48 protein-coding genes (2 of these 48 cut by a window edge) are annotated in these 57,380 nt (G+C 68.2%); 14 read left to right on the forward strand and 34 right to left on the reverse strand.

Annotated features, from left to right (window positions below):
• The 6 genes from DES47_RS24910 to DES47_RS24935 all read right to left on the reverse strand — a co-directional run.
• A protein-coding gene (locus DES47_RS24910; protein ID WP_133703484.1) for a carotenoid oxygenase family protein crosses the window boundary here: on the reverse strand, positions 1-299 show its 5' portion. The gene continues 1,183 nt to the left of window position 1, outside the view; the window shows 299 of its 1,482 coding nt (coding positions 1-299); the start codon lies at positions 297-299; the stop codon falls past the left edge of the window.
• Positions 296-2,008 (reverse strand): phenylacetic acid degradation protein PaaN, encoded by a 1,713-nt coding sequence (gene paaN, locus DES47_RS24915; RefSeq protein WP_133703485.1) that lies wholly within the window; start codon positions 2,006-2,008, stop codon positions 296-298. Before paaN ends, DES47_RS24910 begins: the two co-directional genes overlap by 4 nt.
• Positions 2,005-2,457 (reverse strand): lipocalin-like domain-containing protein, encoded by a 453-nt coding sequence (locus DES47_RS24920; protein ID WP_133703486.1) that lies wholly within the window; start codon positions 2,455-2,457, stop codon positions 2,005-2,007. Before DES47_RS24920 ends, paaN begins: the two co-directional genes overlap by 4 nt.
• Positions 2,454-3,425: an NAD(P)H-dependent flavin oxidoreductase gene (locus DES47_RS24925; RefSeq protein WP_133703487.1), complete on the reverse strand. Its 972-nt coding sequence runs from the start codon at positions 3,423-3,425 to the stop codon at positions 2,454-2,456. Before DES47_RS24925 ends, DES47_RS24920 begins: the two co-directional genes overlap by 4 nt.
• A 415-nt stretch (positions 3,426-3,840) precedes the next feature.
• The gene (locus DES47_RS24930) at positions 3,841-5,007 is read right to left on the reverse strand and encodes an acetyl-CoA C-acyltransferase (protein WP_133703488.1); all 1,167 of its coding nucleotides are present in this window, start codon (positions 5,005-5,007) and stop codon (positions 3,841-3,843) included.
• A gap of 15 nt (positions 5,008-5,022) precedes the next feature.
• On the reverse strand, positions 5,023-7,242 hold the full coding sequence (locus tag DES47_RS24935; protein ID WP_133703489.1) for a TonB-dependent receptor: 2,220 nt from the start codon (positions 7,240-7,242) through the stop codon (positions 5,023-5,025).
• A gap of 164 nt (positions 7,243-7,406) precedes the next feature.
• Here DES47_RS24935 and DES47_RS24940 point away from each other — a divergent pair, with 164 nt between their 5' ends.
• Positions 7,407-8,273 carry an IclR family transcriptional regulator gene (locus DES47_RS24940; RefSeq protein WP_133703490.1) on the forward strand — a complete coding sequence of 289 codons (867 nt, stop codon included), beginning with the start codon at positions 7,407-7,409 and terminating at the stop codon, positions 8,271-8,273.
• On the opposite strand, the gene DES47_RS24945 is transcribed toward DES47_RS24940, so the two are convergent.
• The 6 genes from DES47_RS24945 to DES47_RS24970 all read right to left on the reverse strand — a co-directional run bounded on the left by DES47_RS24945 (position 8,270) and on the right by DES47_RS24970 (position 14,770).
• On the reverse strand, positions 8,270-8,809 hold the full coding sequence (locus DES47_RS24945; RefSeq protein ID WP_133703491.1) for an SRPBCC family protein: 540 nt from the start codon (positions 8,807-8,809) through the stop codon (positions 8,270-8,272). The two genes, DES47_RS24940 and DES47_RS24945, sit on opposite strands and share 4 nt — an antisense overlap.
• A gap of 4 nt (positions 8,810-8,813) precedes the next feature.
• Positions 8,814-10,025: a vWA domain-containing protein gene (locus DES47_RS24950; RefSeq protein ID WP_133703492.1), complete on the reverse strand. Its 1,212-nt coding sequence runs from the start codon at positions 10,023-10,025 to the stop codon at positions 8,814-8,816.
• 5 nt (positions 10,026-10,030) lie between these two features.
• On the reverse strand, positions 10,031-10,945 hold the full coding sequence (locus tag DES47_RS24955; RefSeq protein ID WP_133703493.1) for an AAA family ATPase: 915 nt from the start codon (positions 10,943-10,945) through the stop codon (positions 10,031-10,033).
• A gap of 102 nt (positions 10,946-11,047) precedes the next feature.
• On the reverse strand, positions 11,048-11,836 hold the full coding sequence (locus tag DES47_RS24960; protein WP_133703494.1) for an FAD binding domain-containing protein: 789 nt from the start codon (positions 11,834-11,836) through the stop codon (positions 11,048-11,050).
• A gap of 9 nt (positions 11,837-11,845) precedes the next feature.
• On the reverse strand, positions 11,846-14,200 hold the full coding sequence (locus DES47_RS24965; RefSeq protein WP_133703495.1) for a xanthine dehydrogenase family protein molybdopterin-binding subunit: 2,355 nt from the start codon (positions 14,198-14,200) through the stop codon (positions 11,846-11,848).
• Positions 14,201-14,296: 96 nt separating this feature from the next.
• Positions 14,297-14,770, reverse strand: a complete 474-nt coding sequence (locus tag DES47_RS24970; protein WP_133703496.1) for a (2Fe-2S)-binding protein — start codon at positions 14,768-14,770, stop codon at positions 14,297-14,299.
• Positions 14,771-15,045: 275 nt separating this feature from the next.
• On the opposite strand from DES47_RS24970, the gene DES47_RS24975 reads away from it, so the two are divergent.
• Positions 15,046-16,044, forward strand: a complete 999-nt coding sequence (locus tag DES47_RS24975; RefSeq protein ID WP_133703497.1) for an XdhC family protein — start codon at positions 15,046-15,048, stop codon at positions 16,042-16,044.
• On the opposite strand, the gene DES47_RS24980 is transcribed toward DES47_RS24975, so the two are convergent.
• Both DES47_RS24980 and DES47_RS24985 read right to left on the reverse strand, forming a co-directional pair.
• On the reverse strand, positions 16,045-16,557 hold the full coding sequence (locus tag DES47_RS24980) for a GNAT family N-acetyltransferase (protein ID WP_133703498.1): 513 nt from the start codon (positions 16,555-16,557) through the stop codon (positions 16,045-16,047).
• 17 nt (positions 16,558-16,574) lie between these two features.
• Positions 16,575-18,995, reverse strand: a complete 2,421-nt coding sequence (locus DES47_RS24985; protein WP_133703499.1) for a penicillin acylase family protein — start codon at positions 18,993-18,995, stop codon at positions 16,575-16,577.
• 128 nt (positions 18,996-19,123) lie between these two features.
• Between DES47_RS24985 and DES47_RS24990 the strand changes: the two genes are divergently transcribed.
• Positions 19,124-19,771, forward strand: a complete 648-nt coding sequence (locus tag DES47_RS24990; RefSeq protein WP_133703500.1) for a glutathione S-transferase family protein — start codon at positions 19,124-19,126, stop codon at positions 19,769-19,771.
• Positions 19,771-20,403, forward strand: a complete 633-nt coding sequence (locus DES47_RS24995) for a histidine phosphatase family protein (protein ID WP_341800686.1) — start codon at positions 19,771-19,773, stop codon at positions 20,401-20,403. The genes DES47_RS24990 and DES47_RS24995 overlap by 1 nt, the downstream gene beginning before the upstream one ends.
• Before the next feature lie 86 nt (positions 20,404-20,489).
• On the opposite strand, the gene DES47_RS25000 is transcribed toward DES47_RS24995, so the two are convergent.
• The 8 genes from DES47_RS25000 to DES47_RS25035 form a co-directional block, all read right to left on the reverse strand.
• On the reverse strand, positions 20,490-21,800 hold the full coding sequence (locus DES47_RS25000) for a tetratricopeptide repeat protein (protein ID WP_133703501.1): 1,311 nt from the start codon (positions 21,798-21,800) through the stop codon (positions 20,490-20,492).
• Between the two features lie 18 nt (positions 21,801-21,818).
• Complete coding sequence (locus DES47_RS25005) at positions 21,819-23,234, reverse strand: amidase (protein ID WP_133703502.1); 1,416 nt, start codon at positions 23,232-23,234, stop codon at positions 21,819-21,821.
• A 130-nt stretch (positions 23,235-23,364) separates the two neighbouring features.
• The gene (locus tag DES47_RS25010; RefSeq protein ID WP_133703503.1) at positions 23,365-24,849 is read right to left on the reverse strand and encodes an ABC transporter substrate-binding protein; all 1,485 of its coding nucleotides are present in this window, start codon (positions 24,847-24,849) and stop codon (positions 23,365-23,367) included.
• A gap of 32 nt (positions 24,850-24,881) precedes the next feature.
• On the reverse strand, positions 24,882-25,694 hold the full coding sequence (locus DES47_RS25015) for an ATP-binding cassette domain-containing protein (protein ID WP_133703504.1): 813 nt from the start codon (positions 25,692-25,694) through the stop codon (positions 24,882-24,884).
• On the reverse strand, positions 25,688-26,692 hold the full coding sequence (locus tag DES47_RS25020) for an ABC transporter ATP-binding protein (RefSeq protein WP_133703505.1): 1,005 nt from the start codon (positions 26,690-26,692) through the stop codon (positions 25,688-25,690). Before DES47_RS25020 ends, DES47_RS25015 begins: the two co-directional genes overlap by 7 nt.
• Positions 26,689-27,513 (reverse strand): ABC transporter permease, encoded by an 825-nt coding sequence (locus tag DES47_RS25025; RefSeq protein WP_133703540.1) that lies wholly within the window; start codon positions 27,511-27,513, stop codon positions 26,689-26,691. The genes DES47_RS25020 and DES47_RS25025 overlap by 4 nt, the downstream gene beginning before the upstream one ends.
• Positions 27,501-28,463, reverse strand: coding sequence for an ABC transporter permease (locus tag DES47_RS25030; protein WP_133703506.1), 963 nt, complete (start codon positions 28,461-28,463; stop codon positions 27,501-27,503). Before DES47_RS25030 ends, DES47_RS25025 begins: the two co-directional genes overlap by 13 nt.
• Complete coding sequence (locus tag DES47_RS25035) at positions 28,460-29,128, reverse strand: GntR family transcriptional regulator (RefSeq protein WP_133703507.1); 669 nt, start codon at positions 29,126-29,128, stop codon at positions 28,460-28,462. The genes DES47_RS25030 and DES47_RS25035 overlap by 4 nt, the downstream gene beginning before the upstream one ends.
• A gap of 150 nt (positions 29,129-29,278) precedes the next feature.
• On the opposite strand from DES47_RS25035, the gene DES47_RS25040 reads away from it, so the two are divergent.
• The 6 genes from DES47_RS25040 to DES47_RS25065 all read left to right on the forward strand — a co-directional run bounded on the left by DES47_RS25040 (position 29,279) and on the right by DES47_RS25065 (position 36,756).
• Positions 29,279-30,043 carry a glucose 1-dehydrogenase gene (locus tag DES47_RS25040; protein ID WP_133703508.1) on the forward strand — a complete coding sequence of 255 codons (765 nt, stop codon included), beginning with the start codon at positions 29,279-29,281 and terminating at the stop codon, positions 30,041-30,043.
• Positions 30,027-31,814 (forward strand): S10 family peptidase, encoded by a 1,788-nt coding sequence (locus DES47_RS25045; protein ID WP_243748454.1) that lies wholly within the window; start codon positions 30,027-30,029, stop codon positions 31,812-31,814. Before DES47_RS25040 ends, DES47_RS25045 begins: the two co-directional genes overlap by 17 nt.
• Positions 31,815-31,819: 5 nt before the next feature.
• Positions 31,820-33,910: a winged helix-turn-helix domain-containing protein gene (locus tag DES47_RS25050; protein ID WP_133703509.1), complete on the forward strand. Its 2,091-nt coding sequence runs from the start codon at positions 31,820-31,822 to the stop codon at positions 33,908-33,910.
• A 386-nt stretch (positions 33,911-34,296) separates the two neighbouring features.
• Positions 34,297-35,142 carry a Kelch repeat-containing protein gene (locus tag DES47_RS25055; RefSeq protein WP_166652159.1) on the forward strand — a complete coding sequence of 282 codons (846 nt, stop codon included), beginning with the start codon at positions 34,297-34,299 and terminating at the stop codon, positions 35,140-35,142.
• Positions 35,143-35,203: 61 nt separating this feature from the next.
• Complete coding sequence (locus DES47_RS25060) at positions 35,204-36,046, forward strand: hypothetical protein (RefSeq protein ID WP_133703511.1); 843 nt, start codon at positions 35,204-35,206, stop codon at positions 36,044-36,046.
• On the forward strand, positions 36,043-36,756 hold the full coding sequence (locus tag DES47_RS25065; protein ID WP_133703512.1) for a glutathione S-transferase N-terminal domain-containing protein: 714 nt from the start codon (positions 36,043-36,045) through the stop codon (positions 36,754-36,756). The genes DES47_RS25060 and DES47_RS25065 overlap by 4 nt, the downstream gene beginning before the upstream one ends.
• A 5-nt stretch (positions 36,757-36,761) precedes the next feature.
• Here DES47_RS25065 and DES47_RS25070 read toward each other — a convergent pair whose 3' ends face one another.
• The 5 genes from DES47_RS25070 to DES47_RS25090 all read right to left on the reverse strand — a co-directional run bounded on the left by DES47_RS25070 (position 36,762) and on the right by DES47_RS25090 (position 47,808).
• Positions 36,762-38,864 carry a S8/S53 family peptidase gene (locus DES47_RS25070; RefSeq protein ID WP_133703513.1) on the reverse strand — a complete coding sequence of 701 codons (2,103 nt, stop codon included), beginning with the start codon at positions 38,862-38,864 and terminating at the stop codon, positions 36,762-36,764.
• A complete protein-coding gene (locus DES47_RS25075; protein WP_133703514.1) occupies positions 38,861-40,141 on the reverse strand; it encodes a phosphatase PAP2 family protein in 1,281 nt (426 codons plus the stop codon). The genes DES47_RS25070 and DES47_RS25075 overlap by 4 nt, the downstream gene beginning before the upstream one ends.
• Positions 40,142-40,175: 34 nt before the next feature.
• On the reverse strand, positions 40,176-41,984 hold the full coding sequence (locus DES47_RS25080) for an adenylate/guanylate cyclase domain-containing protein (protein ID WP_133703515.1): 1,809 nt from the start codon (positions 41,982-41,984) through the stop codon (positions 40,176-40,178).
• Between the two features lie 183 nt (positions 41,985-42,167).
• A complete protein-coding gene (locus tag DES47_RS25085; RefSeq protein WP_133703516.1) occupies positions 42,168-43,109 on the reverse strand; it encodes a diguanylate cyclase in 942 nt (313 codons plus the stop codon).
• On the reverse strand, positions 43,102-47,808 hold the full coding sequence (locus tag DES47_RS25090; protein WP_133703517.1) for a CHASE domain-containing protein: 4,707 nt from the start codon (positions 47,806-47,808) through the stop codon (positions 43,102-43,104). Before DES47_RS25090 ends, DES47_RS25085 begins: the two co-directional genes overlap by 8 nt.
• A gap of 227 nt (positions 47,809-48,035) precedes the next feature.
• On the opposite strand from DES47_RS25090, the gene DES47_RS25095 reads away from it, so the two are divergent.
• Complete coding sequence (locus DES47_RS25095) at positions 48,036-48,425, forward strand: response regulator transcription factor (RefSeq protein WP_166652160.1); 390 nt, start codon at positions 48,036-48,038, stop codon at positions 48,423-48,425.
• A 9-nt stretch (positions 48,426-48,434) separates the two neighbouring features.
• Here DES47_RS25095 and DES47_RS25100 read toward each other — a convergent pair whose 3' ends face one another.
• Entirely contained in the window at positions 48,435-49,535 is a 1,101-nt protein-coding gene (locus DES47_RS25100) for a S1C family serine protease (RefSeq protein WP_133703519.1), read from the reverse strand.
• Positions 49,536-49,654: 119 nt separating this feature from the next.
• Between DES47_RS25100 and DES47_RS25105 the strand changes: the two genes are divergently transcribed.
• Entirely contained in the window at positions 49,655-51,016 is a 1,362-nt protein-coding gene (locus DES47_RS25105; RefSeq protein ID WP_133703520.1) for a nucleotide disphospho-sugar-binding domain-containing protein, read from the forward strand.
• On the opposite strand, the gene DES47_RS25110 is transcribed toward DES47_RS25105, so the two are convergent.
• Together DES47_RS25110 and DES47_RS25115 are read right to left on the reverse strand one after the other, a co-directional pair.
• Positions 50,988-51,962 carry a Bug family tripartite tricarboxylate transporter substrate binding protein gene (locus tag DES47_RS25110; protein ID WP_133703521.1) on the reverse strand — a complete coding sequence of 325 codons (975 nt, stop codon included), beginning with the start codon at positions 51,960-51,962 and terminating at the stop codon, positions 50,988-50,990. The two genes, DES47_RS25105 and DES47_RS25110, sit on opposite strands and share 29 nt — an antisense overlap.
• The gene (locus DES47_RS25115) at positions 51,959-53,038 is read right to left on the reverse strand and encodes a tartrate dehydrogenase (protein WP_133703522.1); all 1,080 of its coding nucleotides are present in this window, start codon (positions 53,036-53,038) and stop codon (positions 51,959-51,961) included. The genes DES47_RS25110 and DES47_RS25115 overlap by 4 nt, the downstream gene beginning before the upstream one ends.
• Positions 53,039-53,140: 102 nt before the next feature.
• On the opposite strand from DES47_RS25115, the gene DES47_RS25120 reads away from it, so the two are divergent.
• Both DES47_RS25120 and DES47_RS25125 read left to right on the forward strand, forming a co-directional pair.
• The gene (locus tag DES47_RS25120) at positions 53,141-54,082 is read left to right on the forward strand and encodes a LysR substrate-binding domain-containing protein (protein WP_133703523.1); all 942 of its coding nucleotides are present in this window, start codon (positions 53,141-53,143) and stop codon (positions 54,080-54,082) included.
• Complete coding sequence (locus DES47_RS25125) at positions 54,079-55,287, forward strand: MFS transporter (protein WP_133703524.1); 1,209 nt, start codon at positions 54,079-54,081, stop codon at positions 55,285-55,287. The genes DES47_RS25120 and DES47_RS25125 overlap by 4 nt, the downstream gene beginning before the upstream one ends.
• On the opposite strand, the gene DES47_RS25130 is transcribed toward DES47_RS25125, so the two are convergent.
• From DES47_RS25130 to DES47_RS25145, 4 genes are all read right to left on the reverse strand, one after another.
• Entirely contained in the window at positions 55,217-55,891 is a 675-nt protein-coding gene (locus DES47_RS25130; RefSeq protein ID WP_133703525.1) for an ion channel, read from the reverse strand. The genes DES47_RS25125 and DES47_RS25130 overlap by 71 nt on opposite strands.
• Before the next feature lie 97 nt (positions 55,892-55,988).
• On the reverse strand, positions 55,989-56,501 hold the full coding sequence (locus tag DES47_RS25135) for a hypothetical protein (protein WP_133703526.1): 513 nt from the start codon (positions 56,499-56,501) through the stop codon (positions 55,989-55,991).
• A gap of 2 nt (positions 56,502-56,503) precedes the next feature.
• Positions 56,504-57,133 (reverse strand): DVUA0089 family protein, encoded by a 630-nt coding sequence (locus DES47_RS25140; protein ID WP_133703527.1) that lies wholly within the window; start codon positions 57,131-57,133, stop codon positions 56,504-56,506.
• Positions 57,134-57,312: 179 nt separating this feature from the next.
• A protein-coding gene (locus tag DES47_RS25145; protein ID WP_133703528.1) for an FtsX-like permease family protein crosses the window boundary here: on the reverse strand, positions 57,313-57,380 show its 3' end. 2,374 nt of this gene lie beyond the right edge of the window; the window shows 68 of its 2,442 coding nt (coding positions 2,375-2,442); the start codon falls outside the window, past its right edge — the gene reads right to left on this strand; the stop codon is at positions 57,313-57,315.

The following is a 57,380-nucleotide window of genomic DNA, read 5'->3' on the forward strand; positions in this document are numbered from 1 at the left end:
ACAAAGCCCTCGGTGCGCACCCAGCGGTTGCGGTAGGTCAGCCGGCCGCGCTCGAACTGCGCGGCGTGGATCATGCCGTCACCGTCGAAGGGGTGGTAGCGGCCCTGCGGCGCAAAGCGGGGGTTAGGCCCGGTGCGCATATAAACGCCATTCAGATCGCTCGGAATGCGTCCCTTGACCAGCGGCAGATCGCTCAACTCCAGTTCGTCGAAGACCGGAGCAAAGGCACCGGTGAGGTGGGGGCCGTGGTCCTCGCCAAAGGGCTGGAAGGCCTCAAGCGGCTCGACGCGTGCGTTCATGTTGTTGTCTCCTGTAGTTCAGGCTGCAGAACGGCCGGTCGGCGCGACTGCACGATGCGAAAGCGACTGGCCACGAAGGCCAGGTCGGTCAGGCTGGCATTGCCCGCCGGGTTCAGCCCGGTGACGTGGAAGTCGCTGTAGGCGGCGGCAAAGTTCAGCGGCATCGGCCCGCTGAGGTTGATGGTCAGCTGGGCGCCCGCGCGGGCATAGGCGTCTTCGGCTGCGGCGATGAAGGTCTCGTCCTGGCTGTAGACAAAGGCCGTCAGGCCGCCGAACTCGCGCACATCGGCGGTGGCCTGGGTCAACGCATCGGCAGCGTCGTCGCAGGCGATGACGAAACCGATCGGGCCGAAGCGCTCCTGGCCGTAGAGCCCGCGCTGCGTCTTGTCGGTCTGCACCAGCAGTGGCGTGCTGGTGCGGGCATTCGGAAACTCGGGGTGGGCGTAGGGCCGCGGCGCCAGCAGCACGCGACCGGCGGCCGCGCCCTGCGCTGTCATCTGCCGCAGCAAGTCCAGCGTTTGCGGCGACTGGATGGCGGCCAGCAGCATCGCCGCCCGCCTGGGCTCGCGCCCTATGGAATCGATCGCCGCCGCCAGCCGCTGCGCCACCTCGTCCAGCGGCACCAGGCCGGCGGGCGTGCGCACCCCGGCGCGCGGCAGGTAGAGGTTCTGCGGGCTGGTGCACATCTGCGCGCTGAACAGGCACATCGTGGTGGCCAGCGCGCGCAGCACGGCGTCGAGATCGACCACCGACTCCAGCACCACGGTATTGCAGCCCGAGGTCTCGCTGAACACGATCGCCGGATGCGCATGGCGCTCGACCCATTGACCGAAGCGGGCGCTGCCGGTGAAATCGACGATGCGCGTCAACGGGTGCTGGACCAGGCGCTTGCCCAGCGGCTCGGCCGTCGAGTCCAGGGCCATCGTCACCAGATTCGCATCGAAGCCGGCCTCGACCAAGACCTGTCGCAACACCCGCACGGTGATCGCCATCGGCAGCACCGAGGCCGGGTGCGGCTTGACGATCACCGGGTTGCCGGTGGCCAGGCTGGCCAGCATCGAGGGCCAGGCGTTCCAGGTCGGAAAGCTGGCGCAGGCAAAGCAGACGGCCACGCCGCGTGGCACCAGCCGGTAGGTCTTGTCGAGCACGATCTCGGCGCTGCCGAAGCCGCGCTGCCAGCGCGCCTGCGCCGGCACGGCGCGCATCGCCTGCTCGGCCTGCACCAGGGCCTCGATGCCGCGATCCAGCGCGTTCACACCCGAGCCGGCATAGGCCATGTTCGCGCTCTGGCCGGCGGTGTGCATGACGGCCGTGGCGATCTCGAACAGGTGCTCGCGGTAGAGCCGGTCCAGCAGCTCCATCAGCACGCCGATGCGCGTCTCGATGCTCGCGGCGGCCCAGGCCGGCATCGCGCGCTCGGCGGCGTCGAACAGGGTGTCGATATCGGCCTGCGGATAGGCAATGCCCAGCGGTTCCTGTGTGTAGGGCGAGACCTCCTCGCCCAGCGAGCCGATGCGGCCGGGCTGCTCCAGCGCGAAAGGCCGGCCCCGCTGGGCCGCAAAGCCCTGTTGCGCCCGGGCCTGCGCGCCGGCCGCGTCAGGGTAGAGGCCCGGCATTTCGGCGAACGGGCTCCAGCAATGGCGCTCGCGACAGGCATCCTGCGCACGCTCGAAGCGGGGTCGGTGCTGCTCGTACCAGTGTTGAGTCATGATGTGGCCCTCCGCCAGCGCAGGCGGTGATGGCGCATCTGCCCGTCCGGCAATGCTTCGCTGGCTGACAGGGTGAGCACACCCTGCGCATCGAAGTTGACGTCGCGCACCTGCTGGCTGCCGACGAAGTTCGGGTTCAGCGAGTGCGTGACCTGATGCACCACCTGCAGCCCCTGCTCGCCGCGCTGCAGCTGGTAGCGACCGGCGTACTGGAAGAAGCTCTCGAAGGCGGCAATGCGCTCGGCCTCCGGGGCCTGGCGCACGCTGACGCTGGACAGCGGCGGCCGGCCGGCCGTGGCGATGCAGGCATTCATCCAGCCATCGCTGCTATAGACGATCAGGCCGGTGGCGTCGGCGCCAAAGGGCAGGCTGGGCGGCCGCCCGTCGGCGTGGGCGATCTCCCAGCTAAGCAGTTGCCAGGTGCCCAACAGGACGTTGTTCTCATTCATCGGGATACTCCCGGTGTCCAGGCCGCGAGATGGGCGCGGGCCTGCATGAACTCGGCCTCGATGCGGGCCACCACGTCGGCCAGCGGCTCTACCGCGCGTATCGTGCCCAGGCCCTGGCCGGCGGCCCACAGCTCCGACCAGCGCTTGGCCGGCTGCTCGTTGCTGTCGTAGTTGCGCTCGGGCGGCTTGGCGGGTAGCTGGTCGGGGTCCAGCCCGTTGGCGCGCAGCGAGGCCTTCAGCCAGCTGGCCGGCGTGCCGGTGATGCCGGCGCTGACCACCAGGTCTTCCACCGAGCCGTCCACCAGCATCTGCTTGTAGGCCGGTGCGGCCAGGCTCTCGTGGGTGGCGATGAAGCGGGTGCCCATATAGACATGGTCCGCGCCGCAGGCCATCGCGCCGGCCAGGCCCCAGCCGTCGCTGACGCCGCCTCCCAGCACGATGGGGCCGTCGAAGAACTCGCGCACCGCACTGACGAAGGCAAACGGACTGATCTGCCCGGTGTGCCCGCCGGCACCGGCACAGATGCAGGCCAGGCCATCGGCGCCGGCCTCGACCGCCTTGCGGGCCAGCGTCGGCGTGGTGACGTCGGCATACACCCGGCCGCCATAGCCATGCACCACCTCGATCGCCGGCCTGGGGCTGCCCAGCGCGGTGACGACCACCGGCGGCTGGTAGCGGGCCACCAGCTGCAGGTCTTCCGGCAGGCGCGCGTTGGAGCGGTGCGTCACCAGGTTGGCGCACCAGGCGCCAAGGCTCTCGGCGGGTTGTTCGTCGCGGGCCCGCACCAGGCCCTCGGTGATGGTGCGCATCCATGACTCGAGCACTTCGGGGCTGCGCGCATTGGGCGTCGGGAAGGCGCCGACGATGCCGGCCCTGCAGGCGGCCAGCACCAGCTCGGGGCCGGAGATCAGGAACATCGGCGCGGCGAACAACGGCAACCGCGGACTCAGGCTTGCGGAGGGTTTCATCTCGGTTGCTCCACCGCGCTGCGCGCGACTCTCGACACATGAAGACTGAGGCGGCAGGACCGAGGGCGCGCCGGCCGCTGCGGGCTGAAGCCTTGTCCGGTCCTGAACGGGCCGGACTCCGGCTTCTCTATGCCCGCTGCGGCCGGCACGCCCTCGCTCCTGCTGTCACGGATGCGCCCACCCGCCAACGCGCAGAGCTCGCTCCGTGATCTGGGTCGGCGGCCACCAACGCATCCGCAGAGGGGGTGGGGGGCCGGCCACGGCGGGCATAAAGAAGCTGGAGGTCGGTCCGAAGGGACCGGCCCAAGCTTCAGCCCGCAGGGGCCGGCCCCCCGCCCCCTCTGCCACCCCATGGCAGCGAAGCGCAAAGCACCGCCACCCTCGGGCAAGTCGATCAGTTTCACTTCGGTTGGACTCATGGCAGGCGTTCAACAATCATCGCGGCGCCCACACCCGAGGCGCCGCTGCAGACCACCAGGCCGTAGCGGCCATCGGCCTCGTCGAGGGCGTCGAGCAGGGTAGAAACAAGAATCGCGCCTGAGGCGCCCAGCGGATGGCCCTTGGCCATATGGCCGCCGCCGACATTGACGCGGGCCGGGTCGACCGGCCAGTCGCGCAGGAACTTGACCAGGGTCACGCCGAAGGCCTCCATGAATTCGATGCGGTCCATCTGCGCCAGGTCGAGGCCGGCGCGGGCCAGCACCTTGTCCATGGCCGCCAGGCCGGCCAGCAGCGAGGCGGCAGGGTCGCCGCCGGCCTCGGCGAAGGCGACGATGCGGGCCCGCGCGCCCGCGCTGCGTTGATGGCCGATCAGCGCCAGCGCCGCGCCGTCGCACATCGGCGGCGCATGCGAAACCGTGTGCAGGGCGGGGAACTGCTGGCCGTCCAGCGCGGCGGCGCAGTCGCTGGCCAGGCCGGCGAAGGCGGGCGCCATGGCCGCCAGGCCCTCGGCCGTGGTCTGCCCGCGCACGCACTCGTCATGCGCCAGCGCCAGGCTGCCATCGGTGCGGGTGATAGCGATGCGCGAGCGCTGCAGCCCCGCCAAGGCCTGCGCCGCACGCTGCTGCGATACCAGTGCCGCGGCGTCCAGGTCGGCCCGGCCAACACCCTCGGCAGCAGCCAGCCGGTCCGCGGCCAGCGCCACGGGCAGGTAGCGGGTGCGCGGGGGGAAGCTCATGTCGCCGTAGTAGCTGGCGCGGTCGGCCATGAAGCCGACCTGCGACATCATCTCGACCCCGCCGGCCAGCACCCGCTCCGCCTGGCCGGACTGCACCAGGGCAGCGGCCTGGCCGATGGCCGTCAGGCCGGACACGCAGTAGTTGTTCAAGGTCAGCGCGCTGGTCGCATCGGGCAGGCCCGCGTGCAGCTTGGCCACCAGCGCGAGGTGGCCGCCCTGGCTGCCGACCTGGCCCACGCAGCCGAGCAGCAGGGCGTCGGGCGTAGCCGCCGCAGCACCCTGACGCTGCAGCAACGCGGCGTGCAGCTGGCGCACCAGCTCCTGCGGGCTCAGCGAGGCCAGGCCGCCATCGGGCCGGGCCTTGCCGCGCGGCGTGCGCACGGCATCGATCAGATAGGCATCCATGGGTCTGCGTCGCGCTCAGTTGCTGAAGTTCCAGGACACCGAGGCGCCCACGGTGCGCGGGGCCCCGAACAGCGAGAAGCCGTTGCCCAGGAAGGCGATCACATGGGTCTGGTAGAGCTTGTCGGCGAGGTTCTTGCCCCACAGCGAGAACTCCGGGCCCTTGGGCGAGGTGCGATAGCTCAGCCGCGCGTCCAGCAGGCCATAGCCCTGGATCAGGTTGGTGTCGGAGTTGGCGGCATCGGTGTAGAAGCGGCCCTTGTGGGCGTACTCGACACGCCCGCTGAGCGTGCCACCGGCCACGGCGCCGGTGACCTCGGCGAACACGCTATAGGTGTTGCGCGGCGCGCGGGCCAGCTTGTTGCCGTTCAGGTTGAAGCCCGAGAACACGCCGCGGGTGACCTTGCTGTCGAGGTAGGCCATATTGCCGCCCAGCGTCAGCCACGGCGTCGGTGCGGCCTGCAGCTCGATCTCGGCGCCCTTGATCTTGGCGTCGATATTGAAGCTCACCAGCACCAGCTGCGGCGTCAGGTTGAACTGCTGCAGGTCCTTGTAGTCCAGCGAGAAGGCGCTGGCATTGATGCGCAGCCGCCGGTCCAGCCACTCGGTCTTCACGCCCAGCTCGTAGTTCCAGACCTTCTCGGGCTCCAGCGGCACACCGACCGTCTGCACCGAGTTGTTCTGGCTGGGGAACAGGCCCGACTTGTAGCCGCGGCTGATCGAGCCATAGACCATGCGGTCCTTGGCCAGGCGGTAGTCCAGACCCAGCTTGCCGGTCAGCGCGTTCCAGCTCTTGCTGGCGGCGATCTGGTAGGGCTTGCCCGGGAACAGGGGCAGGCCGGGTGTGGCATCGCTGGGGTCGAGGTTGACGGCCGACTGGTCGGCTTCCTTGCGGTCATGGGTCTGACGCATGCCCAGCGTCATATTGAGCTTGTCGGCCAGCGGATAGTCGATCTGGCCGAAGGCGGCGACGCTGGTGTTCTTGACGTCCTGGTTGAACAGCACATTGCCGCCGGCCGCGGGCAGCGGCGCGAACTTGGTCTCGAAGCTCTCGTCGCGCCGCACCTTCTCGGTGAAGTAGTACAGGCCGGTCACCCAGGCGAACTTGCTGCCGGCATGGGAGGACAGGCGCAGCTCCTGGCTCCATTGCTGGGCGTTCTCGTTGATGCGGTCCAGGTTCTTCAGCACCCACAGCGGCTGCGGCAGCCCGGACAGGTCCTCGTACTGATTCAGCTTGGTTTCGCGGTAGGCGGTGATCGAGGTCAGCGCGCCGAACTCCATATCGTGCTCGACCCGCGCGCTGAGGCCCTGGACGTCGCGGTTCTGGAACGAGGCCGGGTCGGAATAGGCCAGGCGCAGATCGGTGCCCTCGGGGTACAGCTTGCGTATCAGCGGCGCGGTCGCGGTGTTGTTGAAGACGGGGAACGGCACGCGCGCCAGGCCATCGCCCCGGTCGCGGGCGGCATCGGCGCTGAGCAGCAGGCTGGTGCGGCTGGACACATCCATCAGCAGCTGAAGCCGGCCGCTGGTGCTGCTGCCGCCATCGAGGCTGCCGCCTGTGACGATCTGACGCGAGTAGCCGTCGTGCTTGCGGTAGCCGAACGCGACCTTGGCCGACAGGCTGTCGCTGAGCGGCCGGTTGAGCACCACCCCCAGCTCCTGCGAGCTGTAGTTGCCCAATGATGCGAACAGCTTGGACGAGGCGATCTGGCTCGGCCGTGCCGTGGTCACGCTGATGGCCCCGCCCGAGGTGTTGCGGCCGAACAGGGTGCCCTGCGGGCCGCGCAGGATCTCGACGCGCTCCAGATCCAGGAAGCTGAAGTTGGCACCGGCCGGGCGGCCGATGAAGACGTCGTCGACGAACACGGCGACGGTGGCGTCACCGGCGGCGGAATCCGATGACGAACCGACGCCGCGGATCGAGTACTGCGGCTCGCCAACGTTGTACTGCGTCATCGTGAAGCCGGGCGTGCGCAGCGCGATGTCGCGGACATCGGCGGCACCGGTCTTCTCCAGCAGCTTGGCGCTGAAGGCGGTGACCGGGATGGGCACCAGCTGCAGCGGCTCGATGCGCTTCTGCGCCGTCACCACCACCTGCTCCAGGCCGACGACCGTCTCGGCCTCCGGCTTGCCGCCCTCGGCCGCCGCGGTCTGCCCCGCGGCGCTGCCCCATGCGGCCGCGGTGGCCAGCGCGATCAGTGAATGAACCCAATGCCCAGGCGTGGACGTGCTCTTCATCTGTGTCTCCGAATGTTTTCGTTATCGCTTGGAGCAGGCCGGACACCGGGGCGAGAGGCCTGCGAATCGCTGTCTTGCGAGTCCGGGCCAGTCTATGTTGACGTGCATCAAGCCACCAACGTACATTTCGATATGTTGACGATCATTTCATTATTCAAATATCAATGAGCAAGCCGAACACCGAGCGCCAGCACTATCTGCGCAACGAACCGCACCGCGTGCCCTTGGGTTACGAGGAGCATGCGGGCGACCCGCAGTTCGCCACCACGCTGGCACGCGGCATCGAGTTGATACGCTGCTTCAGTGCCAACGAGACCACGCTGTCGAATGCCGAGTTATCCGAGCGCACCGGATTGCCGCGCCCCACCATCTCACGCCTGACCTACACCCTGGTGATACTCGGCTATCTGAAGCCGAGCGCGAAATACGGCAAGTACCAGCTGGGCTCGGCCCTGCTCTCGGCGACCTATCCCTTGATGGCCTCGATCGGGCTGCGCCAGCACGCGCGCGGGCTGATGGAGAAGCTCGCCGACGAGACCGGCGGCGAGGTCTCTATGGGCATACGCGACCGGCTCAACATCGTGCTCGTCGAGACCAGCCGCAGCCGCAAGCGCGGGCGCACCCAGGCCACCGGCCCGATGGCCGACACCGGCCTGTCACTGCCGATTGCCGGCACCGCCATTGGCCGCGCCTGGCTGGCCGGCTGCGACGAGGCCACAAGAGTGGCGGTGCTCAACGAGATCCGCGTCAAGGCCCCCAGCGACTGGGAGCGCTTCGAGCCGGCCATCCAGCAGGCGCTGCAGGACTGCGCCAGGCAGGGTTTTTGCGCCATCGAGGGCGACCTGCTGACCGATGTGCAGGCCGTGGGCGCGCCCTATGGCCGCACACCGGGCGGCGAGCTGATCGTCTTCAACTGCGCGTTCCAGAACCCGGTGCCACAGGCGGAGCCGGGTGTCGATTGGCTGCGCAAGGAGGTCGGCCCGAAGCTGCTGGCGATGGTGCGGCTGCTGCGGGAGGGCCGGCACTCCTAGCCGAACAGGCGTTTGCGCAGCCAGTCCAGCAGGCGCTGCAGCGGGTTGCGGGCCGGAGCTGCGGGGACGGGCTCGGCCGGCGCCACCGCATAGCGCTGCTGCAGCAGTGTGTTGAAGCTGGCGAAGAAGTCATTGGCCATCTTCTGGGCCGCCATATCGATCAGCCGCGAGCCGATCTGCGCGATCTTGCCGCCGACGCTGGCCTGCACCTCGTAGTGCAGCAGGCACTCGTTGGCGCTGACCGCTTCCAGCCGCACCTGGGCCGTGCCCTTGCCGTGGCCGGCCTGGCCGCCCTGCCCCTCGAAAGCAATCCGGTAGGACTCAGGCGGCTGCAGATCGCTGAGCTTCAGCTTGCCCTTGAACTTGGCCTTGACCGGGCCGATGGCCACGCTCAGCGCCGCCTCGTATTCGTTCTCGCCGATGAGCGTCAGCGATTCGCAGCCGGGGATGGCCGCCTGCAGCATCGTGACGTCGTTCAGCGCCTGCCAGGCGATGGCTTGGGAGACGGGAAGTGATTGTTGGCTGGTGAGTTGCATAGGGTCACACGGGTTGCTTGGTGGCCAGCACCGCTGCCAGTGCCTCAAGGCTGGCCAGATTGTGCGCCGGCACAAGGGCCTGCACATGGGGCAGCATCGCACGTATGCCCGCGGCCTTGGGTTCGAAGGCGTCGTAACGCAGCAAAGGGTTCAACCAGACCAGACGCCGGCAGCTCTTGGCCAGGCGCTCCATCTCCTTGCTCAGCGCCAGGCACTGCGGGTCGTCTGGCGAGCCCTGCTCAAGGCCGTCGGTGATCAAGAGCACGGTGGCATTGCTGCGCAGCACGCGCCGCGCCCACAGACGGTTGAAGTCATGCAGGCAGGCGCTGATGCGGGTGCCGCCCGACCAGTCCTGCACACGGCGAGCCACTGCACCGACGGCCAGATCGGGATCGCGCTGGCGCAGCAGCCGGGTGATCGGGGTCAGTCTGGTGCCAAAAACAAAGCTCTCAACTTTGGGCGCCGCCCGCGAGCCGGCCAGTGCATGGGTGAAGTGCAAAAGCATGCGCGAGTAGCGGCTCATCGAGCCGGAGATGTCGGCCAGCACGACCAGCGGCGCGGCGACCTCGCGCGGGCGGCGACGCCGCATCTCCCACAGCTCGCCGCCCTGACGTGCCATCGCGCGCAGCGAGGCGCGCCAGTCGGCCCGGCCGGCCTGGTGGCTGGCCACCATCCGGCGGGTCGGCAGGCGCTCGAAGAAGCCCCGCATCTGCGTGATCGCCTGCTTGGCCTGGGCCCATTCCTCGGCCGTCATCGTTTCGAAGTCACGCGTGCGCGGGACCTCGCGCTCGCTCCAGGTCAGCGGCGCCTCGATCTCGATGCGCTCCTCCTCTTGCGGGCGTGCCGAGGCCGGTGGGTTGGGGAACAGCGCGGCGGCCAGGCGCCGGTTCTCGGGCGGCGGCGGCGCTCCGGGCTTGGCCTGGGCGCGGGGCAACATCATCGCCATGATGCGGGCCAGCAGATCGGGGTCGCGCCAGAAGATGTAAAAGGCCTGCTCGAACAATGCGCGGTGCTCGTGGCGGTCGATCATGCAGGCGGCCAGGGTGGCCTTGAAATCGGTGCGGCTCTCCAGGCCGGCCACCTGCAGCGCCTGCAAGGTCAGCTGCACACGGTCGGTGCCCACCGGCAGACCGGCCTCGCGCAGCACGCGGGCGAAGTGCATGACGTTCTCGGCCAGGTGCCCCGGCAGCTGTGCAGCGCTGGCCGCGGTATCCATGCCACTCAGACCCGCGTCGCCGCGTGCACCTGCTCGAGCAGCCGCGCCGCCTCGCTGCCCTGCACCTTGGCGATGTCGTCCTGGTACTTGAGCAGCACACCCAGGGTGTTGTTGACGGTGGCCGGGTCCAGCACCAGCGCGTCCAGCTCCAGCAGCGCGCGCGACCATTCGATCGTCTCGGCAATGCCAGGCAGCTTGTACAGGTCCAGCCGCCGCAGACCCTGGATGAACAGCACGATCTGCCGCGCCAGCGCCTGCGGCGCCTGGGGCACGCGCCGGGCCAGTATCTCCAACTCGCGTGCCGCGTCCGGGAATCCGACCCAGTGATAGAGGCAGCGGCGCTTGACCGCGTCATGGACCTCACGCGTGCGGTTCGACGTCAGCACGACGATGGGTGGCTGCAGCGCCTTGATCGTGCCCAGCTCGGGAATGGTGATCTGGAAGTCGGACAGCACCTCCAGCAAAAAGGCCTCGAACGGTTCATCGGCGCGGTCCAGCTCGTCGATCAGCAAGACCGGCGGCACCGGCTGGGCCGGGTCTATGGCCTGCAGCAGTGCGCGCTGGATCAGGAAGCGCGGCGAGAACAGGTCGGCCGTCAGCGCTGCCCGGTCGATCTGCTCACGCTCGGCCAGGCGTATCTCCAGCATCTGCCGCGCGTAGTTCCACTCGTAGGCGGCGCCGGCAAGATCCAGGCCTTCGTGGCACTGCAGCCTGATCAGCGGCCGGCCCAGCATCTCGGCCAGGGTCTTGGCGATCTGCGTCTTGCCGGTGCCCGGCTCGCCCTCGAGGAACAGCGGGCGCTGCAGGCGCAGGGCCAGGAACACGGCGGTGGACAGCTCCCGCTCGGGCACATAGTCGTGGGCCAGCAGTAGCGCCTCGGTGGCATCGATGGTGGCGGGCAGGCTGACTGCTTCGCTCAAAAAACGCTCCTTCCCGGATTACATCCGGGCTACGAATACCTCCCGGATTGCATCCGGGCTACGAAAGTTGTGTAGCCCGGATGCAATCCGGGGCCAGCCCTGCTAGCTAGCCGCCACCGCCCGCCCCGCCAACACCGGTATCAGCGAGGCCCGGTATTCGGCCGAGCCATGCAGATCGGTGTTCAGCCCATCGGCGCTGACCTCGACCCCGGCGCAGGCGGCGGCCGACCAGCTTGCCGCCAGCTTGTCTTCCAGTGCCTTGACGCGGAACACACCCGCACCGGCGCCGGTGACGGCCACGCGCACGCCGGCCGACCCCTTGCTGACGAACACGCCGACCAGCGAGAAGCGCGAGGCCGGCTGCTTGAACTTCTGCCAGCCGGCCTTCTCGGGCACCGGGAAGCTGACCGCGGTGATGATCTCGCCGTCCTGCAACGCCGTCTCATACAGGCCCTTGAAGAAGTCATCGGCGGCGATGCTGCGCGTGTTGGTGTGCACGGTGGCACCGAGGCCCAGCACCGCGGCCGGGTAGCAGGCGGCCGGGTCGTTATTGGCCAGGCTGCCGCCTATCGTGCCGACGTTGCGCACCTGGCGGTCGCCGATATTGCCGGCCAGGAAGGCCAGCGCCGGAATCGCGGCGGCCAACTCCTTGTGCGCAGCCACGGTGGCATGGGTGCACATGGCGCCCACCGTGACCTTGCCCGGCTCGACCTTGATCGCCTGCAGATCGGGAATGCTGTGCAGATCGATCAGGGTGTCGGGTGCTGCCAGGCCCAGCTTCATCGCGCCGAGCAAGGACTGGCCCCCGGCGATCAGCTTGGCCTCAGCACCGGCTGCGGCGCGGGCGGCGTCGGCCAGCGAGGCCGGCCGTTGGTATGCGAATGTTTGCATCTGTGTCTCCTAGCGATTGGCTTGTATGGCTTGCCAAACCGTGTGCGGCGAGGCCGGCATGGCCACGCTCTTCACGCCGATGGCATTGCAGACGGCATTCATCACCGCCGCCGGCGAACCGATCGCCCCGGCCTCGCCGCAGCCCTTGACCCCCAGCGGGTTGTGCGAGCAGGGTGTGCCCTTGGCGGTGACGACGTTGAACTGCGGCAGATCGTCGGCGCGCGGCATTGCGTAATCCATATAGCTGCCGCTGAGCAACTGGCCGGACTCGACGTCGTAGACCCCATGCTCCAGCAGCGCCTGGCCTATGCCCTGGGCCAGACCGCCATGGACCTGGCCCTCGACGATCATCGGGTTGACGATATTGCCGAAGTCGTCGCAGGCACTGAAGCGATCGACGCGCACAACGCCGGTGGCCGGATCGACCTCGACCTCGCAGACATAGCTGCCGGCCGGATAGGTGAAGTTGGTCGGGTCGTAGAAGGCGTTTTCGTTAAGCCCGGGCTCCAGCTTGTCCAGCGGGTAGTTGTGCGGCACATAGGCCGCCAGCGAGACGCTGGCAAACGGCACGGCCTTGTCGGTGCCGGCCACCTTGAATTGGCCGTTCTCGAACTCGATGTCGGTGTCGGCCGCCTCCAGCAGATGGGCGGCGATCTTCTTGCCCTTGGCGACGATCTTGTCCACCGCCTTGACGATGGCCGAGCCGCCGACCGACAGCGAGCGGCTGCCATAGGTGCCCATGCCGAACAGCACCTTGCCGGTGTCGCCGTGCTGGATGTCGACATCGTCCAGCGGAATGCCCAGCTTGTCGGCCACCACCTGGGCAAAGGTCGTTTCATGGCCCTGGCCATGGCTGTGGCTGCCGGTGAACACGGTCACCTTCCCCGTAGGATGGACACGCACCTCGCCGGCCTCGAACAGGCCGGCCCGCGCACCCAGTGCGCCGGCGATATTGCTGGGCGCCAGACCGCAGGCCTCGATGTACGTCGAGTAGCCGATGCCGCGCTTCAGCCCCCTGGCCTCGCTGGCCGCCTTGCGCGCGGCGTAGCCGGCCACATCGGCCAGCTCCAGCACCTGGTTCAGCGTAGCGTCGTAGTCGCCGACGTCATAGGTCAGGCCCACCGGCGTGGCGTAGGGGAAGGTGTGGATGAAGTTGCGTCGGCGGATCTCGGCCGGGTCTATGCCCAGCTCATGGGCCGCCGTCTCGACCAGCCGCTCGACCACATAGGTGGCCTCGGGCCGACCGGCGCCGCGGTAGGCATCGACCGGCGCGGTGTTGGTGAACACGCCGGTCACATGGCAGTAGATATGCGGTGTCGTGTACTGGCCGGCCAGCAGGGTGGCGTACAGAATCGTCGGCACGCTGCTGGCGAAGGTCGAGAGATAAGCGCCGAGGTTGGCCGTCGTGTTGACGCGCATGGCCAGGAATTTGCCGTCCTTGTCGGTCGCCAGCTCGGCCACCGTCGCGTGGTCGCGGCCATGGGCGTCGGTCAGAAAGGCCTCGCTGCGGTCGGCCGTCCACTTGATCGGCCGGCCGATCTGCTTGGAGGCCCAGACCAGGGCCGTCTCCTCGGCGTACAGAAAGATCTTCGAGCCGAAACCGCCGCCGACATCGGGCGCCACGACGCGCATCTTGTGCTCGGGAATGCCCAGCACGAAGGCGCACATCAGCAGGCGCTCGACGTGCGGGTTCTGGTTCGCCACATACAGCGTGTAGCTCTCGTCATGGGCGCTGTAGCTGGCATTGGCGGCACGCGGCTCGATCGCGTTCGGAATCAGGCGGTTGTTGCGGAACTCGAGCGTCGTGACGTGAGGCGCGGTCGCGAACGCGGCATCGACGGCCGCCTTGTCGCCGATCGCCCAGCCGTAGCAGACGTTGTCCGGCGCCTCGTCGTGCACGCTGCTGCCCGCGTCTTTGGCCCGGGCCGTATCCACCACCGGGGTCAGTTCTTCATAGTCGACCTCGATCAAGCCCGCAGCCGCCTTGGCCTGCTCATAGGTCTCGGCCACGACCATCGCGACCTGGTCGCCGACATGGCGGACCTTGCCGTCAGCCAGGATAGGATGCTTGGGCTCCTTCATCGGCGTGCCGTCGGTGCTGGTGATCAGCCAGCCGCAGGGCAGGCCACCGACGGCGCGGAAATGCTCGCCTGTGAACACGCCCAGCACGCCCGGTGCAGCCTGCGCCGCGGTGGTGTTGATGCTCAGTATCCTGGCGTGCGCATAGGGCGAGCGCAGGAAGTAGGCATAGCTCTGGAATTGCTGCGAGATGTCGTCGGTGTACTGACCGCGACCGGTGAGGAAGCGCGCGTCTTCCTTGCGCTTGACGGATTGGCCGATCAGGCCGGCTTGGGGTGCGTTCATGTCATGTCTCCCGGTCAAGAAAACGAAGGGCGGTTCCCGAGTCTTCTGCTCCCCCTCGGGGGGGCGGACGTCGCGAAGCGGCGGCCTTGGGGGCGTTCATACCCCCATCGCCTGGGCGCCCTGCTGAATGGCCTTGACGATGTTCTGGTAGCCGGTACAGCGGCAGAAATTGCCCTCCAGCTGCTCGCGGATCTCGGCCGCGCTGCCGTGCGGGGCGTGCTGCACCAAGTCGATGGCGCTCATCACCATGCCGGGGGTGCAGAAGCCGCATTGCAGGCCGTGGCACTCCTTGAAGGCGGCCTGCATCGGGTGCAGCGTGCCGTCGGCCTTGGCCAGGCCTTCGATGGTCGTGACCTCGGTGCCCGAGGCCTGCACGGCCAGCACATTGCAGGCCTTCACCGCCCGGCCATTGACATGCACCGTGCAGGCGCCGCATTGGCCGGTGTCGCAACCGACATGGGTGCCGGTGAGTCGCAGGTCCTCGCGCAGGAACTGCACCAGCAGGGCATCGGGCGCGACCTCGCGCGAAACCGCCTTGCCATTGACCGTGAGGGTGATAGCCGTGCTCATACTGTCTCCTGGTTTTAATCGCTGGGCCTGTCAGCGCTAGGCCGGGCGTGATGCGGATACAACTGGAACAACAAAGTAATCAATACAGCGCAAACCGGGCGCACAAGGCGCCCGTTCACGGTCACTACTTTTACGCCCGGATGCTGCGCGCGGCAAGCCCCCATCAACCCTGATCGGGCTGTCACACTAGGGACATTCTTCGCATTGCGCACAAGCTTGCGTGTTTGCGCTTAGTCTGCAAAATTGACCGTCAGAACCCGCGAAACTTCAGAGCCATGGACAACGTCGATCTACAGGTGCTGCGCCAGGTGGCGCAGTGGCAGGAACAGCAACAGCCGGTCGTGCTGGGCACCATCACCCGCACCTGGGGCTCGGCGCCACGGCCGGTGGGCTCGGTGGTGGCCGTCCGTGGTGACGGTCAGATCGCCGGCTCCGTGTCGGGCGGCTGCATCGAGGACGATCTGATCGCCCGGGTGCGCCAGGGCGCGCTGGCGCTGAAGCACCCCGAACTGGTGCGCTACGGCGTCGGTGCCGAGGAGGCGACCCGCTTCGGCCTGCCCTGCGGCGGCACCCTGGAGCTGGTGCTGGAACCCATACACGCCGGCTCCCACATCGAGGACCTGCTCGCCCGGCTGGCCAGCGGCGCGCGCGTGCAGCGGGTGCTGAACCTGGCCACCGGCGAGGTCACGCTGCTGGAGCCGCAGGCCGCCGCCGAGCTGCTGGTCCTGAGCGAGCGCACGCTGATCACCACCCACGGCCCGGACTGGCGGCTCTTGATCATCGGCGCCGGCCAGCTGACCCACTATCTGGCCACGATGGCGCTGGCTCTGGACTACCAGGTGCTGATCTGCGATCCGCGCGAGGAATATGCCCAGGGCTGGAATGTGGCCGGCGCCCGCCTGCTGCGCGGCATGCCCGACGATGTGGTGACCGAGCTCAGGCCCGACGCTCACACCGCCATCATCGCGTTGACCCATGACCCCAAGCTGGATGACCTGGCCCTGATGGAAGCGCTGAAGAGCCCGGCCTTCTATGTGGGCGCGATCGGCTCGCGGGTCAACCAGGGCAAGCGCAAGGCGCGGCTGGCCGAACACTTCGGCATGAGCGAGGCCGAGCTGGCCCGCCTGCACGGGCCTGTGGGCCTGAGGATCGGCGCGCGCACGCCGCCGGAGATTGCGGTGTCCATCCTCGCGCAGCTGACGGCCGAGCGCTACGGCGTGACGGTGGGCGCCAGCGACGCCGCGAGCACGGCCGAGGCGGGTTGCAAGCTCTGATCAGGCGGGCTCGGAGACGAATAGCCGGCTGATCCCACCCGACTTGGGCAAGTCCACCAGACCCTGCTCTTGCATGCCCAGTTGCTCCAGCAGACGTACCGATGGCCGATTCTCCGGAGCGGTGATGGCCAGCACGCGCCGCAGGCCCAGCGCGCCATGGGCATGGGCCAGCACGGCCCGTGCCGCCTCCAGCGCATAACCCTGGCCCCAGTGGGCTTGCAGGAAGGCATAGCCGATGTCCACGTCGCTCAGGCCCTCGCGGCTGATCAGGCCGCAGATGCCCAGTCGCTCGCCGCTGCCACGCAGCGCCACCAGATACATGCCGAAGCCGCTGCGCTCGTAGCTGAGCGGGCCGCTGCGTTCGGTATAGGCCTCGGCCTGGGCGAGGTCACGGACCTCGCGGTCGCCGATGTTGCGGATGAAGGCCGGCTCGTTGACCAGCTGCAGCATGAAGGCCGCATCGCTGCGGTCCAGCAGGCGCACCGTCAGGCGCTCGGTTTGGGTCACGATCATGGTGGCGGGAACCCCCTTCACTTAGGCCTCAGGGTCAACGTGCTTTTCACATGGGTGGCCACATCGCGCTCGCCGAGGTGCTGGGCCCGGTAGCCGCCTTGGGCAAATTTCGCGGCCTGGTCAGCATAGTGGCGGTCCGGCCAGACGCCGCTCTGGCCGACCGGGTTGATGCCCAGCGCCTGACCGGCGTCGGCAAAGTCGATCAACCGCCGGGTCGAAGGCCCGGTCGTCACCGCCCAGGGTGCCGGGCCCAGGGCCATGGCCTGGTAGTTGGGCGTCTCGCGGCCACCGGGCATGGCGAAGGGGCCGACGTCGAACAGCTTGTCCAGCGGCGGCTGCTGGCCCAGCGGGTGCTTGTGCGTCAAGGTGTGGGCCCTGCCCCAGGTCCAGCTCGCGCTGTCCGCGCCCAGGGTCTTGCGCAGATGGGCCAGCGTGGCGGCCCAGGCGGCCTTGACGATGTCCTCGCGGGTCTCCACCACCGGTGTGCCGCGTCTATCCCACCAGGGCGAGGCGGCATCGGCCATCAACCGCGGCAGTCCATGGTCCAGCGCACGGGTGCGGCGCAGATTGTTGAACGCCGCCTCGCCCAGCTCATCGCTCATCGCCTCGCGGGCCAGCTCGAACAGCAGCTGGGTGAACAGGGTCGGCACCACCGCCTCCTTGTCATAGGCGCCCTTCCAGCCGACCAATTGCTCCAGCAGGGCTTGCTCGGCGGGCTCGGTCACTGCGGCACGCAGCGCCGGCAACAGCGGCGCCAGGGTGCGCGGGCCGTAGGCGATCTGCACATCCAGCTGAAGGGCCTTGCTGTTCTCCATCGTCCAGGGCGTCGAAGGGCTGCGCAGCAGCTCGTCCAGGCGCTGGGCGCGGTCCCAGAGGTTGTAGTAGCCGGGGATGGGCGTCGTTGCGGCCGGTTGGTGGTTGGCCGAGAGGATGTAGCCCCGCGCCGGGTTCTCCTCCTGCGGGTTGCCGCTGAAGGGTTGAAAGCCCAACTTGTCGGCCGCGCCAGTGCTGCCGTCCAGCATGAAAGCGGGGTTCACGCCCTCGGGGCGGATAGCCAGGCTGGCCGCCGCCCACCAGGCGATATCACCGCTGGCATTGGCCCAGACCACGTTCAGGCCCGGGGCGTGGATCTTGCTCACCGCCGTGCGCGCCTGGTCCAGCGTGGCGGCGCGGTTCAGCTCGTAAAAGGCCTCCAGCAGCGGGTTCTCGGTTTCCAGAAAGGCCCACCACATCGCGATCGGTGCCTTGCCGGCGCTGGCATCCAGCGCATCGTTGATGATGGGGCCATGCCTGGAGCGGCGCAGCTGCAGCTTGATCGGCTCGGCGCCCTTGACCTTGAGCGTCTCCTCGCGGGTTTCGAGGTCCAGCCACTGGCCGTGGTACATGACCTGCTGCGCATTCTCCGGGTTGGTCTTCTCGACAATCAGGTCCAGATCGTCGTTCTGGAACATTGTCAGGCTCCAGCCGAACTGCGTGTTGTGGCCCAGCGCCGCCATCGCGTTCAGGGCCTGAAAGTGGCCGTAGAGCTCGAAGCCCGGAGCCTTCAGATGGGCCTCGTACCAGACCGCCGGCGCAGAGAAGCCGATGTGCGGATCACCGGCCAGCAGCGGCTTGCCGCTGGCCGTGCGTGCACCCGCCACCACCCAGGCATTGCTGCCCTCGTAGGCCGGCAGGCCGGCAGCCTCAAGCGCCTCGGCGCTGAGCCGGGCCAGCCGGGTCAGGTCTTGCCAATCGCCGGCCTGCAGCCTGGCGGTCTGCTGCTCGTTCTGCAGGCCCTTGCGGATGGCGCCATCGGGCTTCCACTCCAGATCGAACATCTTCAGGTGGTCGGGGCCCAGTTGGTCGCGCACCTGGGTCAGCACCGGCTCGGTGCGGAAGGCGGCGGCAAAGCTGTAGGCCATGTAGCCGGCGGCGCTGATGCTGTCGGCCAACGTGAAAGGCCGTTTCGGAATGCCCAGCAGCTGGAACTCCAGCGGCGCCGGCCGGCTGTCCTGGTACTGGTTGATGCCGTCCAGATAGGCCTGCATCGCCTGTATGGCCGGGCTGCCGGATTTGTCCTTGATCCAGCGTGCGGCATAGGCGTCGGCATGCACGCGGATGCCCAGGGTGCGAAACAGGCGATCGGTCGCCACCAGCTTGGGCCCCAGCACCTCGGCCAGCTCGCCGCGGGCCAGGCGGCGCAGCATCTCCATCTGGAACAAGCGGTCCTGGGCATGGACATAGCCCAGCGCGCGGTACAGGTCGGGCTCGTTGCCGGCCTCGATATGCGGCACGCCGAGCTCGTCATAGCGCACCGTCACCGGCGCCGTCAGCCCGGCGATCAAGACCTGGCCCGAGCGCTGCGGCTGCTTGCTGTAGACATACCAGGCCAGCCCCGCAATCGCCAACACCAGCAGGGCCAGCAGGAGCTTGGCAAGGTTCTTCAGCAAACGGAACATGGATCGGGTCTCCTGGCAATTCTTGGACTGGGCTTGCAGGCCATTCCAACACAGGCGGCGCGCCCTGACCATTGCTATCGGCGATGATGGAGGATTCGTTTATCAGCAACCCACCCAAGGCAAGCCCGATGATCCAACTCTTCTACTACCCCAGCAACGCCAGCATGGCGCCCCATGTGCTGCTGCGCGAGATCGGCGCGCCGTTCGAGCTGCGCCTGGTCGACAAGGACCAGAACGAGCACAAGTCGGCCGATTATCTGAAGCTCAACCCGAACGGGCTGATCCCGGTGCTGGTCGATGGCGATCTGGTGCTGTACGAGTGCGCCGCGATCTGCCTGCACCTGGCCGATACCCACCCGGAGGCCAAGCTGGCGCCCGCGCTGGGCACGCCGGCCCGCGCGCAGATGTACAAATGGCTGATCTGGATGACCAACACCCTGCAGGCCACCCTGCTCGGCTACTTCTATCCGGACCGGGCGGTGAACCCCGGCAACACCGAGGGCGCGGCCCAGGTCAAGGCCCAGGCTGAGGCCAAGGTTGCCTCGTTGCTGGAACAGCTTGACGCGCAGCTGGCAAGCTCCGGCGGCCCCTGGCTGCTGGGCGCCGACTACTCGCTGACCGACGCCTACGCGCTGATGCTGTGCCGCTGGACGCGCAATATGGCCCGCCCCGCCCGCAGCTACGCCCACATTGGCCCCTATCTGCAGCGCCTGCTGGAGCGCCCGGCCGTCAAGGAAATGCTGGCCGTGGAGCAGTTGCCGCAACCCTGGATTTGATGCTCATCATGGAGCTGATACTGATACGCCATGGCGAGACCGACTGGAACCGCCGCCAGTGCTTCCAGGGCCAGATCGATGTGCCCTTGAATGCCAACGGGCTGGTCCAGGCGGAGCGCATGGCCCAGCGCCTGGCGCTGGAGCGGGTCGATGCGATGGTCTGCAGCGACCTGATGCGTACCCGCCAGACGGCCGCCCCGGCCGCCGCAGCGCTGGGCCTCGCGCCCAGCTACAGCGAAGGTTGGCGCGAACAGGCCTTCGGCCTGCTGGAAGGCCTGACCTTCGATGACATCCGCCAGCGCCACCCCGAGGAGTTCGCCCTTTGGGCGCGCCACGACCCCGACTACGAGTTGCCCGGCGGCGCCGAGAGCCGGCGGCGCTTTCATGCGCGGGTGAACGAAGCGCTGCAGGCGCTCAGCGCGGCCCATGCCGGCCGCACCCTGGCAGTGATCACCCATGGCGGCGTGCTCGACATGGTCTATCGCTCGGCCCTGGGCCTGTCCCTGCACGGGCCGCGCGAATGCGCGATTCCGAATGCCGGGCTGAACCGGGTGCGGGTCAGCGAGGCCGGGCTGGAGATCGTCAGCTGGGCGGACGATGCGCATGTGGCGGATCTGTTGATGGCGCATTGAGGTGGTGGCCCCGGATTGCATCCGGGCTACCCGTTCGTGTCGGACCCGGATTGCATCCGATCTCCGTAGCCCGGATGCAATCCGGGTCACAAACCCAGGCAGCGATTGAGCTCATCCACCTGACGCCGCAAGCGCTGCGAGCCGGGGCTGGCATTCAGCCGCGGCTGCAGCAGGTTCTGCGCCGCGCTGTAGCGCCCGGCCTGCAGCAGGGCGTCGATGTAGATCTGCTCGAACAGGTCGCGCTGCGCATGGCTGCCGCCGATCTCGACCAGGCGCGGCAGGGCCTGGCCCAGCTGATCAACGGCCTCCTCGAAGCGCCCGCGGCCGTGGGCCAGCAGGCCGCGGCCGGCCGGCACGGCCACGCGCAGCCAGGCGCCGCGCTGGGCGGCCGGGGCCAGCGGCGCGAACCGGATCAGGTTGCGCAGCAGCGCATCGGCCTCGGGCCACCCGGCACGGGCCAGGCCGTAGAGGTAGTGCAGATCCAGAAAGGGCAAGACCTGGTCCCTGACCCGCGGCGCCAGGAATGGGGCCAGCGCCTGCCAGCGCGCACCGACCACACCACCGGCCAGCTCGACCCGCGCCAGCAGCGAGACGGCGTTGACCTGGTCCTGCGAGTAGTCCGGCGCGACACCCCAAACCTGCTGGTCGTAGAGCTTCAGCACCGCATCGAGTTCGCCCAGCTCCAGCTGGAACAGGGCCAGATGCCACCAGTTGTGCGTCTGCATGAAGGAGTTCAGGCCCTGCCAGCCGGGGCTGGCCGCCTGCATGAAGTCGCGCCCCTCGGTCAGCCGCCCCTGGGTCAGCATCACATGGGCCAGCGCATGCTGGGCCCAGGGCTCGCGCGGCTGCATCGCCAGCGCCCGGCGCGCGCTGGCCTCGGCTTCGGGCATCCAGTGGCATTGCTCATAGCCGAAGGCCAGCATGCCGTGCAGATAGGACACATCGGCGGCTGCCGCCCGGCACAGCAGGGCCAGGCGCAGCATGCGCGGCGAGTCACCCAGATTGAAGGCCAGCACCTGGGCCAGCTTCAGCGCCACCAGATCGCGCGGATGCTCGCGCAGCAGCGCTTCCAGCCGCGCCAGCGCCTGATCCACCTCACCCAGAGCCCAGGCCTGCACCGCCTGCGCAAAACAGCGCTCCCGCGGTGTGGCCGGCTGCAACGGGTTCAGCGCCCGGTCCAGAAAGGGCTGGGCGTGGGTCGGCGCCTGCGGTGTCTCGGCAAACAGATGCAGGGCCGCGGCATAGGCCTGCACCAGCACACCGGGCTCTTGAGCGGCAATGTCCAGCACCTTCAGCACGCGCAGCTGGCAGGCGGCAAAGCCTTCGACGAAATCGTTCAGCGCGGCCAGGCTGGCGGCGTCGGCCAGCGTGACCGGATTGCCAAAGCAGTCCTGCATGGCGGAAGCCGGCCGGGGCTACTCGGCCGGCGGCTTGGGCCAGGCATGCTGGGCGCCGCGCATCTGCTCGAAGGCGCGGGCCAGTTGCAGCACGCCCAGATCGTCGAAGCGCCGGCCTATGATCTGCAAGCCAATCGGCAGGCCCTTGGCCGTGTAGCCGCAGTTGATGCTGGCGGCCGGCTGCTCGCTCATATTGAAAGGCACGGTGAAGGCGATGTGCTCGAACGGGCGTTGCGGGTCGTTCAGCGGACTGGCCAGCTCGGCCGCATAGGCCGGCACCGGGCTCACCGGCGAGAGCACAAAGTCGAAGGGCTGGCAGGCGGCAATCGCCGCATCGCGCATCGCCGCCATCTGGCTGTAGCCCTTGAAGACCTCGGCGGCGGTCAGATAGCTGCCCGTGCTGACCCACTCGCGGATATAGGGCAGCACCTGGTTCTGCCGCGCCGGCGGCAGGGCCGTGATGTCCAGCCAGGAGCGCATGCGCCAGAACTTGTCCAGCCCGTCCATCATCTCGCGGCTGCTGACGCCCTTGATGGGCTCGACCACGGCGCCGGCCTGCTCGAACTGCTGAGCCGCACGCTGCACCGCCGCGGCCGTTTCGGGCTCGACGGCCATGCCCCAGCCGGCGTCCATCATCAGGCCTATTCGAACACCCTGCAGCCCCTTGACTTCCCGCTCCAGCTGCGACCAGGCAATGTCCTGCCAGGGCAGGCTCATGCTGTCGCGCCAGTCGGGGCGGCTCAACACGCTCATCAGCAGGGCGGAGTCAGCTACCGTTCGCGTCATCGGCCCGGCGACGCGGCCGGCGTACGGCGGCTTGATCGGTATGCGGCCCAGGCTGGGTTTCAAGGTGAAGATGCCGCACCAGGCGGCCGGCAGGCGTACGCTGCCGCCGATATCGGTGCCGACATGCAGCGGCCCATAGCCCGCAGCGGCCGCGGCCGCTGCGCCGGCACTCGACCCGCCCGGGTTCTTGCTCAGATCCCAGGGGTTGCGCGTCAGCGGGTGAAAGCTCGACAGGCCCGACGACAGCATGCCGTAGTCGGGCATCGTCGTCTTGCCCATGAACACGGCGCCGACCTCGCGCATGCGGGCGGCCGGCGGGGCGTCTTCAGCCGCCGGCACCAGCTCGGTGGCAGCGGTGCCCAGCGGCATGGGCACGCCCTGGGTGGCGATGTTCTCCTTCAGCATCGATGGCACGCCATCCAGCGTGACGCCGCCGACGGTCAGCGGCTCGCCGCTGCGCCAGCGCGCCTCCGAGGCCTTGGCCTGCACCATTGCCTCATGCGGATCCAGTGCATAGCTGGCGTGCAGAAACGGCTCCCAGTTCTCGACATGGGCCAGCACCGCCTTGGTCACCTCGACCGGCGAAAGCGCGCGGCTGCGGTAGGCGGCCAGCAGGTCAAGCGCGGAGAGATCGTGCAGTGAGGTCATCGCGATGTGCTTCGTCGAGTGACTGAGGTTGTAGCGTTTGGCTGGCGAAGGCGCAAGAAGGGCTTGCCAGGTTCCCGGATTGCATCCGGGCTACCCACTCTCCGTAGCCCGGATGCAATCCGGGGCAGGTTCACTCCCAATAGAGGCCCGACAGGTCGTTGACAAACACCGGCATGTCCTTCCACAGCCCGCCCAGGCGCTTCTTGGCCACGGTGATCCACTGCGGCTGGTAGAGATAGACATTGACCGCATCGGCGGCCAGCATGCGCTGCGCGTCGCCCAGCAGCCTGGCGCGCTCGTCCTCGCGCGGGGCATTGTTGATCTTGGCAAACAGCTCGTTGAACCTGGGGTTCTCGTAGCCCCAGTAATAGCCCGGCTTGGCATAGTTGCCCAGGTCGAACGGCTCGACGTGGGAGATGATGCTCAGGTCATAGTTCTTGTTGGTGTAGACGCCCGACAGCCACTGCGCCCATTCGACATTCTCGATCTTCGCCGTGATGCCCACCTTGGCCAGCTGGGCGGCCACCACTTCGCCGCCCTGGCGGGCATAAGGCGTGGGCGGCAGCTTCAGGCTCAGCTCCAGCGGCAAGGCCACGCCCGCCTCCTTCAGCAGGGCCTTGGCCTTGGCAATGTCGAAGGGGTTGACGCCGGTGGTGTCCACATAGCCCAGCGCGCCGGGCACATAGTGGCTGCCAATGGGCACGCCAAAGCCATCGGCGGCGGCCTCGATCACCGCCTTGCGGTCGATGGCGGCGGCAATCGCGCGGCGCACGCGCACATCGCTCAGCGGAGCCTTCTTGTTGTTGATCGAGACAATGGTCTTGGCCCGCGAGCCATTGAGCAGCACCTGAAAGCGCTTGTCGGCCCGGAACTGGGCCAGGCTGCGCGCCGCGGCCACGCGGGGGAAGGCGTCCACATCGCCGGCCAGCAGAGCCGCCACCTGGGCGGACGGGTCGCTGATGATGCGGAACTGGGCGCGGTTCATCTTCACCGCCGCCGCATTGCGGTAGGCCGGCCACTTGGCCAGCGTGATGCTGGAGCCCTTGGCCCAGGCGTCCAGCTTGTAGGGCCCGGTGCCCACCGGCTGGGTCGCATTGGTGGCCACGCTCTTGGGCTCGACGATCACCGCCGTGGCCTGGCCGATCAGGAACAGGAAGTCCGGCTCTATGGTCTTCAGCCCTATCACCACAGTGTGCTCGTCGGGGGCGGCAATCAGCCCCATGCTGGCGAACAGGCGCTTGTCCTTGTTGGTGGACTTGTCATCGGCCGCGCGCTCGAACGAGAACTTCACCGCCTGGGCATTGAACGGTTCGCCGTTCTGGAACTTGACACCCTTGCGCAGCTTGAAGGTGAAGGTCTTCAGGTCAGGCGACACCTCCCAGCTCTCGGCCAGCAGCGGCGTGACCTTGCCGTCCGGGCCAATCTTGGTCAGCGTCTCGAACACGTTGTAGAGCACCACCTCGGCAATCGCCGAGGCCGCGCCGGCGGTCGGGTCCAGGCCCGGTGGCTCCAGGGTCATGGCCAGGATGACGCTGTCTTTCTTCGCTTGGGCCTGGGCGGCGGGGGCGGTCAAGGTCAGCGCCAGGCTGGCGCCGAGAACGAGTGCTTTGAACATGATGCGGGAGGACTCCAACAAAGATGTGCTCATCATGGCATGTGCCTGGGCCCCGCGCGCGGCATGGCGGAGAGCAGCGCGCGGGTGTATGGATGGCTGGGCCGCTGGAACAACTGCTCGGGCGGCCCACGCTCGACCACCCGCCCCTGGTACAGCACCAGCACCTCGTCGCAGAGGTGATCGACCACCGCCAGGTCATGGCTGATCAGCAGGTAGCCGATGCCGAACTGGGCCTGCAGGTCCTGCAGCAGGTTCAGCACCTGGGCTTGGACGGAGACGTCCAACGCGCTGACCGGCTCGTCGGCGACGATCAGCTTCGGACGCGTCACCAGCGCGCGGGCAATCGCAATACGCTGGCGCTGGCCGCCGGAGAACTCGTGCGGGTACTTGTCGGCATCGGCGGCACGCAGGCCTACCGCGTCCAGCGATTCGAGCACCCGCTTGCGCTGCGTGGGCGCATCGACCTGCAGCGCGCCGCTCAAGGCGCTCAGCGGCTCGGCGACGATGCGGCCCACCGTCTGCCGCGGGTCCAGCGAGCCATAGGGGTCCTGGAACACCATCTGGAAATGCTGGCGCGCCAGCCGCAGCTCGGCCCGGCCCAGCCGGTGCAGGTCCTGACCGAGCAGGGTGACCCTGCCGCCATCCAGCGGCTCCAGTGCCATCACCGCCCGCGCCAGGGTGGACTTGCCCGAACCCGACTCGCCGACGACGCCCAGGCTCTTGCCGGCCTCCAGCGTGAAGCTGACGCCGTTGAGCGCCTCCACCTTGGGCGCCGGCCCCCACAAGCGCTCGCGCGGCAGCGGGTAGTGGCGCACCAGGCCTTCGGCCTGCAGCAGGGTCACCATGGAGGCACCTGCAACTGAGGCGCCCGGTGCAGCGATTCGGCCAGGCGCAGGCAGCGCAAGTCGTGACCCTCGCCCAGCCGCTCGGCCGGTGGGGCGATGCGCTGGCAGGCCTCCTCGGCCAACGGGCAGCGCGCGCTGAAGGCACAGCCGGCAGGCAGCTCGCGCAGCCCGGGCACGGTGCCGGCAATCGTCTGCAGGCGTTGGCCGCGCGAGACACCCAGCCGCGGCCGGGCGGCGAACAGCCCCTGGGTATAAGGGTGGCCCATGCGCTCGAACACCGCTGACGTGGGCCCGGCCTCGACGGCCTGGCCGCCGTACATCACCAGCATGGAACGCACGTTCTCCGCAACCACGTCCAGGTCATGCGAGATCAGTATCAACCCCATGCCGCGCTCTTCCACCAGCCCGGCGATCAGCTCCAGGATCTGGCCCTGTATCGTCACGTCCAGCGCCGTGGTCGGCTCGTCGGCGATCAGCAGCTCGGGCCCGCAGGCCAACGCCATCGCAATGCCCACGCGCTGGCGCTGGCCGCCGGACAGCTGGTGCGGATAGGCCTCGGCACGGCGCCGCGCATCGGCCAGGCCCACGCGGTCGAGCAGGCGCACCGCCTCCGTCAGCGCCTCGGCCCGCGACAGCCCCTGGTGCAGTATCAAAGGCTCGGCCACCTGGCGACCGATACGATGCAAGGGGTTCAGCGCCGTCATCGGCTCCTGGAAGATCATCGCGATGCGGTCGCCGCGCAGCCGGCTGTAGGCTTCGTCATCCAGGGCCAGCAAGTCCTGGCCCTTGAAGCGGATGCTGCCTTCGATCTCGGCGCCCTCGGGCAACAGGCCCATCAGCGCCAGCGCCGTCAGCGATTTGCCACAGCCCGATTCGCCGACCAGGCCCAGCGTGTCGCCGGCCTGCAGCGCAAAGCTCAGGCCGCGCACCGCCTCGGCCGGGCCGGCGGCGGTCCGCAGGCGCACCCGCAGGTTCTGCACTTCGAGCAGGGCTGTCATCGTGCCCTCGCCAGCTTGGGGTCCAGCAGATCGCGCAGGCCGTCGCCGAGCAGGTTCAGGCCCAGCACGGCCAGCATGATGGCCAGGCCGGGATAGACGGCCAGCTGTGGCGCCTGGAACAACAAGGTCTGCGCCTCGCTGAGCATGCGGCCCCATGACGGCTGGGGCGGCTGCGTGCCCAGGCCCAGATAGGACAGCGCCGCCTCGGCAAGTATCGCCAGCGCGAACTGTATCGTGGCCTGCACGATCAGCACCGACAGGATGTTGGGCAGCACGTGCTCGATGCTGATGCGCACCGGGCCCCGGCCCGCAGCGCGGGCGGCAAGACAATAGTCACGCGACCAGATCGCGTTGGCCGAGGCGCGGGTCACGCGGGCAAAGGTCGGTATGTTGTGGATGCCGATGGCGATGATGGAGTTGACGATGCCGGGCCCGAACACCGCCGTCATCATGATGGCCGACAACAGGGCCGGGAAGGCGAAGGTGAAATCGCTCATGCGCATGATGATTTCCTCGACCCAGCCGCGGCGCGCCGCCGCCCACAGGCCCAGGAGGCCGCCGGCCAGCAAGCCTATGCCGACAGCGATCACGCCAACCAGGATGGAGTTGCGCGCGCCGACCAGTATCAGGGTCAGCACATCGCGGCCCAGCACATCGGTGCCCAGCCAGTGGGCGGCGGAGGCTGGCTGCAGCTTGGAGGGAAGATCGATCTCGTAGGGTGGCCAGGGCGTCCAGACCAGGGACAGCAGTGCCGCCAGCGCGACCAGCGAGGTCAGCACGGCGCCGATCAGGAAACTCTTGTGCACTTTCACAGGCCGGATACCTTGATGCGCGGGTCTATCACCGCATACAGCAGATCGACCAGGAAGTTGACCACCACCACCATCGCCGCCAGCAGCAGCACGCAGTTGCGCACCACGGCCAGATCGCGGTTGGCAATGGCCTGGAAGATCAGCCGGCCCAGCCCCGGCAGGTAGAACACGTTCTCGACCACGATCGTGCCGGCCAGCAGATTGGCGAACTGCAGGCCCATGATGGTGACGACCGGAATCATTGCGTTGCGCAAGACATGGCCCCGCAGCGCGGCGCGCCGGCTCAGGCCCTTGGCACGGGCGGTGCGCACAAAGTCTTCGCGCAGCACCTCCAGCACCGCCGAGCGGGTGATGCGCGCCAGAATCGCCGCCTGCACCACGGCAAGCGCCACCGCCGGCAGCACCAGGGACTGCAGGCCGGGCCACAGACCTCCACCGTCGTCCTCGCTCCAGCCCGGAAAGCCGCCGGCTGCAAACCACTGCAGCTTCACCGCAAAGACCCAGATCAGCAGGATGGCGAACCAGAAGTTGGGGATGGCTATGCCCAGCTGGCTGAGCGCCATCAGGCCGGTGTCGCCAAACCTCCGGTGGTGGGCTGCGGCATAAACGCCGGCCGCCAGCGCCAGCACCGTGCTCAGGAGCATGGCCAGCAGGGCCAGCGGCACGGTCAGCGCCAGGCGCTCCAGAATCAGGTCCAGCACCGGCGTGCTGTAGGCATAGCTGATGCCCAGATCGCCGCGCAGCATGCCCAACAGCCAGGCGCCGTAGCGCTGCAGCGGCGGTGCGTCCAGGCCCAGCTTGGCGGCCAGCGCTGCCACCGACTCGGGCGTGGCCTCGGTGCCCATCAGCACCTGGGCGGCATTGCCGGGCAGTATCTCCAGCACCAGGAACACCACGGCCGAGGCACCCAACAGGGTCAGCGCCAGCGTGGCCAGGCGCTTCAGCAGAAACAGGGTCATGGAGGCGTGGCGAGCTGCTCGCGCAGGCTGACGATGGTGCTGCGGATATGGCTGCGGCCCAGGCGCTCGGCCTCGTCGGCATCGCCGCGCGCGATGGCGGCGATCAAGCCCTCATGCTCCCGCACCGCCTGCTCGGCCTCCGCCTCGGCCAGTATCACGGCCGGGGCAAACACCTGCGAGGTCAGACGCACGATGCCCAGCTGCCCGCTGAGAAATTCATTCCTGGCCATCTCGACGATGGTGGTGTGGAAGTGGACGTTGGCCAGCGTGTAGTCCCCGGCCGACCAGGGCTGCATGGCCCGGCGCTGGCTCGCGACGATGGGGTCCAGCAGCGCATGGGCCTGCCCGGCCGAACGCTCGGCGGCCAGGCGCGCAGCCAGGCCGTCAAGCATTTCGCGCAGCACATAGGCGTCCAGCAGCCGCGGCCCGTCGATCCGCGCAACACTGACGCCGCGCACCGCATCGGCCTCGACCAGCCCCTCGGCCTGCAGCACGCGCAGCGCCTCGCGCAGCGGCGTGCGGCTCACGCCCAGCTGTTCGGCCAGCTGCACCTGGCGCAGCACATCGCCCGGTGCGTGCACGCCCTTGTAGATGCGCTCGCGCAGCACCTGCGCCACCTCGTCCACCAGACGCACGCGGCTTTGCCATTCCAGCAGGTCGGACATCTGAACCTCCGATGCATTCGACGATGGTCATGCGGGGTTTGGATACTGGATCCAGAACCCGCCTCGGTGCATGATAGTGCCCATTGAGCACCCCCAGGGCGATGATCTGCGTCGTCCGAACGCGCGGTACAGATTCAACAGGAGACTGGCATGAGGCTGAAGGACAAGGTCGCCATCGTCACCGGCGGAGCGTCGGGGTTTGGCGAGGGCATTGTGCGCAAGTTCGTCGCCGAGGGCGCCCGCGTGCTGATCGCCGACCGCGATCTGGCCGCCGGCCTGCACCTGGCCGCGCTGCTGGGCCCGGCGGTGCGGGCGCTGCGGGTGGACGTCAGCAACGCCGCCGACGTGAAGATCATGATGGATGCCACCGTCGAACACTTCGGCGGCCTGGATATCCTGGTCAATAACGCCGGCGTCGGCCACACGCCGCAAGCGCTGGAGGAGTTGGCCGAGGACGAGTTCGACCGCATCGTCGCCGTCAATATGAAGGCCATCTACCTGGCCGCCCGCGAGGTTGTGCCGCGCTTCAAGACGCTGCGCGAAGCGACCGGTCGCGGCGCCGGGGTGATACTGAATATGGCGAGCACGGCCGGCGTCAGCCCCAGGCCGAATCTGACCTGGTACAACGCCAGCAAGGGCTTTGTCATCACCGCCACCCGCTCGATGGCGGTGGAGCTGGCACCGTTCGGCATACGGGTGGTGGCGCTGAACCCGGTGGCCGGCGAAACGCCGATGCTGAAGACCTTCATGGGCGAAGACACGCCGGCCGTGCGCGCCAGGTTCCTGGCCAGCATTCCGCTCGGGCGTTTCTCGACGCCCGAAGACCTCGGTAACGCCGCCTGCTTTCTGTGCAGCGACGAGGCCAGCATGATCACCGGTGTGTGCATGGAGGTGGATGGTGGGCGCTGCATCTGACAATCGCTGGGCAAGAATTGCAGGACTGGCCCTGCTGCTGGGGCTGAGTGCCTGCGGCGGCGGTGGCGGCGGCGACGCGACTCCGCCGCCCGACGTGCCCACCCCCACCGTCCCGGGCACCCTGGCCGACCCGACCAGCTACTCCTCCAGCGCCAGCGCCTCGCTGGCCTCGGCCGTCGAGGCGGCGGCCACCAGCACGCACAGCATCACCCTGAACGGCACGGCCATCGCCTACACCGCCAAGGCCGGCCACCTGACGGCCAAGGCGCCCGGCACCGGCCAGGACCAGGCCTCCTTCTTCTACGTCGCCTACACCGCCGACAACCAGCCGGCCGCCACCCGGCCCATCACCTTCTTCTACAACGGCGGCCCCGGCTCGGCCAGCGTCTGGCTGCATCTGGGCTCCTACGGCCCCAAGCGCCTGGCCACCGGCATGCCGTCCACGTCCCTGCCGCGGCCCTTCGCCCTGGTGGACAACGCCGAAAGCCTGCTCGACACCAGCGATCTGGTCTTCGTCAACGCGGTCGGCAGCGGGCTGTCGCAGGCCATCGCGCCGTTCAGCAACCGCAGCTTCTGGGGCGTCGATGCCGATGCGGCCGTGTTCCGCGACTTCGTGCAGCGCTACATCACCGTCTACGCACGCCAGGCCTCGCCCAAATACCTGTTCGGCGAGTCCTACGGCGGGCCGCGCACCGCCGTGCTCGCCTCACTGCTGGAAGGCGCCGGTGTGCAGCTCACGGGCCTGGTGCTGCAAGCGCCTGCGATGGACTACAACAGCAATTGCGGCGTCACGGGCCAGGCCACCATCAGCTGTGGCGGCTATCTGCCCAGTTATGCGGCCACCGGTCAGCACTACCAGCTGGCCCGTCCCCTGCCTACCGACCTCGGCGCCTACATGACGCAGATGCGTGACTTCACCGCCAGCCGCTACACCCCTGCGGTGAATGCTCTGCTGCAGGGCAACGCCGTGCCCGCCGAGCTGCCGCCGCTGCTCAGCGACTACACCGGCCTGGCCCTCAATCATTGGCAGAGCAGCTTCAATATGCAGCCGGGCCCGTACCGCAGCCAGCTGATGCCCGGCACCGTGATAGGCCGCTATGACGCCCGCGTGTCCGCGCCAGTGGGCAGCGCGCTGGCCAGCGAGGGCGATCCGTCGAGCACCGTCATCGGCGCCTCCTTCTCGAGCGCCATCGCCAACTATCTGCGCGAGAACCTGCGCTACAGCAATGGCTCGACCTATGTGCTGCTGAGCGACGCGATCGAGAGCTGGGACTTCCGCCATGCCGGCAAGAGCCTGCCCGACAGCATCCCCGACCTCGGCGCCGCGCTGGCGCTGAACCCGCGGCTGCGCGTGCTGGCGCTGAACGGCTATCACGATCTGGCCACGCCGTTCTATCAGACCGAGCAAGACCTGGCACGGCTGAACCTGCCCGGCCGCGTGCTGGTGCGCAACTATGCCGGCGGCCATATGACCTATCTGGACGATGCGGCACGGGTGGCCAGCAAGGCCGATCTGGTGGCGTTCTACCGCGGCACCTTGGCGGTGGCCCAGGCGGCTGGCAAGGGCCCAACAGTGCGCGCGCAGGCCGCTCCCGCGCTTGCCGCCGCCGGCCCCGTCACCGCGCCCCCGCCCGACGCACTGCAGACGCCGCTGCGCGATCCCTGGGTGCCGCCGGCGCTGCGCCCACTCGTGCCGCCACCACCGCCCAGTCAGGGCCAGGCCCTGCAGCGGGAGATAGCCGCGCGTTTGCATAAGCTGCGCGAGCGCTGAGCGCAGTGGACCCGGCCCGCGACCGCTTCACGCTCGGCGAATGGACGGTTGACGCCGCCGGCAACCGCCTGCTGCGCGGTGATGAGCAGCGGCCGCTGCGTCACAAGGCCATGGCCCTGCTGGTGCTGCTGGCCCGCCATGCCGGCGAGACGGTCAGCCGCGACGAGATCGTCGACACCATCTGGGACGGCAACCAGTTCGTTGCGCCCAAGGCCATCAACACCGCCATCTGGACCATACGCCAGGCCCTGGGCGACGACCCCGAGGCGCCGCGCTATGTGGAGACGGTGGCCAAGAAGGGCTACCGGCTGATTGCCCATGTTGCCCCTGTCGCCCAGGTCGCCCCGGTGGGTGCCGTGGCGCCCGCAGCCGAGCCCGCTGCAAATCAAGCAACGGCGCCCACCCGTCGCCTGCTGCTGCCCTTGCTCGCCACCGCCCTGATCAGCTCGGCCCTGGCCTGGGCCTGGCTGCTGCGCACACCGCCGCCGCCTGAAGCGGCGCTGGCCACCGCTACGCCGCTGACGCAGAACCCCGGCCTCGAATACCTGGGCCAGCTCTCGCCCGACGGCCGGCTGCTGGCCTTTGGCTGGTGGCAGGGCCAGGGCGCGGGCCGGCTGTATCTGCGCGCCGCCGGTGATTTGAATGCCACGCCACAGGCCATCAGTGGCGAGGCCGGCGAGGTGCAGGGTCTGGCCTGGTCACCCGACGGCCAGGCCATCGCCTATGTGGCCTCGCCCGGCGGCGGGCAATGCACGCTGTGGATCTATCAGCTGCAGGAACGCAGCCAGCGCGAGCTGGCGCGCTGCACGCCGATGTTCACGCCCACCGTCGACTGGTCGCCCGATGGTCGCTGGATCGCCTTCAGCGCCACGGCCGAAGGCGCCGGCGGCCTGTTCCTGATCGCCCCGGACGGCACCGGCCTGCGGCGCCTGAGCACCGCCCCGCCGGCGGCCATGCCCGATCACCAGCCGGCCTGGTCGCCCGACGGCCAGCGCCTGGCCTTCGCCAGGCAGGATCCGGCCGACGGCACACGCGACCTATACGAGATCACCCTCGATGGCAAGCTCGAGCGCCTGTCCCATCTGAAGCTGTACTGGCTGCACGGCCTGAGCTACACCGCCGCAGGGCGGGATCTGATCTTCTCCACCACCCGGCAGGACACCCGGGTGCTGCTGCGCTGGGACCGCGCCAGCGCCAAGGCCCTGCCCCTGGGGCTGGAAGGCAGCGCGCCCAAGCGCAGCGCGGACGGCCGCATCGTCTATGCGCTGCTGCGCGCCCATGTCAGCATCGCCCGCCTGGCCTGGGGCGACGGCAGGCCCGAGCGCAACATCAGCTCGGTGGCCAATGACCGCGCGCCCGATGTCAGTGGCGAGACCACCGTTTTCGTGTCACGCCGGTCCGGCCAGTCCGAACTGTGGCAGGCCGATGGCAGCGGCGGCGAGGCCCGCCGGCTGACCCGGCTCGAGGGGGTGGCCGCGGCGCCGGCCCTGTCGCCGCGCGGCGACCAGGTGGCTTTTCTGGGCAGCTGCGGGCCCGGCAAGCGCTTCGGCCTGTGCGTTCTGAACCCGGCGGACGGGCGGGTGCAGGCGCTGTCGGCCGACGCCGCCACCTACGGCCGGCCCGGCTGGCACCCCACCGCCAACGAGATCTGGGTGCCCAGTGATCGCGGCGGCAGCTGGCAGCTCTGGCGCTTTGCCGCCGATGGCAGCCGGCCGCCGGTCGTGGCACCCACCGACGCGCCACCGGGTCGCGCGATGCAGTGGGCACCCGACGGCAGCGCCCTGGTCTATCAGCAGCGCTTCGGCGGCCCGCTGCGGCACCGCGCCGTCGATGGTCGCGAGCGCCAGCTCGACATCCTGCTGCCCGGGGAGACCCTGGTCGACTGGCGCCTGGGACCGCGCGGCCTGGTGGTGCTGGCCCGTGGCAGCCGCGAGCGCTTCCGCCTGATCGATATGACCAGCGGCCGGCAGGAGCAGCTGAGCGTCCACGCGCTGGGCACCTTCCCCGAGCTGGCCAGCTTCGCGCTGGCCGCCGACGGCAGCGCGCTGGTGGAGATTTCCAACACCGCCGTGGCCGATCTGATGCAGATGCGCTGAGTTTTCCGCCGTTCGCAAGTGCTTGTCACGCAACGATAAATATCTTTTGGATGGGGTTTGGATCGGGTTTGGCAGCGGCCCGTCTTGCGGGCCGCACGCAGCCTGGGCCTACTGGGGTGGCATCGCACCGGTGCACCCATTCAGGAGACTCCATGCAAAGAAGAACAGCAACCTCCGGCGCCCTGCTCATGTGGCTGTTGAGCGCCTGCGGCGGTGGCGGCAGCGGCGCCGAGGCCGCAGCACCTGCACCTTCACCGGCCCCATCGCCAGCCCCCTCTCCGGCGCCAGCTCCAGCTCCGGCTCCCGCTCCTTCGCCGGCTCCCGCCCCGGCTCCGGCTCCGGCTCCTGCGCCAGCCCTTCCGGCCGGCTGGACCAAACTGGCCGACATGCCCTCGGGCGTCGCCAAGTTCGGCGTGGCCGCGCTGGGCGGCAAGATCTATGTCGTCGGCGGCTACGACACCCGCCGCACGGTGATGGTCTATGACATCGCCGCCAACAGCTGGGCCAGCGGCCCGGCCCTGCCACGCGGCACCGACAATGTCGCCGCCCTGGCCACCGCCGACCGGCTGTATGCGATGGGCGGAGAAGCCAGCACCGCTTTCCAGGTATTTGACCCCGCCAGCGGCCAGTGGAGCGCCGGCCCCATCCTGCCACGCATCAGCTTCGCCTCCGCCGCCGCTGCGTCAGGCGGACGCCTGCATCTGGTCGGCGGCTGGAATTACAGCAACAGCGCCAGCGCCTCGGTGGCCAGCCACTCGGTGTTCGACCCCGCCAGCCAGGGCTGGAGCAGCGCCGCGGCGCTGTCCACGCCGCGCAATGCCGCAGGAGCCGCCGCCATCGACGACCGCGTCTACGTGGTCGGCGGCCGGGCGCCTGGCATACGGGCGGCCGACCAGCAAAGCCTGGCCAGTGTCGAGGTCTACACCGCCGCCACCGATCAATGGGCGGCCGGTGCGCCACTGCCCACCGCCCGTGGCAGCCTGGCCGTGGTGGCGCTGGGCGGGAGGCTGTATGCGCTGGGCGGTGAATCGACACCTGGCACCGTCAGCGATGCGGTCGAGCGCTACGACCCCGCCACCCAGGCCTGGACCGCCCTGCCGGCCATGCCCTACCGCAGCCATGGCCTGGGGGCCGTGGTGGTCGGCGATGCGATCTATGTGATGGGCGGCTTTGGCGGCGCCTCGGACGCGGTGGGCAGCGAGTCGATGGCGCTCTACCGCTACCAGCCATGAGCACCCGCCCGGCCGTTCCGAAGGGGGCTCGCACCGGAGTGCGAAGCACGGAGGTTACCCAATGAGCGCCCAGTCCGTGCTGGTCGCGGCCGCAGCCCTGCTGTTGACGGCCTGCGGCGGCGGCTCGCTTGACCGCGAAATGGAGCTCCAGCCGCCACCGGTGGCGCCCGCGGCCGACGTCACCGTGCTGATGATGGGGAACAGCCACACCACGGTGAACCAGCTGCCCCAGCAGCTGGAGGCGCTGCTGCGCGCCGGGCTGCCCGGCAAGTCGGTGGCCGTGGCGGTGGCGCCAGGCTGGCTGTTTCTCGACGAGCGGCTGGCCGACAGTCAAAGCCTGGCCCTGCTGCGCAGCCGCGAATGGACGGCGGTGGTGCTGCAGGCGCAGAAGTACAGCACCACCGGCATGTACCAGTACTCCACCGCCGGGGCCGAGGCGCTGGTGCGCGAGGCCCGCAAGGCGGGGGCACTGCCGGTGCTGTTCCCCGAATGGCCGCGCCGCGGCGTGGCCGAGACCGACACGATCTACGATCTGCATGTCTCGATCGCCCGCCAGCAGCCGGCCTGCGTGGCCCCGATCGGCCAGGCCTGGGATCTGGCCCGGGAGCGCATGCCGGCGCTGACCCTGCATGCCGCCGATGGCAACCACTCGGCCTTGGCCGGAGCCCATCTTGCCGCGCTGATGCTGTATGCCACGCTCACCGGCACCTCGCCGCTGGGTCTGCCCGTGATAGACATCGGGGGCGACGGCGTCACGCAGACCCAGCTGCGCCAGGTGGCGGCCGAAGCGGCGCAGGCCTATCCGCCGCGCCGGCACTGCCCGGCCGACAAGGCCCCAGCCGCGCAGGGTCTTGCGGCGGGCAACACAATGGGCGCGACACCACCCTCAGCCCTGAGCCAATGACCGATCTGTCCGCCTTCCCCATCACCCAGAAATGGCCCGCGCAGCACCCCGAACGCCTCCAGCTCTACTCGCTGCCCACGCCCAATGGCGTCAAGGTCTCCATCCTGCTGGAAGAGACCGGCCTGGCCTATGAGCCCCATCTGGTGCGCTTCGACACCAATGACCAGCTGACGCCCGAGTTCCTGTCGCTGAACCCGAACAACAAGATTCCGGCCATCCTCGACCCGCAGGGCCCGGGCGGCAAGCCGCTGGCCCTGTTCGAGTCGGGCGCCATACTGATCTACCTGGCAGAGAAGTCGGGTCAGTTCCTGCCGGCCGATCCGGCGCGGCGCTACGAGACGCTGCAGTGGCTGATGTTCCAGATGGGCGGCGTGGGCCCGATGTTCGGGCAGCTCGGCTTCTTCCACAAGTTCGCCGGCAAGGAATACGAGGACAAGCGCCCCCGCGACCGGTATGTGGCCGAGTCACGCCGCCTGCTCGCGGTGCTGAACCAGCGCCTGACCGGTCGTGCCTGGATCATGGGCGACGACTACACCATCGCCGACATCGCCATCCTGCCCTGGGTCAACAACCTGATCGGCTTCTATGGCGCCGGCGATCTGGTCGGCTACAAGGACTTCCCCGAGCTGGCCCGCGTGGTGCAGGCCTTCCTGGCCCGGCCGGCGGTGCAGCGGGGCCTGGGCATTCCGGCGCGGCCGGCGGGCGCCTGATCCGCTCACACTTCGATACGCCCCCGACGCTGATCACCCTGAGGTGATTGGACAAGCTCATCACGGATCTGGGCGAGCGTCGCACCTGCCGCCATGCGATTGGCCAGCCAGCGCGCCGCCTGCGGCGCAGCGACACTGGTGCCGTTCATACGCACGACGGTGCCGCCGCAATTGCCGCTGACGCGGATGCCTGCCATCGGCCGCAGTTCGTCGGCCACGGCGGAAAACTCGGGGCCCGGCTGGTCCGCCGCTGCCGCAGAGCTGTAAGGGCTGACGCCAGTACGCCCCTCGGTGCCCGACACCGAGAGTGCGCCGACCCGGAATACCTCGGCACCGGTGGCGATGTTGTTCAGCGTGTTGTCATCACTCAAGCTTGCGGCATCGGGATCATCGCCGTCCAGAAGCCGAGCCGCCTGCGAGCGGCGGGCCGCGCCCGCCACCACATCGCGTTCAACCCAAGCCTGCACACGCAATTGCCTTTGACTTCGGTTGCTCACCTCGACCGTCCAGATACCGGACGGCCCTTCAACGCGTGTCGTGCTCATCTGCGTGGCCACCACTACCAGCAGGGCCATGCTGCGCCGTTGGCTCTGCGCCACCCGCGGAAAACACAACAGGCCGGCTCGGGTGTCCTCAGGCGCTGCGGAATCGAAGGCTATGCCGGGGAACTGCTTGACCTCCAAAATCTGCCCATGCGGCGAAACGGCACGAATCTGGACGTCATCGCGCCTCAGGAACTGTTCGTCCCGTGCCTCTTTGTCGAGGTCCTCGAACCAGATCTCCAGATAGGTTTCGATCGGCTTATTGGGCGGCACATACAGGCGCAGCAGTGCCCTGCCACCCGGCCCCGGCAATTCGTGCACGGCATGGCGGCCGCTCGGCAAGCGCGCAAGCCCATCGGCGTCCTCACTGTCGCGGCCCGTTCCATGAGAATTGCCTGCCGCCAGCACAATCGCCATGCGCCCATGCGCCTGAGCCAGCTCAGCCATCGCGGTTTCGAGCAAGGCCGTGCCGTCATGAGCGCCAACCATGCTGCCGTAGCTAAGATTGACTACCAACGGCAGCGGCGCCTGCTGCTCGCCCTGGGCCATTTCGGCCGAGACAGCAGCCAAGTACCGTAGGCCGTCGAGCGCACGCACGACCATCCAGCGTGCTCCGGCGAGATTGATCTGCTCACGGGGAAACTGCACCACGGCAAGCGGCAACTCGGAGGCAGCGTCGTTGCCGGAGGCTTGCGCCGTCTGCAACCCGGGTCGATCAGCGCTGATGCACGTTGCAGTCGAATGGCTTGGTAGCAGGGCCTGCCGTCCAGCCATCAGCGTGATCACCGCCGCTGCATGCGATCCACGAGAGGGCAGTCGGCGCTGCAAGGAGGCTGGGTCCTCATACAGAGCCTCCTCGTCGATGCCATGACCGTCGCTGTGCCGCCGCAACAGGCTGTTCAAGTGAACCTGACGTCGCTCCCGACCATAGTCCAGGTCCTCAGGAGACGGGTCCTCGGTATTGACGGCGACCAAGGTCTGATCCCACAAGGCCACCACCCGAGTCTGATTCCTGCCCGAGATCAGCGACGGGTGCCCGAAAGGGCAGCCATCTTCCAGAACACCGAGCAACACCTTCACGGGCGGGCCAGCGGCACCCGCCCCTGATTGCTTGCCAGCGGGGGGGTTGGGGAGGACGCTTGGCGCCACGGCCACTTTGGGGCGTGGGAAGCCAATCTGAATACGCCTCACCCCGTCCAAAAACACCAGGTCCGCGACCGCAAGGGCCACCACACCCAAGTTGCCGCCCTTCGTCGGCAGGCGAACTGTGATGTGCTTGGCGATGCGACTTGAGCCCGGCATGGGCAGAAGATAGATGTCGGGTATCTCGGTGGGCCCAGCCGTCAAGCCCATGAGCCACCGCTGGGTTTCGGCGCTCATCGGATGATCCAACTCAATGAGAAAATCCAGAAACTCCGGCTCCCTGCCGGCACGCCCGAACTGCCGGAAGTTGGTCTGCAATGTCCACACCGTGTAAGGGTCGACATGCCTGGACACCGCCGCAGTCAGCCAGGCATCGAACACCAGTCCGCCATCGGGCGCGACAAAGCCGCGGGCAACCATCACTGCCACTCGGCCAGGGCGCCGAGCCACAGCCGGTTCAGCATGCCGGGCCCGTCGACATCAATCACTGCGCCGGCTCGCAGCGAAGGAGTCAGGGGCACGGCGTCCTTGTTCCCTAAAAAGTAGGGGCTGACCACGCCCTCGCCATGCATGATCTCCTTGCGGTTGAAGGCCGAGGCCAACTCATCTTCCTCGCCGGTCAGTTCCGCCCCAGCAAACCGTCGGGGCACCCAGCCCGCACTCATCCCGGCATCGGCTTGGCAGCGGTGGACGAAGTACTCGGCAAGGCTCTCGGCCACCATACGCCCGCCAATGGAGTCAAGGTGGAAGTGCACGCCGGCCACGATGCGGTTGCTGGCGATACGCGCAGCCATTCGCTGCAGCTGTGTGTTGAGCGCATCGTCACGGGTCGCTCCGCCACCTGCGAGCAGCGCAAGCATTCGTGCCACCAAAAAGGCCTCCATCGCATGCCCGCTGGGAAACGCGTCAAAGCGGCGTGGCCGGATCACCGGTTGAATGCTGGGCGAGTAGCTCGTCGGACGCGGGCAGCCCAGATAGTGCTTGGTCGGTTGCAGCAAGTGGTAACCCAGACGGACGACCAAAGCGATCAGCTCCAACGTGCGCGGATAGGTGGTGGGATTCAGATCGACAACGGGCGCCCAGTACCGCCAAGGCAGACCCAGCTGGCTGCTGAGCTCCGACAGCCGCTCGGCCCGCAACTCGGCCCACTGGTGCACCAGTTTGAGCTGACTGCCGGCGAACACGTCGGCCTTGGGCCGCGAGATAGAAAAGATCAGATAACTCTTGTAGCTGCCTGCGCCAGGCTCCGTCGTGCCCGGCTCGAGTTCGACATGGTTCAACTCGATACGGTGCCCGGTGGCATAGGCATCGAGGCGCAGGCTGCGCAGCAGTTCGGCGAGCAGATTGACCTGGCGGATGTCGAATGAGCAGGCGTCAAAGCGCCTCAGCCCCTGCACTTCGGGCAGGCCATCCTCACTCGCCTCGCGGAACGACTGCTTCTGGCGGATAGCAGGGGGATTGTCGTCAAACGACATGATCATCGCTTCGCGGGAGTGGATCAACCCGGCTCCGGCGCTTCCGCTGCCTCCGGGCAACAGCAGACTGAAGCTGCCCGGGCCGCCGGCAACGGATGGGCCCGACTCCTCAATCGAGGCAAATCCACCTGGGTCGCCTTGGTCGCCTTGGTCGCCTTGGTCGCCTTGGTCGCCCTGGTCGCCCTGGTCGCCTTGGTCGCCTTGGAGCTGGTTCGAACTGGCCATGTGTTGCTCTCTTCGATGTCAGTTGATAGGGGCTTCAGGCAGCGGGCAGGCCGGCTTCCTGGAGCAGTTGGGCAAACCGTTCTCGATTGATGTCCTGCGAGGGCACTCTTGCCAGGTAGGCCTTCACCGTGAAGTGCGGTTCCACACTGAGTAAGCGTCGCATCGTCTCTGCCGCTTCTGCATGACGGCCCAGTTCGGCCTGGGCAATCGCCATCGACCGGTAGGCCGTACCATGCGTACCGTTGGCGGTGATGGCTCGCTCGGCCAGAATGACGCAGCGCTCGTACTCACCGGCACGCAGCGCGGCCGTTGCCGATAGCGCGTCGTAGTAGTGCCGGGTCGGATCGGCCGGGGCCAGACCCAAAGCCATCTCGCTGGCGGCCAGCGCCGGTGCCCGCTCGTTCATGAAGCCCTGGGCCACGCTGCTCATCAGCCAGGCCAGTGAATCATTCGGGTTGTGCTGCAGCGCCTGAGCATAGAACTGCTGCGCCGCTTGCGCATCGCGCTTCACGCCAGCATGCACCGAGCCAGCCATCGTCAGCGCAAGCGCCGAGCAGGGGTCGCGGTCGAGCGCACGGGCGCTGTAGTAGAGCGCCTGCTCACCATCGCGCCGACTGTCGTCGCTCCAGCCCTGAACCACGCGGAAGACATGCCACCGCGCCAGCCAAGCCATAGGCTCGGCATGGCGCGGTGCACGGTCGCTGAGCGCCAGCAGCAACTCGCGCGCGCGCGAGAAATCGCTCGCCGCGAAGCGATGCAGCAGATCCACCGCCGCCAGATGCAGGGTGTGGCTGGACAGATTGGGCAAAGCCTGGGCGGCCCGGGCCGCTCGCTGCTCCACCGCCAGGATGCGGTGGCTGACCGCGTGCACAACACGACCCAGCAGATCGCTCTGCGGTGACAACAGGTCCAGCGCAGAGCCGACCAAGCCATCGTTCCAGATCGGTTCGGCACTGCCGTTCCGCCACAACTCCACCCGTAGTTGCAGGCGGCGGTGACGATCCGCACCCTCACTATCAGCCACGACGCTCCCGCGCAGCACATAGTCGGCACGCAGCACCCGGTAGAGCTGCTCCAGTTCCAGTTCGCGACCGCGCAGCGCCAGCGCGGACAGCGGCGAGATGACATGCAACATAGAAGACTGACTCAGCTGCCGGATCAGTTGATCGGCTGCCACATCGCCGAGGCTGAAGGCGGAGCCGCTGCCATGGGGCGGCGCTTCCAGCGGCAAGACCACCAAGGTCGGCCGCATCTTCATTCGCGCGGCGATCGCCGCCTCGAGCCCTGACGGCAGCGGCGCCTGCTCATTTCGGTGGCGAAACAGCCGCACCGGCTGTTCGACGTGTTTGAGCCAGCAAAGACCCATGTCCTGCAGCAGGCCATCGAAAGGGGCAACCAGTTCGTCCCGTGCTGCCGAGGACATCAGGGTCTCGCCCGGTTGCCCCTGGGCGGCTATGCGCGCCGCCAGGTTGACACCGATGCCATATAGAGCTTCGTCATCGGCCAGCAACTCTGTCTTGTGCAGGCCGGCACGCAAACGCAGCGGCTCCACTCCGGGATGGTTTGCATGCTCCCTGGCCGCAAGACTGTGCAACATGACGCTGCATTGGATCGCTTCCCTGGTATGCGCGAAAGTCAGCACCAAGCCATCGCCACGACGCTCAACCACCTTGCCTCGGCAGGTGACGACCAAATCGCGAGCCCGAGTCAGAAAGTCACGGATGCGCTGGACGGCCAGGGCCTCAGCATCAGCTATAAGGCGAACGGACTCGACCACGTCGACGAATCCGACCGTGGCCGTTTCCTTCCGCAGTGAACCTGAGGTGGGTGGCGTCGAGGACATCGAGTCTTAACAGAGGTCTGGGCACCGAATCTGAGTGCAATTCGTAACATACGCCAAAAGCTGCTGGCTGTGCTATCCCCAAGCTTGATGATCTCCGCCAGGCAGAGGGAGAAAACATAGACCTGCCGCCGGCACTTGAGAGCTGGCCGGGCTCGTCGACTTCCCCTGGCGGGCCTGCGCGCATCACGCCGCGGCCGCCAGGCCGCAGACCCGCCCCCGCCCCTCGGTCTTGGCCCGGTACAGCTGCGCGTCGGCAGCCGCCAGCAGGTTCGCCGTCGTGTTGCAGCCCTCGCCGCTGCGGGCGGCCACGCCCAGGCTGACGGTCACCGAGGGGTCAACAACTGACTCCGCGTGCGGGATGGCCTCGGCACGAACGCCGCGCTCCAGCCGCTGCGCGACCTCCAGGGCGCCGGCCGCATCGGTCTCGGGCAGCAGGCAGACGAACTCCTCGCCGCCGTAGCGCGCCAGCATGTCGCCCGGGCGGTTCAGCTGGCGGGTCAGCACCTCGGCGACCCGGCGCAGGCAGTCGTCCCCGGCCTGGTGACCGTAGTGGTCGTTGTAGCGCTTGAAATGGTCCACATCGATCAGCACGACCGACAGCGGATGCCCGCTGCGGGTGGCGCGCAGCCACTCGGTCTGCAGGCGCTCGTCGAAGGCGCGCCGGTTCCACACGCCGGTCAGGCCGTCGAGGAAGGCCATCTGCCGCAGCAGATCGGCCTGCGCCTTCAGGGTCAGCTGGGTTCTCACCCGCGCCCGCACGATGGCCGGGCTGATCGGCTTGGTGATGAAGTCGGCGGCGCCCAGCTCGAGGCCATGGGTCTCGGCCTCCTCCTCGCTGCTGGCGGTGACGAAGATCACCGGGATGTCCCGGGTGCGCGGGTCGGCCTTGAGGCGGCGGCAGACCTCGAAGCCGTCAATGCCGGGCATCACCACATCGAGCAGCACCAGATCCGGCTGCTTGGCCAGGCACAGGCTCAGGGCCTGCTCGCCGCCGGTGGCAACAAATATCTGATGCTCGGCCGACAGCGCCTGGTAGAGGGCCTGCACATTGACCTGTTGATCGTCGACGACCAGCAAGCGGGATCGGTGCGGCGCATCGGGCCCGGCAGCATTCGCTTCAGTCATGCGCGGCCAGCCTCCCCATCAAGGCCCGGCACTCCGACGCGGCCTGGGCAAAATCCAGCCCGGCGATGGCCTCGCCCAGCGGCTCCAGGGCCTCGGCCCAGTGCGGCTCATGGGCCTGCTGCAAGGCAGAGAACTGATCGGTGGCGGCCATATCGTCATCCTCAAGCAGTTTCAGCAAGGCACCTAGCGCCTGCATCAGACCGGGCCGATCCGCCGAGGCGGCCGGGTTCGGGACGGATGGCCTGGCGAGATCGTATTGCCGCAGTATGGATTGCAGCGCCGCGCCCGTCTGCTCCCCATGTTCGGTCAGCGCGGCCAGCCCCTGCGCGACCAGCTGGGCATCGGCCTCGACGTTCGCTCCGCCCTTGCGCAGGTCTGCCTCGAAGGCGGCGGCCTGGCCGGCCAGCCGGGCGGCGCCCAGCGTGCCGGCCTCACCCTTGAGCGTGTGCAGGCAGCGCAGGGCGTCGATGCGCGAGGCCTCGCCCAGCAGCCGGCCAACTTCCGCAGGCAGGTCCGGCAGGCGCTTGACAAATGACCGGGCCGAACGGGCCCAGACATCGCCGCGGCCGCCGAGCCTGGCCAGTGCCGCAGCGATCTCCAGCCCTTGGCTGCGCGCCTCGGCCAGGTCGGCCTCGGACAGCCCGGGCAGCGCCCCGCTGGAGTCGGACCGGGCCGGTGCAGCAATGCCGAGATCGCCTTGATCGCGGCCCAGTCGCTGGCGCAGCAAGGCCACCAGCGCGTCGATGTCGAAGGGCTTGCCGATGTGGTCGTTCATGCCGGCGGCCAGGCAGGCCTGGCGGTCGTCGGCGCTGGCATTGGCGGTCATGGCGATGATCAACAGATCGGCGAGCCCCCGCTGCCGGCGAATCTCGCGGGTGGCCGTGAAGCCGTCCATCACCGGCATCTGCACGTCCATCAGCACGGCGTCGAACAACGGGTCGGCGGCGGCCACCGCGGCCACCCCTTGCCGACCGTCGTCGGCCAGCGTGACCGAGGCCCCCTCGGCCTCCAGCAGCTCCTGCGCCACCTGCTGGTTGTTGAGGTTGTCCTCGACCAGCAACAGGCGCAGGCCCTGCAGCCGGGGCTGTCCTTGCGCGATACCGGGTTCCACCGCGGGCTCGCCGCTGCCCTCACCTACCGGCAGCGTCAGCTCGAAGTGGAAGGTGCTGCCCCGTCCAAGCTCGCTGTCGAGCGCGATCCGCCCCCCCATCAGTTCAACCAGCCGCTGGCTGATGGACAGGCCCAGTCCGGTGCCGCCGAAACGGCGCGTGGTCGAGGCCTCGGCCTGCGAGAAGCTGCTGAACACCGCCTGCTGCTGCTCGGGTGCTATGCCGATGCCGGTGTCGCGCACCACAAACGCCACACGGCACAGCTCGTCCCTGCGCTCCAGCAGACGCAGCTGCAGCAGCACTTCGCCGCTGTCGGTGAACTTGAGCGCATTGCCGGCCAGATTGAGCAGCACCTGCTGCAGCCGCATATCGTCGCCCACAAGGCAGGGGGGCAGCGCCGCATCCCTGTCGAAGCGCAGCTCGACCGGCTTGGAGCCCATATTGGCCTGCAGTACCACCGCCAGATCGCGCAGCAGGCCATCCACGGCAAACGGGCGCGGGTCCAGCGTCATCTTGCCGGCCTCGGCCTTGGAGAAGTCCAGGATGTCGTTGATCAGACCCAGCAGGCTGCGTGCTGCGCGCTCGGTCTTGCGGGTGTAGTCCTGCTGGCGCTCGGTCAGCGGCGTTCTGGACAGCAACTTGAGCATGCCCAGGATGGCATTCATCGGCGTGCGGATCTCGTGGCTCATATTGGCCACGAACTGACCCTTGGCCAGGCTGGCCTGCTCGGCCCGGTCGCGCTCGATCGCCAAGGCCTGGTTGGCCAGGCGCAGATCCGCCTCGGCCTTCTTGACGAAGGTGATGTCCATCGTCAAGGTCACCACGCCCTGGACCTGCTCGTTCCACCAGTCCGGGATCAAATGGGTCAGGATATGGCTGGCCTCGCCATCGGCCGAGCGATCCTCGCGCTCAAAGCTCTGCATTTCGCCGCGCCGTGCCGCCTCGATCTGAGCCAAGCTCGCGGCGACCCGCGCCTCGCCCAGTATCTCGACATCGCTCTGACCAACGCAGTCGGCCAGATGGCCGCCGAAGCGCTCAAGAAAGGGCTTGTTGGCGAACTTGAGGCGGTGGTCCATGTCCCAGTACGCGATGCGTGCCGGAATATTGTCGATCACCAGGCGCATCAGATGCTCGCTGTCGCGGATGGTGATTTCCGCCCGCTTGCGCTCGCTGATATCGGTATAGGTGGTGACAAAGCCCCCCGTCGGCAGCGGCGCGCCGCGTATCTCCAGCGCCACCCCGTCGGGCCGCAGCCGTTCGATCTGATGAGGCACCGGGTGGCGGGCGCGCTCGACGATCAGGGCCACGATGGCGTCAACGTCGCCCGGGCCGTACTCGCCGTACTCGCCGCGCTCGGCGTTGTGGCGGATGATGCTTTCGAAGCTGGTTCCCTCGGGGCCGAACAGGCTGTCCGGCAGATCTAGGAGGCTGCGGAACTGCCGGGTGTGCGCCAGCAGTTGCAGGTCGGCATCGAAGACGCTCAAGCCGCAAGGCAGATTGTCGAGAATCGCCTGCAGCATCACCGTGGTGCTCTGCTGGGCCTGCTCGGCCGATTTGCGCTCGGTGACATCCATATGGGTGCCGGCCATGCGCTCGACCTTGCCGCTGGCATCGCGCTGGAAGACCTGACCCCGCGACAACACCCAGACCCAATGGCCAAGCCGATGGCGCAGGCGGATCTCGCATTCGTAATAGTCGAGCTCGCCTTCGAAGTGCTTGCGCAGCAGCTCGGCGGACCGTCGCAGATCGTCCCGATGCGCCAGCCGCGTCCAGACAGCAGTGGTGATAGGCCCCAGCTCGGCCCGGGTATAGCCCAGCATCCCGGCCCAGCGTTCATTGACCTCGGTCACGCCGGACAACTCATCAAGATCCCAGGTGCCCACCCGCGTGCCCTGCAGGATGTTCTGCAACTGCTGTTGCTCCCGTGCCAGCTCCGCGAGTGCCGTCTTGCGCGCGGTGATGTCGCTGGCGATCTCCATGAAGCCAGTCAACGCGCCTTGCGCGTCGTGCATCGGCTGGATTTCGGTGTCGACCCAGAACTCGCGCCCGTCCTTGGTGCGATTCAGTATCTCGACCCGGCATTGCTGCCCCGCCGCAGCGGCCTCGGCCAGGCGCTGCAGCACCACCGGATCCGCCTTGCCACTGCCCAGCAGTTCGCCGGGCGTGCGCCCGTACGCGTCGGCGGCACTGAACCCGGTCACGCGGGTGAAGCCCTCGTTGACCCAGGTGATGCGCAAGTCACGGTCGGTGATGGACACCGCATTCGAGGTGCTCCGCACCACCCTTGCCAGGCGCTCCAGGTCCAAGGTCATGCGCTGGGCCAGGGTCAATGCCCGCATGCGGCCGACGGCCAGCAGCCACACCGACAGCGCCAGCAACATGCTCAGCAAGGCCCCGCCCATGGCGACATAGGCCAGGCTGCTGCGCTGGATGCCCGCCACGAAGCCGGGGCTTGCGCTGGCATGCAGGACCAACTGGCGGCCTCCGATCGTGAGCCATCGGCTGGCCTCGAACCGCCGGGCACCCTCGCCTGCGGCCGCAAGAGCGGGCAGTTCGGCATCAAAGACGACTTGACCGGGGCTGTCAGCCTCGGGCAGAAGGAGCCGGATGTTGACGGCGCGGTCGGCAATGTCGACCACACCGGTCAGCAGGTCGCGAACGATGATGGGCGCATACAGCAGCCCGACCAGCGCGGCGCGGCGCTGCTCCAGTTCAACCGGATCGGTGCCATGACGAAACACCGGCAAGATGAACAGGAAGCCGGGGGTGCGGTCCCTGTCCTGGAGCAGATTCAGCTTGCCGCTGAGCGCCGGTTGCCCGGTGGCCACCGCACGCTCGATGGCCTCGCGGCGCACCGATTCGGATCCGAGGTCACGCCCCAGGGCCTGATGGTTCTCCGACAGCGGCTCGATCATCTTGACGACGTAGAGATCGTCGGCGGCGCCGGTGGTGGTGACCTCGAAATCGGGCGCCTGGTCCGCCCGCGCCGCGGCGACAAAGCGGTTCAGGTCAGGGCGCAACACGCGCTCCATCAGGCCGAAGCCCCGCACGCCGGGGAATTCGGTCGGCAGGTCGCGGGACTCCACATAGGCCCGGAACTGCGCCCTGCTGAGCTGGCGGTTGACGGCATAGACACCCCTGGCGCCCTTGAGTCCGTACACCGGCAAGGTGAACCGGCGCATGATCTCGGCCTCCATGCGCTCGACATGGCGCGTGAACTGACCCTGAGCGTCCGCTTCGATACTGCGGTCCAGCCAGATCACGGCTGCGGCCGTCAGCACCAGGCCCAGTATCTGCGTCAGGGCGGTCATAGCAATCGCCCCGCGGCGCTGCCGGGCCGGGGACATGCCCGGTGCCCGGTCAGCGCTGGCCGTATCGCCAACCCCGACCCGCCGCACCGCCGCCATGCAACGCCAGTAGGCGGCCGGCGCACTGAGCACCACCAGCAAGACCGCTCCGAAGTAGGCCTTGGCCCACAGCGCGGCCGTTTCGGCCATCAGAGGCAGGGCCAACGTCACCACGACCTGGGCCAGGCCGACGATCAGCAGCAGTTCACCGACAAGGCGGGTCGGGATCTGGGCAATTTTCATGTGCTGGGTGCAACGAGGAGGTCGGGCGAACTTACACCACGCCAGCCCCCAGCAGGGGGTCGGCGCCTCGGTTCAGATCGCACGACCGTGCCGAATTTACAGATTTTGCCGAATAGACCACATACCAGCTCGTTGGCGCCCGTCCGGTGCTGCCTTCACCCACGGGGATTGCGCAACAATCGAGCGCATGGGTCAACGTCTCGCTGGCCCGTTGCCAAGGGTCGTGCTTGAAGACAACCAAGTTTTTGCTGATCGACGACACCACGCTGACGCGCTCGGTGTTGCGCACCATCCTGAAGGACGAGGGTTACGCCGAGATTCGCGAAGCCAAGGATGCCGATTCAGGCTTCAAGATGGTCGAGCACTTCGCCCCCGACGTGATCTGCCTGGACATCCAGATGCCCGGCAAGAGCGGGCTGGAGTTACTGGTCGAGCTGAAGGTCTTCTGCCCGGGCACGCCGGTGCTGATGATCACCGCCAACAGCGACCGCGAGTCGATAGACGCCAGCTTCCAGGCCGGTGCGGCCGGCTATATCGTCAAACCCTTCAGTGCCGCCAAGGTGATGGACACCATCAACGGCGTGCTCGAGAAGATGTCCGGCGCCGCCAGCCGCTGAGGCCGCAGATCAATCGCTGGCCGTGCCCAGCATCACGCCGAGCCTGCGGGTGCTGCCGGCGCGCCACAGCGTCACTTGCACCTTGTCGCCCGGCTGAAGGCGCTCCAGCGCATTGAGCATATCGTCCAGGTCGTTGACCGGCTGATCGTTGATGGCGGTCAGCACATCGCCGGCCACGATCGTGCCGTCGCGGCCGCGGGTGAAGGGGCGCAGGCCGGCCCGCTCGGCCGGGCCACCCGGCGACACCGCGACCACGGCCACGCCCTTGGGTAGGTTCAGCGCCTGGCGCATCGTCGGCGGGCCGGCGCTGATGCCCAGCGCCGGGCGCACGAAGCGGCCGTCGCGTATCAAGCGCGGCACGATGCGGTTCACCTCGTCCACCGGAATGGCAAAACCGATGCCGGCGCTGCTGCCCGAGGGGCTGTAGATCGCCGTGTTGACGCCGATCAGACGGCCGGCCGAATCGAGCAGCGGGCCGCCCGAGTTGCCGGGGTTGATGGCCGCGTCGGTCTGTATCACATCGCGTATGGAGCGCCGCGTCACCGACTCGATCTCTCGGTTCAGCGCGCTGACGATGCCGGTGGTCAGCGTCTGGTCCAGGCCGAAGGGGTTGCCGATGGCATAGACCTTCTGCCCCACCTGCAGGTCGCGGCTGGTGCCCAGCGGCAGCACCGTCAGCTTGGCCTGAGGGACGTCGATCTTCAGCACCGCCAGATCGCGGTCCGGGAACGCGCCGACCAGCTGGGCCTTGTAGCTGCTCTGATTGGCCAGCGTGACCTGGGCAGCGCTGGCGTTCTGGATCACATGGAAATTGGTGACGATGTGGCCGCTGTCGTCCCAGAAGAAGCCGGTGCCGGTGCCGCGTGGCACCTGCTGCACATCCAGCGAGAACAGATCGCGCTGCACGCCCAGGGCGGTGATGTTGACCACCGCCGGCGAGGCCGCCTTGAACACGGCGATATGGGCCAGCTCGTCGGCGGCCAGCGCACCACGTGGCGCCGGCACTCGCGGTTGGCCCTTGGCCAGTGCGCCGGTGGCGGACAGGGCTGTGAACGCGAAACACAGCAGCAGCGCCAGCCAGGGGGCCCGGTGAGTCCTCGAATCCTTCATGTCAAATCCCTTGAGTTCGTCATGCTGCGCCAAAGCGCTAGAGATGATGGCGGACGGGCGGTTTTCAAGGCAAGACGGACCTTGGCTGGCGCGAACGAGAGCTCACCGACAATCGCTGCATGCCAAGCCCGATGATCAGCCTGTCCTCCGTTCCTCCCGAGCTTCTCGGCGCCGACCCGGACAATCCCGCCGAGCCCTTGATCGTGCTGTGCACCTTTGGCACCGGGGGCGACCTCTATCCCTTTCTCAAGCTGGCGCAGGGATTGCGCCAGCGCGGGCGGCGCACCTTGCTGCTGATCCCGCGCTTTCATGAGGCCAAGGTCCGGGACAGCGGCCTGGCCTACCTCGCCTACGGCACGCACGAGCAATCGCAGGGGGTGCTGGACGATCCGGCGCTGTGGGACGAGCGCAAGGGCTTTGGCGTCGTCTGGCGCGGCCTGCTGCCCAGCGCCCAGATGGTGCATGAGCTGATGGCCGCGCTGCCCAAGGCCCAGCCCTGCGTCGCGCTCTGCCATCCCTTCATGGTGCCCCTGGCGGCGCTGGCCCGCCATGGCCGGCCGGACTTGCGCATCGTCGGCGCCTATCTGGCGCCCGCCAGCCTGCGCACGGTGCACGACCCGCTGACGATGGGCTCGCTGCAGATGCCGCGCTGGGTGCCGCTGTCATGGCGGCGTGCCCTGTGGCGCACGATAGACCGGTTCTGGATAGACCCGGACCTGCTGCCCGGGCTGAATGCCGCAAGAGCCATCCACGGTCTGGCGCCGGTGACGAGCTTTCTCCCGCATATGCAGGCGGCCTGCGATGCCAGCGTCGGGCTGTTTCCGGCCTGGTATGCCGGCCGGCAGCCGGACTGGCCCGAGACCTTTGTCGAGGGGCAGTTTCCGCTGCCGCCGATCCAGGGGATCCTGGCCCCCGAACTCGAGGCCTTCCTGGCCGCCGGCCCTGCGCCGATTGCCTTCACACCTGGCACCGGCCACCGGCATGCGGCACGCTATTTCGCCGATGCGCTGTCCGTGCTGCAAGCGCTGGGCCGGCGCGGGCTCTTCATCACGCCCTATGCCGACCAGCTGCCGCAAGCGCTGCCACCCGAAGTGCTGTGGCAGGCAAGCGCGCCGTTCGAGGTGCTGCTGCCCCGGCTGGCGATGCTGGTCCATCACGGCGGCATAGGCACAACAGCCGAGGCGCTGCGCGCCGGCATTCCGCAGCTGGTGATGCCCTATGCCTTCGACCAGTTCGATAACGGCATGCGGGTTCAGCACCTCGGCGCCGGCACGGTTTTGCCGGCGGCGAAGGCGAATGCCCGCCGCATGCGCCGTCAGATCGCCGCCCTGCTGGCACGAACGAATGAGCAGGGACCAGCCGCCGGGTCGCGCGGCTCGAACTTCGAGCCGGGGCTGGAGGGGCTGCTGGACAGCGTCGAACAGGCCCTCGGCCTTGCCGCGTCTTCGACCGCTACTCGATCACCACCTTCGCTTCCTTGACCAGCCTGGCGAACTTCTCGGTCTCGCCCTTGATCTGCTGGGCCATCTGCTCCTGGCTGTTGCCAATCGGCTCGGCGCCGATCTCGTCCATGCGCTTGCGGAACTCGGGCGACTGGATCACCTTGACCATCTCGGTGTTGAGACGGGCGACGATGTCCCTGGGCACCGCGGCCGGGGCCAGCACGCCGAACCAGGTGCCGATATTGAAGCCCTTCAGGCCGGCCTCCTCAAGCGTGGGCACATCGGGCAGGGCCGAGGAGCGGGTGGCCGTGGTCACCGCCAGCGCTCGCAGCTTGCCGCCCTTGATGTGCTGCAGCACCGGCGTGACGGTGTCGAAGGACATGGTGATCTGACCGCCCAGCAGATCGGTGACCAGCGGACCGCTGCCCTTGTAGGGGATGTGGGCGATGTCGGTGCCGGTGAGGTTTTCGAACTGTGTGCCTATCAGGTGCTGGGCCGTGCCATTGCCGTTCGACCCGTAGTTCATCTTTCCGGGGTTGGCCTTCAGCAGCGCCACCAGCTCGGCCACATTCCTGGCCGGCGTGGCCGCGTTGACGACCAGCACATTGGGCACCAGGGCAATCGTCGTGATCGGGGTCAGGTCTTTCTGGAAGTCGTAGGGCAGCTTCTTGAAAACGCTGCTGGCAATGGTGTGATGCACGGCGCCGACCAGCAGGGTGTAGCCGTCCGGCCTGGACTTGGCCACATAGTCGGCGCCGAGCGTGGCGCCCGCGCCGGGCTTGCTTTCGACGATCACCGGCTGACCGAGGCTCAGCGCCAGCTTCTCGGCCAGCGCGCGGGCCAGCACATCGGTCGTGCCGCCGGCCGGGAACGGCACGACCAGCGTGACCGGCTTGCTGGGCCAGGCCTGCGCGATGGCGCTGCCGCCGACCAGCAGCGCAGCACCCAGGGACAGGGCTTGCAGCAGGGATAGGCGGCGGCTCATGCTGCAGCTCCTTCGGCGATCAGGCCGCAGACGGCGGCGGTGACATCGGCGGTCGTGGCGCTGCCACCCAGATCGCCGGTGTGCAGGGCCGGATTGGCCGTGACCCGCTCGATCGCGGCCATCACCCGCTTGGCAGCGTCGAACTCGCCCAGGTGCTCCAGCAGCATCACCACCGACCAGAAGGTGCCGACCGGATTGGCCAGGCCCTTGCCCATGATGTCGAAGGCCGAGCCGTGGATGGGCTCGAACATCGAGGGGTAGCGGCGCTCGGGGTCGATATTGCCGGTGGGCGCGATGCCCAGGCTGCCGGCCAGTGCGGCGGCCAGATCGCTGAGGATGTCGGCATGCAGATTGGTCGCGACGATGGTGTCCAGGGTGCCGGGCTTGTTGACCATGCGGGCGGTGGCGGCATCCACCAGCTCCTTGCCCCAGGTCACGTCGGGGAACTCCTGGCTGATCTGCACGGCGATCTCGTCCCACATCACCATCGCATGGCGCTGCGCATTGCTCTTGGTGATCACGGTCAGCAGCTTGCGGGGCCGGGACCGGGCCAGCCTGAAGGCGTAGCGCATGATGCGCTCGACGCCGGCCCGGGTCATCATCGACACATCGGTGGCGGCCTCGATCGGGTGGCCCTGGTGCACGCGGCCGCCGACACCGGAATACTCACCCTCCGAGTTCTCGCGCACGATGACCCAGTCCAGGTCCTTGGGGCCGCAGCGCTTCAGCGGGCCGTCGATACCGGGCAGGATGCGGGTCGGCCGCACATTGGCGTACTGGTCGAAGCCCTGGCAGATCTTCAGGCGCAGGCCCCACAGGGTGATGTGGTCCGGGATGTCGGGGTCGCCGGCCGAGCCGAACAGGATGGCGTCCTTGTTGCGCAGCGCGTCCAGGCCGTTGGCCGGCATCATCTCGCCGTGCTCGCGGTACCAGTCGCCGCCCCAGCCGAAGTTCTCGAACTCGAAGCGAAAGCCGCTGCCGGACGCGGCCAGCGCCTCCAGCACCTGCTGGCCGGCCGGCACCACCTCCTTGCCGATGCCGTCGCCCGGAATGGTTGCGATTGCGTAGGTCTTCATCGATGTCTCCGTCGTGGGGGTCAGTGGCGCCACTGTAGAAAGTGGACAGCCCCTATGCACACCGCTAAAGTGAATCCATCGTTTACTTCAATTCAACAATCAATGGCCACGAACGCCGGCATCCAGCCCGCCGATCTGGGCTTCTTCTCGGCCCTGGCCAGCGCCGGCAGCCTCAGTGCCGCGGCCCGTGAACTGGGCATCACCACGCCGGCCGTCAGCAAGCATCTGGCGCTGATGGAGGCGCGCATCGGCGTCTCCCTGGTCAATCGCACGACCCGGCGCATGAGCCTGACGCCCGAGGGCGAGCTGTATCTCGAACATGCCCGCCGCATCCTCGGCGACATCAACGACATGGAGGCGCTGCTGGGCGTGTCCAAGGCCACGCCCAGGGGCCTGCTGCGCGTCAACGCGACGCTGGGCTTCGGCCGCAGCCATGTCGCGCCGCTGATCTCGACCTTCGTGCGCCAGTACCCCGAGGTCGAGGTGCAGCTGCAGCTGTCGGTGAATCCGCCGCCGCTGACCGAGGACTCGTTCGACGTCTGCATACGCTTCGGCGCGCCGCCGGATGCCCGGGTGATGGCCCGGCAGATCGCACCGAACCGGCGCCTGCTCTGCGCCGCTCCGGCCTATCTGGCCCGGCACGGCATACCCAGGCTGCCCAGCGACCTGAGCAAGCACAACTGCATCGGCATACGCCAGGGCGAGGAGGCCTACGGAGTCTGGCGCCTGTCCAGCGGCAGCGGCAAGAGCATCAGCACCGAGGCCATCAAGACCCGGGGCAATCTGACCACCAATGACGGCGAGATTGCCGTCAACTGGGCGCTCGACGGCCATGGCATCCTGATGCGGGCCGAGTGGGACATTGCGCGTTACTTGCACAACGGACGTCTGGTGCAGGTACTGCCGCAGTGCTTCACGCCCGACGCCGACATCCACGCCGTCTACCCGCAGCGCCACCAGCGGGCGGCGCGGGTGCGGGTGTTCGTCGACTTCATGGCACAGGCCTTTCGACAACAGGCAACGGGTGCTACCCATCCTTCATGACACAGTCCTCCATCCGCCGCCTCGGCCTTCAACTGCCCGCGCACAGGCGCGTCTTTGCGGCCTTCTTTCTCTACGCCTTCGGCCTTGGCGGGTTCTTTCCACGGCTGGGCGAGCTGCAACGGCTGATGGGGCTCAGCGAGGGCCAGCTGGGGCTGGGCCTGATCGGCGCGGCGGTCGGCACGCTGATCTCGCTGACCTTTGCCGGCCGGCTGATCGAGCACATCGGCCATCGCCGCATGCTGCTCGCCGTGCCCACGCTGGTGCCGTTCTGGTACGCGGTCGCCGCGCACGCGCAGGGGCCCCTGTCGCTGTTCCTGACGTTGCTGCCCGCCGGCCTGCTGATCGGTGCGATCGAGGTGGTCGTCAACCTGGAGGCTGACCGCGTCGAGCAGGTCGAGGGGCGGCGCCTGATGAACCGGGCGCACGCCTTCTGGAGCTTTGGCTTCTTCGGTGCCGGTCTGCTGGGAGTGCTTGCTGCGCGGTTGGGCATCAACCCGCATTGGCAACTGGCCCTGATGGTGCCGCTGGCCCTGGTGCTGACGGTGCTGCTGCTCGGCGGCTTCGACGCCGCCCCGGCGCGCAGCCACGCAAACAGCGACGCCGCGCCACCACATTTCGCCAAGCCCACGGCCGGCATCATGGGTCTGGTGGCGCTGTCGCTGTCGGCGCTGGTGCTCGAAGGCGCTGGCATTGACTGGTCGGCGATCTATATGCGCGACGCGATGCATGCCCCGCCCTACCTCGGTGCGCTGGCCGTCGCCACCGGTGCCTTCGCCCAGGCGGTGACCCGCTACCTGGCGGATAGCCACGTAGAGCGGCACAGCCCGCTGGTGGTGGCGCGCATCCTGCTGCTGGTGCTGGCCGGCGGCAATCTGCTGGTCTTCTTTGCACCGAATGCGGTGCTGGCCCTGCTCGGCTTCGCCTTGATGGGCGTGGGCACCAGCGTGCTGTTCCCGCTAGCGATGTCGGCCGCGGCGCAGCGTACCGACCGGCCCGCGGCCACCAACGTCGCCGCCCTGGCTCAGACCGCCTTCGTCGCCTTCATGCTGGCCCCGCCCGCGCTCGGCTTCGTGGCCGAGCACTTCGGCATCCGCTGGTCCTTCGGGGTGGGCCTGCCGCTGGTGCTGCTGAGCCTCAGTGCCTGTCGGACGCTCGCTGCAGGGTCAGCCCGATCAGGCGCGACACCACGGCCGCCAGGTACATGACACCGGCAAACATCTCGAGGCTGGCCAGCGCGCGGGCCAGCGGCTTGATCGGAATGACGTCGCCGATGCCGGTGCTGGACAGCAGGGCGAAGCTGAGGAACATCAGCTCGGTCCAGCTGCGCGGCGATTCGGGGTTGACGGCCGCCGCGAAGCTGCCCGGCTGCAGCTCCTGCAGCATCACGAACAGATAGGTGAAGGCCCAGGCCAGCAGGGTGAAGGTGGCGCCGGCGGCGAACAGCTCGTCGGTGGTCGCGTGATGGTCGCCCATCATGTAGGCGATCAGGCTGCCGGCGGCATAGAAGTAGAACAGCGCCTCCAACCCGGCCGACCAGGGCAGCAGGCCGGGCAGATCGAAGGCCGCCTGCAGCGCCAGCATGATGATGGCCGGCAGCGCGATGCAGGCACTGATCCAGGTCAGGCCCGGTGTGCGCCGCACCATGCCGGTGGTGATGACCAGCACGATGATGCCGAAAGCGCTGAGCACCACCGGGCCGCTGCGCGTCGACTCCAGCAGCGGGTAGAGCAGCAGCCCCGCCAGCTGCACGACCAGCAAGATCGCCGAGGGGTGACGGCGCGTCAGGGCAAGCAGGCGGACATAGTGCATGCGCCATTGTCCAACGGCTTTGGGCGCAGCACGGCTGGAGCCCAGTTGGGACCCGGTGCCGGGTCCACGCCGTGGGCGTGAATGCGGGGCCGCGGCCTCAGGGCAGATTGACGAAATAGCCCGTCAGCATCAGCAGCGCACCACCCGACATGGTGTCGCCCGTGCCGTTGACGTGGAACGACGCATTGATGGGTTCGCTCGGGCCGAAGTAGGCCTGGACGCTGTGGTTGATGAAGATGCGCGTCCCCAGCGCACCGCTCGGTCCGCGCACGCCGGTGAAGGCGAGCGTGGCGTAGGAGGAGCCACCGAAGCCGGAGCTCACGAAGCCATTGGGCAGCGTGCCGGCGGCGGTGTCCACGTAGCCGCTGATATTGGTCAGCACCAGCCGTTTTCCCACCGGGACCTGCGCGAAATTGAAGGCGCAGACCGTGCTGCCGCGGCAGGTCGTGTTGGACTGGGTCTCCTGGTAGGGACTGCGCCCGGGTTCGTCGACCGACTGGACCAGCGCAGCGCGGGTTTGCGCCAGTGCGGGTGGCGCCCAAGCAAGGAACGCCGACCCCAGGGCCAGGGCCGCGGGCAGGCCGCGACGAGCAAAAAATGCGAATGTCATTTTCATCCTCCGTTGAGGGTCGGGGTCCTGCGGCGCCGTGCGGACCAGACGGTGGCCCACACCCCCGCCAAGCCCAACAGGGTGCTACCGGGTTCGGGCACGGCGGCGGCGGGCAAGGTGATCGTGAACGCGTAATGGCCGTCGCCGAAAAATGACGGCCCACCCAGTGCGGTGAAGCCGTCGGCCAGGAAGCCGCTGCCGAGGTTCTCGGCGAACGACAGGTTCTGGAAGACGCCGATGGCCAGCGTGTAGTCGCCAGCGTCGAGCAGCAGGTCCTGCGAGAAGTCTCCGCCCACGCTCAGCGCGTGCAGATAGTTCGATTCCTGGAAGGTGGCGGTGGCCCGGTCCGTGCCGCTGAACAGCGTGAAGTAGGGATCGATGCCGCCGGCAGCAAAGCCGGTGCTGGTGACGTTGACGCTGCCACCGACGGTGACATGCAGCACATGCAGCGCCACGTTGTTCGCGGTCGCCAGATCGTCGTCGAACCGGGCCACCCCCATGTCCGAGGCCACGAGTGCGGTATTGGCGGGGTCGTCAAGCTCGCCACTCAACGAGACGGCAGCGGCCAGCACCGGTCCGGCGACAAGGGTCATGAGCAGCCCGGCCAGTCGCCGCAGAATACTGTTGAACATGGTGGGCACCCCGCTCGGCATCTGTTGCTACCGGCCCATTCTCCGGTCGCAGGGTCGCTCCGGCAACGGCATACCGGTCTTCATTCTTGGGGGTACCCCCGTACAGCCACCATGCCCTGCCACATCACAGCCTGGGCGCTACTTCGCCATCGGTCCATTCCCAGGCTGATCAAGTCCCCTCAGCCCAGCGCCTCGATAGGCTGCAGCGCCAGCGCCTGGCGCACATGGCGCAGGGCGGCCAGTGCGG

The sequence above is a fragment of the Roseateles toxinivorans genome, assembly GCF_004362525.1.
Taxonomy (GTDB): Bacteria; Pseudomonadota; Gammaproteobacteria; order Burkholderiales; family Burkholderiaceae_C; genus Paucibacter; species Paucibacter toxinivorans.

Bases quoted from the DNA above. Each gene is read 5' to 3' on its own strand.
- paaN (WP_133703485.1), bottom strand. From the start codon at position 2,008: ATGACTCAACACTGGTACGAGCAGCACCGACCCCGCTTCGAGCGTGCG.
- DES47_RS24920 (WP_133703486.1), bottom strand. From the start codon at position 2,457: ATGAATGAGAACAACGTCCTGTTGGGCACCTGGCAACTGCTTAGCTGG.
- DES47_RS24925 (WP_133703487.1), bottom strand. From the start codon at position 3,425: ATGAAACCCTCCGCAAGCCTGAGTCCGCGGTTGCCGTTGTTCGCCGCG.
- DES47_RS24930 (WP_133703488.1), bottom strand. From the start codon at position 5,007: ATGGATGCCTATCTGATCGATGCCGTGCGCACGCCGCGCGGCAAGGCC.
- DES47_RS24935 (WP_133703489.1), bottom strand. From the start codon at position 7,242: ATGAAGAGCACGTCCACGCCTGGGCATTGGGTTCATTCACTGATCGCG.
- DES47_RS24940 (WP_133703490.1), top strand. From the start codon at position 7,407: ATGAGCAAGCCGAACACCGAGCGCCAGCACTATCTGCGCAACGAACCG.
- DES47_RS24945 (WP_133703491.1), bottom strand. From the start codon at position 8,809: ATGCAACTCACCAGCCAACAATCACTTCCCGTCTCCCAAGCCATCGCC.
- DES47_RS24950 (WP_133703492.1), bottom strand. From the start codon at position 10,025: ATGGATACCGCGGCCAGCGCTGCACAGCTGCCGGGGCACCTGGCCGAG.
- DES47_RS24960 (WP_133703494.1), bottom strand. From the start codon at position 11,836: ATGCAAACATTCGCATACCAACGGCCGGCCTCGCTGGCCGACGCCGCC.
- DES47_RS24965 (WP_133703495.1), bottom strand. From the start codon at position 14,200: ATGAACGCACCCCAAGCCGGCCTGATCGGCCAATCCGTCAAGCGCAAG.
- DES47_RS24970 (WP_133703496.1), bottom strand. From the start codon at position 14,770: ATGAGCACGGCTATCACCCTCACGGTCAATGGCAAGGCGGTTTCGCGC.
- DES47_RS24975 (WP_133703497.1), top strand. From the start codon at position 15,046: ATGGACAACGTCGATCTACAGGTGCTGCGCCAGGTGGCGCAGTGGCAG.
- DES47_RS24980 (WP_133703498.1), bottom strand. From the start codon at position 16,557: ATGATCGTGACCCAAACCGAGCGCCTGACGGTGCGCCTGCTGGACCGC.
- DES47_RS24985 (WP_133703499.1), bottom strand. From the start codon at position 18,995: ATGTTCCGTTTGCTGAAGAACCTTGCCAAGCTCCTGCTGGCCCTGCTG.
- DES47_RS24990 (WP_133703500.1), top strand. From the start codon at position 19,124: ATGATCCAACTCTTCTACTACCCCAGCAACGCCAGCATGGCGCCCCAT.
- DES47_RS24995 (WP_341800686.1), top strand. From the start codon at position 19,771: ATGCTCATCATGGAGCTGATACTGATACGCCATGGCGAGACCGACTGG.
- DES47_RS25000 (WP_133703501.1), bottom strand. From the start codon at position 21,800: ATGCAGGACTGCTTTGGCAATCCGGTCACGCTGGCCGACGCCGCCAGC.
- DES47_RS25005 (WP_133703502.1), bottom strand. From the start codon at position 23,234: ATGACCTCACTGCACGATCTCTCCGCGCTTGACCTGCTGGCCGCCTAC.
- DES47_RS25010 (WP_133703503.1), bottom strand. From the start codon at position 24,849: ATGTTCAAAGCACTCGTTCTCGGCGCCAGCCTGGCGCTGACCTTGACC.
- DES47_RS25015 (WP_133703504.1), bottom strand. From the start codon at position 25,694: ATGGTGACCCTGCTGCAGGCCGAAGGCCTGGTGCGCCACTACCCGCTG.
- DES47_RS25020 (WP_133703505.1), bottom strand. From the start codon at position 26,692: ATGACAGCCCTGCTCGAAGTGCAGAACCTGCGGGTGCGCCTGCGGACC.
- DES47_RS25030 (WP_133703506.1), bottom strand. From the start codon at position 28,463: ATGACCCTGTTTCTGCTGAAGCGCCTGGCCACGCTGGCGCTGACCCTG.
- DES47_RS25035 (WP_133703507.1), bottom strand. From the start codon at position 29,128: ATGTCCGACCTGCTGGAATGGCAAAGCCGCGTGCGTCTGGTGGACGAG.
- DES47_RS25040 (WP_133703508.1), top strand. From the start codon at position 29,279: ATGAGGCTGAAGGACAAGGTCGCCATCGTCACCGGCGGAGCGTCGGGG.
- DES47_RS25055 (WP_166652159.1), top strand. From the start codon at position 34,297: ATGCCCTCGGGCGTCGCCAAGTTCGGCGTGGCCGCGCTGGGCGGCAAG.
- DES47_RS25060 (WP_133703511.1), top strand. From the start codon at position 35,204: ATGAGCGCCCAGTCCGTGCTGGTCGCGGCCGCAGCCCTGCTGTTGACG.
- DES47_RS25065 (WP_133703512.1), top strand. From the start codon at position 36,043: ATGACCGATCTGTCCGCCTTCCCCATCACCCAGAAATGGCCCGCGCAG.
- DES47_RS25075 (WP_133703514.1), bottom strand. From the start codon at position 40,141: ATGGCCAGTTCGAACCAGCTCCAAGGCGACCAAGGCGACCAGGGCGAC.
- DES47_RS25080 (WP_133703515.1), bottom strand. From the start codon at position 41,984: ATGTCCTCGACGCCACCCACCTCAGGTTCACTGCGGAAGGAAACGGCC.
- DES47_RS25085 (WP_133703516.1), bottom strand. From the start codon at position 43,109: ATGACTGAAGCGAATGCTGCCGGGCCCGATGCGCCGCACCGATCCCGC.
- DES47_RS25090 (WP_133703517.1), bottom strand. From the start codon at position 47,808: ATGAAAATTGCCCAGATCCCGACCCGCCTTGTCGGTGAACTGCTGCTG.
- DES47_RS25100 (WP_133703519.1), bottom strand. From the start codon at position 49,535: ATGAAGGATTCGAGGACTCACCGGGCCCCCTGGCTGGCGCTGCTGCTG.
- DES47_RS25105 (WP_133703520.1), top strand. From the start codon at position 49,655: ATGCCAAGCCCGATGATCAGCCTGTCCTCCGTTCCTCCCGAGCTTCTC.
- DES47_RS25110 (WP_133703521.1), bottom strand. From the start codon at position 51,962: ATGAGCCGCCGCCTATCCCTGCTGCAAGCCCTGTCCCTGGGTGCTGCG.
- DES47_RS25115 (WP_133703522.1), bottom strand. From the start codon at position 53,038: ATGAAGACCTACGCAATCGCAACCATTCCGGGCGACGGCATCGGCAAG.
- DES47_RS25120 (WP_133703523.1), top strand. From the start codon at position 53,141: ATGGCCACGAACGCCGGCATCCAGCCCGCCGATCTGGGCTTCTTCTCG.
- DES47_RS25125 (WP_133703524.1), top strand. From the start codon at position 54,079: ATGACACAGTCCTCCATCCGCCGCCTCGGCCTTCAACTGCCCGCGCAC.
- DES47_RS25130 (WP_133703525.1), bottom strand. From the start codon at position 55,891: ATGCACTATGTCCGCCTGCTTGCCCTGACGCGCCGTCACCCCTCGGCG.
- DES47_RS25135 (WP_133703526.1), bottom strand. From the start codon at position 56,501: ATGACATTCGCATTTTTTGCTCGTCGCGGCCTGCCCGCGGCCCTGGCC.
- DES47_RS25140 (WP_133703527.1), bottom strand. From the start codon at position 57,133: ATGTTCAACAGTATTCTGCGGCGACTGGCCGGGCTGCTCATGACCCTT.